Annotated in this window: 56 protein-coding genes (1 of these 56 cut by a window edge); 29 read left to right on the top strand and 27 right to left on the bottom strand. The window is 67.0% G+C overall.

The annotated features are described in order from the left end of the window. The 3 genes in view from ACFXHA_RS09020 to ACFXHA_RS09010 are tightly spaced (at most 49 nt apart) and all read left to right on the top strand, a layout consistent with a single transcriptional unit that may run on beyond the window. A protein-coding gene (locus tag ACFXHA_RS09020; RefSeq protein WP_379354545.1) for a DUF58 domain-containing protein crosses the window boundary here: on the top strand, nt 1–1160 show its 3' portion. 115 nt of this gene lie to the left of the window's left edge; the window shows 1160 of its 1275 coding nt (coding positions 116–1275); its start codon lies beyond the left edge, outside the window; it ends in the stop codon at nt 1158–1160. Further along, nucleotides 1157–1588: a hypothetical protein gene (locus ACFXHA_RS09015; protein WP_379354543.1), complete on the top strand. Its 432-nt coding sequence runs from the start codon at nt 1157–1159 to the stop codon at nt 1586–1588. Before ACFXHA_RS09020 ends, ACFXHA_RS09015 begins: the two co-directional genes overlap by 4 nt. 49 nt (nt 1589–1637) lie before the next feature. Next, a complete protein-coding gene (locus tag ACFXHA_RS09010) occupies nt 1638–2183 on the top strand; it encodes an RNA 2'-phosphotransferase (protein ID WP_379354541.1) in 546 nt (181 codons plus the stop codon). 12 nt (nt 2184–2195) lie between these two features. Here ACFXHA_RS09010 and ACFXHA_RS09005 read toward each other — a convergent pair whose 3' ends face one another. Next, on the bottom strand, nt 2196–2543 hold the full coding sequence (locus ACFXHA_RS09005; RefSeq protein ID WP_379354539.1) for a hypothetical protein: 348 nt from the start codon (nt 2541–2543) through the stop codon (nt 2196–2198). Nucleotides 2544–2737: 194 nt separating this feature from the next. Between ACFXHA_RS09005 and ACFXHA_RS09000 the strand changes: the two genes are divergently transcribed. After that, nucleotides 2738–3772 (top strand): AraC family transcriptional regulator ligand-binding domain-containing protein, encoded by a 1035-nt coding sequence (locus ACFXHA_RS09000; RefSeq protein WP_379354537.1) that lies wholly within the window; start codon nt 2738–2740, stop codon nt 3770–3772. A 48-nt stretch (nt 3773–3820) separates the two neighbouring features. On the opposite strand, the gene ACFXHA_RS08995 is transcribed toward ACFXHA_RS09000, so the two are convergent. After that, nucleotides 3821–4291 (bottom strand): hypothetical protein, encoded by a 471-nt coding sequence (locus tag ACFXHA_RS08995; protein WP_379354535.1) that lies wholly within the window; start codon nt 4289–4291, stop codon nt 3821–3823. A 102-nt stretch (nt 4292–4393) separates the two neighbouring features. After that, the gene (locus ACFXHA_RS08990) at nt 4394–4633 is read right to left on the bottom strand and encodes a glutaredoxin family protein (protein WP_379354533.1); all 240 of its coding nucleotides are present in this window, start codon (nt 4631–4633) and stop codon (nt 4394–4396) included. Between the two features lie 118 nt (nt 4634–4751). On the opposite strand from ACFXHA_RS08990, the gene ACFXHA_RS08985 reads away from it, so the two are divergent. Further along, nucleotides 4752–4988 carry a DUF433 domain-containing protein gene (locus ACFXHA_RS08985; protein ID WP_379354531.1) on the top strand — a complete coding sequence of 79 codons (237 nt, stop codon included), beginning with the start codon at nt 4752–4754 and terminating at the stop codon, nt 4986–4988. A gap of 611 nt (nt 4989–5599) precedes the next feature. Continuing rightward, nucleotides 5600–5932: a hypothetical protein gene (locus tag ACFXHA_RS08980; protein WP_379354529.1), complete on the top strand. Its 333-nt coding sequence runs from the start codon at nt 5600–5602 to the stop codon at nt 5930–5932. A gap of 71 nt (nt 5933–6003) precedes the next feature. Here ACFXHA_RS08980 and dmpG read toward each other — a convergent pair whose 3' ends face one another. Genes dmpG through ACFXHA_RS08965 form a run of 3 tightly spaced genes read right to left on the bottom strand, consistent with a single transcriptional unit; the run spans nt 6004 to nt 8817 of the window. Beyond that, nucleotides 6004–7068, bottom strand: coding sequence for a 4-hydroxy-2-oxovalerate aldolase (gene dmpG, locus ACFXHA_RS08975; protein WP_379354527.1), 1065 nt, complete (start codon nt 7066–7068; stop codon nt 6004–6006). Nucleotides 7069–7080: 12 nt separating this feature from the next. Further along, the gene (locus tag ACFXHA_RS08970) at nt 7081–7989 is read right to left on the bottom strand and encodes an acetaldehyde dehydrogenase (acetylating) (RefSeq protein ID WP_379354526.1); all 909 of its coding nucleotides are present in this window, start codon (nt 7987–7989) and stop codon (nt 7081–7083) included. A 42-nt stretch (nt 7990–8031) separates the two neighbouring features. Then, nucleotides 8032–8817 carry a 2-keto-4-pentenoate hydratase gene (locus ACFXHA_RS08965; protein ID WP_379354524.1) on the bottom strand — a complete coding sequence of 262 codons (786 nt, stop codon included), beginning with the start codon at nt 8815–8817 and terminating at the stop codon, nt 8032–8034. Nucleotides 8818–8969: 152 nt separating this feature from the next. Between ACFXHA_RS08965 and kstD the strand changes: the two genes are divergently transcribed. Together kstD and ACFXHA_RS08955 are read left to right on the top strand one after the other, a co-directional pair. Next, nucleotides 8970–10676: a 3-oxosteroid 1-dehydrogenase gene (gene kstD, locus ACFXHA_RS08960; RefSeq protein WP_379354522.1), complete on the top strand. Its 1707-nt coding sequence runs from the start codon at nt 8970–8972 to the stop codon at nt 10674–10676. A 302-nt stretch (nt 10677–10978) separates the two neighbouring features. Beyond that, on the top strand, nt 10979–11839 hold the full coding sequence (locus ACFXHA_RS08955) for a MaoC/PaaZ C-terminal domain-containing protein (protein WP_379354520.1): 861 nt from the start codon (nt 10979–10981) through the stop codon (nt 11837–11839). A 79-nt stretch (nt 11840–11918) separates the two neighbouring features. On the opposite strand, the gene ACFXHA_RS08950 is transcribed toward ACFXHA_RS08955, so the two are convergent. Further along, nucleotides 11919–12245 (bottom strand): hypothetical protein, encoded by a 327-nt coding sequence (locus tag ACFXHA_RS08950; RefSeq protein ID WP_379354518.1) that lies wholly within the window; start codon nt 12243–12245, stop codon nt 11919–11921. Between the two features lie 207 nt (nt 12246–12452). On the opposite strand from ACFXHA_RS08950, the gene ACFXHA_RS08945 reads away from it, so the two are divergent. After that, complete coding sequence (locus ACFXHA_RS08945) at nt 12453–13379, top strand: NADP-dependent oxidoreductase (RefSeq protein ID WP_379354516.1); 927 nt, start codon at nt 12453–12455, stop codon at nt 13377–13379. 69 nt (nt 13380–13448) lie between these two features. After that, on the top strand, nt 13449–14381 hold the full coding sequence (locus ACFXHA_RS08940) for a cupin domain-containing protein (RefSeq protein WP_379354514.1): 933 nt from the start codon (nt 13449–13451) through the stop codon (nt 14379–14381). A gap of 83 nt (nt 14382–14464) precedes the next feature. On the opposite strand, the gene hsaB is transcribed toward ACFXHA_RS08940, so the two are convergent. From hsaB to hsaA, 4 genes are read right to left on the bottom strand one after another with little or no spacing between them, the layout of a single operon-like run. Then, the gene (gene hsaB / locus ACFXHA_RS08935; protein ID WP_379354512.1) at nt 14465–15049 is read right to left on the bottom strand and encodes a 3-hydroxy-9,10-secoandrosta-1,3,5(10)-triene-9,17-dione monooxygenase reductase subunit; all 585 of its coding nucleotides are present in this window, start codon (nt 15047–15049) and stop codon (nt 14465–14467) included. A 17-nt stretch (nt 15050–15066) separates the two neighbouring features. After that, the gene (gene hsaC, locus ACFXHA_RS08930) at nt 15067–15969 is read right to left on the bottom strand and encodes an iron-dependent extradiol dioxygenase HsaC (RefSeq protein ID WP_379354510.1); all 903 of its coding nucleotides are present in this window, start codon (nt 15967–15969) and stop codon (nt 15067–15069) included. After that, on the bottom strand, nt 15966–16868 hold the full coding sequence (gene hsaD / locus ACFXHA_RS08925) for a 4,5:9,10-diseco-3-hydroxy-5,9,17-trioxoandrosta-1(10),2-diene-4-oate hydrolase (RefSeq protein ID WP_379354508.1): 903 nt from the start codon (nt 16866–16868) through the stop codon (nt 15966–15968). Before hsaD ends, hsaC begins: the two co-directional genes overlap by 4 nt. A gap of 3 nt (nt 16869–16871) precedes the next feature. Then, entirely contained in the window at nt 16872–18041 is a 1170-nt protein-coding gene (gene hsaA / locus ACFXHA_RS08920) for a 3-hydroxy-9,10-secoandrosta-1,3,5(10)-triene-9,17-dione monooxygenase oxygenase subunit (RefSeq protein WP_379354506.1), read from the bottom strand. A gap of 196 nt (nt 18042–18237) precedes the next feature. Here hsaA and ACFXHA_RS08915 point away from each other — a divergent pair, with 196 nt between their 5' ends. Both ACFXHA_RS08915 and ACFXHA_RS08910 read left to right on the top strand, forming a co-directional pair. Further along, the gene (locus ACFXHA_RS08915) at nt 18238–19467 is read left to right on the top strand and encodes a Rieske 2Fe-2S domain-containing protein (RefSeq protein WP_379354504.1); all 1230 of its coding nucleotides are present in this window, start codon (nt 18238–18240) and stop codon (nt 19465–19467) included. Next, nucleotides 19467–19796: a hypothetical protein gene (locus ACFXHA_RS08910; protein ID WP_379354502.1), complete on the top strand. Its 330-nt coding sequence runs from the start codon at nt 19467–19469 to the stop codon at nt 19794–19796. The genes ACFXHA_RS08915 and ACFXHA_RS08910 overlap by 1 nt, the downstream gene beginning before the upstream one ends. A 20-nt stretch (nt 19797–19816) precedes the next feature. Here ACFXHA_RS08910 and ACFXHA_RS08905 read toward each other — a convergent pair whose 3' ends face one another. Beyond that, nucleotides 19817–20242 carry a cupin domain-containing protein gene (locus ACFXHA_RS08905; RefSeq protein WP_379354500.1) on the bottom strand — a complete coding sequence of 142 codons (426 nt, stop codon included), beginning with the start codon at nt 20240–20242 and terminating at the stop codon, nt 19817–19819. 130 nt (nt 20243–20372) lie between these two features. Then, nucleotides 20373–21431 (bottom strand): saccharopine dehydrogenase NADP-binding domain-containing protein, encoded by a 1059-nt coding sequence (locus ACFXHA_RS08900; protein WP_379354498.1) that lies wholly within the window; start codon nt 21429–21431, stop codon nt 20373–20375. A 95-nt stretch (nt 21432–21526) separates the two neighbouring features. Between ACFXHA_RS08900 and ACFXHA_RS08895 the strand changes: the two genes are divergently transcribed. Together ACFXHA_RS08895 and ACFXHA_RS08890 are read left to right on the top strand one after the other, a co-directional pair. Then, on the top strand, nt 21527–22438 hold the full coding sequence (locus ACFXHA_RS08895; protein ID WP_379354496.1) for an AraC family transcriptional regulator: 912 nt from the start codon (nt 21527–21529) through the stop codon (nt 22436–22438). 37 nt (nt 22439–22475) lie between these two features. Continuing rightward, nucleotides 22476–23210 carry an NAD-dependent deacetylase gene (locus tag ACFXHA_RS08890; protein WP_379354494.1) on the top strand — a complete coding sequence of 245 codons (735 nt, stop codon included), beginning with the start codon at nt 22476–22478 and terminating at the stop codon, nt 23208–23210. Nucleotides 23211–23215: 5 nt separating this feature from the next. On the opposite strand, the gene ACFXHA_RS08885 is transcribed toward ACFXHA_RS08890, so the two are convergent. Then, nucleotides 23216–23968 carry a DUF427 domain-containing protein gene (locus ACFXHA_RS08885; protein ID WP_379354492.1) on the bottom strand — a complete coding sequence of 251 codons (753 nt, stop codon included), beginning with the start codon at nt 23966–23968 and terminating at the stop codon, nt 23216–23218. 164 nt (nt 23969–24132) lie between these two features. Between ACFXHA_RS08885 and ACFXHA_RS08880 the strand changes: the two genes are divergently transcribed. Continuing rightward, nucleotides 24133–25554 (top strand): amino acid permease, encoded by a 1422-nt coding sequence (locus ACFXHA_RS08880; RefSeq protein ID WP_379354490.1) that lies wholly within the window; start codon nt 24133–24135, stop codon nt 25552–25554. 1 nt (nt 25555) lies between these two features. On the opposite strand, the gene ACFXHA_RS08875 is transcribed toward ACFXHA_RS08880, so the two are convergent. From ACFXHA_RS08875 to ACFXHA_RS08850, 6 genes are all read right to left on the bottom strand, one after another. After that, nucleotides 25556–26050 carry a YbjQ family protein gene (locus ACFXHA_RS08875; protein WP_379354488.1) on the bottom strand — a complete coding sequence of 165 codons (495 nt, stop codon included), beginning with the start codon at nt 26048–26050 and terminating at the stop codon, nt 25556–25558. Nucleotides 26051–26278: 228 nt separating this feature from the next. Beyond that, nucleotides 26279–27322 (bottom strand): acyl-CoA dehydrogenase family protein, encoded by a 1044-nt coding sequence (locus ACFXHA_RS08870; protein ID WP_379354486.1) that lies wholly within the window; start codon nt 27320–27322, stop codon nt 26279–26281. A 28-nt stretch (nt 27323–27350) separates the two neighbouring features. Then, on the bottom strand, nt 27351–28394 hold the full coding sequence (locus tag ACFXHA_RS08865) for an acyl-CoA dehydrogenase family protein (RefSeq protein WP_379354484.1): 1044 nt from the start codon (nt 28392–28394) through the stop codon (nt 27351–27353). Between the two features lie 19 nt (nt 28395–28413). After that, nucleotides 28414–29544, bottom strand: a complete 1131-nt coding sequence (locus tag ACFXHA_RS08860; RefSeq protein WP_379354482.1) for an acyl-CoA dehydrogenase family protein — start codon at nt 29542–29544, stop codon at nt 28414–28416. Further along, nucleotides 29545–30447, bottom strand: coding sequence for an enoyl-CoA hydratase (locus ACFXHA_RS08855; protein ID WP_379354480.1), 903 nt, complete (start codon nt 30445–30447; stop codon nt 29545–29547). Then, nucleotides 30444–32003 (bottom strand): FadD3 family acyl-CoA ligase, encoded by a 1560-nt coding sequence (locus tag ACFXHA_RS08850; RefSeq protein ID WP_379354478.1) that lies wholly within the window; start codon nt 32001–32003, stop codon nt 30444–30446. The genes ACFXHA_RS08855 and ACFXHA_RS08850 overlap by 4 nt, the downstream gene beginning before the upstream one ends. Before the next feature lie 71 nt (nt 32004–32074). Between ACFXHA_RS08850 and ACFXHA_RS08845 the strand changes: the two genes are divergently transcribed. The 7 genes from ACFXHA_RS08845 (at nt 32075) to ACFXHA_RS08815 (ending at nt 40507) form a co-directional block, all read left to right on the top strand. Then, nucleotides 32075–33295 carry an acyl-CoA dehydrogenase family protein gene (locus ACFXHA_RS08845; protein ID WP_379355025.1) on the top strand — a complete coding sequence of 407 codons (1221 nt, stop codon included), beginning with the start codon at nt 32075–32077 and terminating at the stop codon, nt 33293–33295. Continuing rightward, a complete protein-coding gene (locus tag ACFXHA_RS08840; RefSeq protein ID WP_379354476.1) occupies nt 33292–34086 on the top strand; it encodes an SDR family oxidoreductase in 795 nt (264 codons plus the stop codon). Before ACFXHA_RS08845 ends, ACFXHA_RS08840 begins: the two co-directional genes overlap by 4 nt. A gap of 279 nt (nt 34087–34365) precedes the next feature. Further along, nucleotides 34366–35070, top strand: coding sequence for a hypothetical protein (locus tag ACFXHA_RS08835; protein WP_379354474.1), 705 nt, complete (start codon nt 34366–34368; stop codon nt 35068–35070). A gap of 184 nt (nt 35071–35254) precedes the next feature. Then, nucleotides 35255–35863 (top strand): TetR/AcrR family transcriptional regulator, encoded by a 609-nt coding sequence (locus ACFXHA_RS08830; protein WP_379354473.1) that lies wholly within the window; start codon nt 35255–35257, stop codon nt 35861–35863. Between the two features lie 67 nt (nt 35864–35930). Continuing rightward, nucleotides 35931–37082: an acetyl-CoA C-acetyltransferase gene (locus tag ACFXHA_RS08825; protein ID WP_379355023.1), complete on the top strand. Its 1152-nt coding sequence runs from the start codon at nt 35931–35933 to the stop codon at nt 37080–37082. A gap of 131 nt (nt 37083–37213) precedes the next feature. After that, a complete protein-coding gene (locus ACFXHA_RS08820; protein WP_379354471.1) occupies nt 37214–39046 on the top strand; it encodes a multicopper oxidase family protein in 1833 nt (610 codons plus the stop codon). 81 nt (nt 39047–39127) lie between these two features. Continuing rightward, the gene (locus ACFXHA_RS08815; RefSeq protein ID WP_379354469.1) at nt 39128–40507 is read left to right on the top strand and encodes a uracil-xanthine permease family protein; all 1380 of its coding nucleotides are present in this window, start codon (nt 39128–39130) and stop codon (nt 40505–40507) included. Here ACFXHA_RS08815 and ACFXHA_RS08810 read toward each other — a convergent pair. Beyond that, nucleotides 40496–41371: a metallophosphoesterase gene (locus ACFXHA_RS08810; RefSeq protein ID WP_379354467.1), complete on the bottom strand. Its 876-nt coding sequence runs from the start codon at nt 41369–41371 to the stop codon at nt 40496–40498. The two genes, ACFXHA_RS08815 and ACFXHA_RS08810, sit on opposite strands and share 12 nt — an antisense overlap. A gap of 83 nt (nt 41372–41454) precedes the next feature. Between ACFXHA_RS08810 and ACFXHA_RS08805 the strand changes: the two genes are divergently transcribed. Next, on the top strand, nt 41455–42288 hold the full coding sequence (locus ACFXHA_RS08805; RefSeq protein WP_379354465.1) for an SDR family oxidoreductase: 834 nt from the start codon (nt 41455–41457) through the stop codon (nt 42286–42288). 141 nt (nt 42289–42429) lie between these two features. On the opposite strand, the gene ACFXHA_RS08800 is transcribed toward ACFXHA_RS08805, so the two are convergent. The 4 genes from ACFXHA_RS08800 to ACFXHA_RS08785 are packed head-to-tail and all read right to left on the bottom strand — an operon-like array spanning nt 42430 to nt 45908. After that, the gene (locus ACFXHA_RS08800) at nt 42430–43509 is read right to left on the bottom strand and encodes an NAD(P)H-dependent flavin oxidoreductase (RefSeq protein ID WP_379354463.1); all 1080 of its coding nucleotides are present in this window, start codon (nt 43507–43509) and stop codon (nt 42430–42432) included. Further along, nucleotides 43506–44264, bottom strand: coding sequence for a CoA-transferase subunit beta (locus tag ACFXHA_RS08795; RefSeq protein WP_379354461.1), 759 nt, complete (start codon nt 44262–44264; stop codon nt 43506–43508). The genes ACFXHA_RS08800 and ACFXHA_RS08795 overlap by 4 nt, the downstream gene beginning before the upstream one ends. Further along, nucleotides 44264–45139 carry a CoA transferase subunit A gene (locus ACFXHA_RS08790; RefSeq protein ID WP_379354459.1) on the bottom strand — a complete coding sequence of 292 codons (876 nt, stop codon included), beginning with the start codon at nt 45137–45139 and terminating at the stop codon, nt 44264–44266. Before ACFXHA_RS08790 ends, ACFXHA_RS08795 begins: the two co-directional genes overlap by 1 nt. Nucleotides 45140–45143: 4 nt before the next feature. Further along, entirely contained in the window at nt 45144–45908 is a 765-nt protein-coding gene (locus ACFXHA_RS08785) for an enoyl-CoA hydratase family protein (RefSeq protein WP_379354457.1), read from the bottom strand. A 56-nt stretch (nt 45909–45964) separates the two neighbouring features. Between ACFXHA_RS08785 and ACFXHA_RS08780 the strand changes: the two genes are divergently transcribed. From ACFXHA_RS08780 to ACFXHA_RS08760, 5 genes are all read left to right on the top strand, one after another. Continuing rightward, a complete protein-coding gene (locus ACFXHA_RS08780; RefSeq protein WP_379355021.1) occupies nt 45965–46753 on the top strand; it encodes an SDR family oxidoreductase in 789 nt (262 codons plus the stop codon). 29 nt (nt 46754–46782) lie between these two features. Then, a complete protein-coding gene (locus ACFXHA_RS08775; RefSeq protein WP_379354455.1) occupies nt 46783–47694 on the top strand; it encodes an SDR family oxidoreductase in 912 nt (303 codons plus the stop codon). Nucleotides 47695–48139: 445 nt separating this feature from the next. Then, a complete protein-coding gene (locus ACFXHA_RS08770; protein WP_379354454.1) occupies nt 48140–49405 on the top strand; it encodes a hypothetical protein in 1266 nt (421 codons plus the stop codon). A 10-nt stretch (nt 49406–49415) separates the two neighbouring features. Then, complete coding sequence (locus ACFXHA_RS08765) at nt 49416–49928, top strand: ImmA/IrrE family metallo-endopeptidase (RefSeq protein ID WP_379354452.1); 513 nt, start codon at nt 49416–49418, stop codon at nt 49926–49928. Continuing rightward, the gene (locus ACFXHA_RS08760; RefSeq protein ID WP_379354450.1) at nt 49925–50956 is read left to right on the top strand and encodes a hypothetical protein; all 1032 of its coding nucleotides are present in this window, start codon (nt 49925–49927) and stop codon (nt 50954–50956) included. Before ACFXHA_RS08765 ends, ACFXHA_RS08760 begins: the two co-directional genes overlap by 4 nt. A gap of 599 nt (nt 50957–51555) precedes the next feature. Here the strand turns inward: ACFXHA_RS08760 and ACFXHA_RS08755 are convergent. Together ACFXHA_RS08755 and ACFXHA_RS08750 are read right to left on the bottom strand one after the other, a co-directional pair. Next, complete coding sequence (locus ACFXHA_RS08755) at nt 51556–51972, bottom strand: helix-turn-helix domain-containing protein (RefSeq protein WP_011207048.1); 417 nt, start codon at nt 51970–51972, stop codon at nt 51556–51558. A gap of 358 nt (nt 51973–52330) precedes the next feature. Then, the gene (locus ACFXHA_RS08750) at nt 52331–53497 is read right to left on the bottom strand and encodes a steroid 3-ketoacyl-CoA thiolase (RefSeq protein ID WP_379354448.1); all 1167 of its coding nucleotides are present in this window, start codon (nt 53495–53497) and stop codon (nt 52331–52333) included. Between the two features lie 206 nt (nt 53498–53703). Between ACFXHA_RS08750 and ACFXHA_RS08745 the strand changes: the two genes are divergently transcribed. Further along, nucleotides 53704–54903, top strand: coding sequence for a cytochrome P450 (locus ACFXHA_RS08745; protein ID WP_379355019.1), 1200 nt, complete (start codon nt 53704–53706; stop codon nt 54901–54903). Nucleotides 54904–55096 lie beyond the last annotated feature (193 nt).

Here is a 55096-nt window from a genome sequence, read left to right as displayed (position 1 = left end):
TGGGCAAGTGGCAGCTGGTGGTGTTCGCCGCCCCCATGATCGGCGTGCTCGCGACCGCCCCACTGCAGCAGTCCCGCACCAGGATTCAGGTCGACGGGGCCGGGGTGCTGCGCTGCTTCGAGACCGAGGAAGTGGTGCTGACCGCCGCGGCCTTCGTGGAGAGCGGCCACGCCCTGCTGCGCCTGCACCCGGAACCGATGCAGAGCATGGAAGTACACGTCGAAGAGACGGTGGACTCCGGGCCCGCGCCCGCCGGACTGCGGCTGGCGCTGTCCGCGCCGCGCTGGGGACGCTACCCGGTGCCGATGCGGGTCAGTGCGTTGAGCCCGGCCGGGCTGGCGGTCGCCTCGCTGCGCCTGTCCGCCGGCGAGCTGTACATCTACCCGATCACCGATCCGCAGCGAATGCGCTTGCCGCGCACCGAACTTCCCGAACGCATGGGCACCCATCTGACGCGGCGGGCCGGGCCCGGCGTCGAATACGCCGATATCCGCGCGTACACGCCCGGCGATCAGCTGCGCACCGTGAACTGGCCGGTGAGTGCGCGCCGCGGGCAGCTGTTCGTGACCCAGCGCTTCACCAACCGGGCTGCGGATGTGGTTGTGCTGGTGGACACTTCGCTGCAGGCGCCCGGACCGGCTTCGGACTCGCTGGAGCTGTCGGTGCGCGGCGCGGCGCAGGTGGCGCAGTCCGCGCTGCAGGCCGGGGACCGCACGGCCGTGGTGTGCCTGGGTCGGGCGCCGCGCTGGCTGCGCCCGGATATCGGCCGCCGCCAGTTCTATCGCATCGTCGACACCGTGCTCGAGGTCGGCGACGAACACCTGCTCACCGAGGGCACGCTGGCCCCGCATTCCGCGGTCCCGATCGGCGCGGTGATCGTGGCGTTCTCCACCCTGCTCGACACCCAATTCGCCTTGGCCCTCATCGATCTGCGCAAGCGCGGGCACGTCGTGGTGGTGGTCGACGTGCTGCGCGGGCCGCCCTTCGACGGCGACCTGAACTCGACCCTGGCCCGCATGTGGCAGTTGGAGCGCACCTCCATGTATCGCGATATGGGTACCGTCGGCGTCGATATCGTGCCGTGGCCCGAGGACACCCGCCTCGACCAGGTGATGCGACTGATCCCCGAACACCGCCGCACGGTCCGGGTGCGCCGATGACGAGATTCCTGGCGATCCTGTCCGGTCTGCTGCTGACGGCGGCGGTCGGCATCGTGCTGCCGTGGGCGGCGATACCCGTGGGCCTCGCGGTCGTGGCGGGCTGGCGGTGGCGGGTGTGCGCGGTGCTGGCGGTGCTCGCGGCCATGGGGGCGCTGGCCTATATCGGCACCGGCGCCCTGGTGGCGGGCGGCATCGGACTGGTGGCGACCACCTATCTGCTGAACACGGCCACGGTCTCCGCGCCGGTGGGCGTGGTGCCGACCACCGTGCCCTCGGTGGCGGGCGCGCTGGTGTTCACCGTCGCGGCGGGCGCGGCCACCGCGCTGCCCACCGGATTGAACTGGGTGCCGATTCTCGCGCCCTTCACCGTGATCCTGTTGTACGCGTTGCTGGTTCGCGGGCTGGCCGACAACCGGCCGGGCGACTGAGGCGGAAATTCGCTTCGAATCCGGCTGGGCGACTGGTTCACTCGCGCGCATGGAAGAAAAACTGTTGGTCAAGACCTCGAAGCGATTGTCGAGGCATCTGCGCCATGCGCCCGAGGCGATCGGCATCGTGCTGGACCCCGCCGGTTGGGTGGAGGTCACGGCGCTGCTGTCGGCCCTGGCCGCGCACGGCGGCAAGGTCTCCCGCGCCGAACTGGACGAGGTGGTGGCGCGGAACAACAAGCGCCGCTTCGAGTTCGATGCGACGGGAACCCGGATTCGGGCGAGTCAGGGACACAGTGTCGACGTTGACCTGGAATACGGGGCGAGCACGCCGCCCGATCTGCTCTACCACGGCACCGTTGCCGCGGTCCTGCCCGGGATTTACACCGAAGGGCTGAAGCCCATGCGCCGCCACGACGTCCACCTGTCGGCGGATCTCGACACCGCCGTGCAGGTGGGGTCGCGTCATGGAAAACCCGTGGTGCTGACCGTGGATGCCGCGGCTATGCACCGCGACGGGCACGTGTTCCGGGTCAGCACCAACGGGGTCTGGCTGGTGGCCGCGGTCCCGCCGGAGTACCTGACGGGACTGTGAAGGCCACCAGGGCTATTGCAGGGCGGGTGGCATGCGGGTCGGCTTGATCCGGCCGGCGTCGATGAGAGCCCGGAATGCGGCACCCTTGCGTGCGCATTCGGCGACCGCGCAGCGGCGGTGCTGCTGCATGGTGCGGTGGGCTTCCTGAAGTCCGAGCGGGTGATCCGGCGCGAGGTGCGACCATTGGGACGGGTCGCTGCGCGCCAGGGTTAATGTGTTGTGCTCATTGTTGATTCGTTCGCGGATTCGCTCCACGGAAAGTCTGTCCGGGTCCTGGTGGGGGTGGTGCAGACTCATGATGGCAATCGTCATGATCACGAGCGTTGCTAGAGTTGCCGTGAACACTTGCCAGGCGGCCATTGGCTCACCTTCTCCATGTCTATCGGTTGTAGTCAGCTAGTTATTCAGTTGGTTAGCTAGATATTCACCGTATGCCTGAAGACGTTACGCCTCCAGCGCGTCCGGGGTCAGAAACAATCGAATTTCGGCCGCTTTCAGCAACTTCCCCGCTCGTTCCGCCCCATGGCACGCTGAAAGTTTGCGACCATTTCGATGTGACGGACGGTCAGGCTCAACTGCGCTCCATCACCAGCGCGGCACTGCTCGTCGAGTTCGCGGTCGCGCGCGGGCTCGGCATGCCCGATCTCCTGCGCCACACCGGGATTCGGGATCGGGATCTGCTGGATTCCACCGCGGAGATCACCCTCGCGCAGGAGTTGTCCCTGATGCGCAATGTGGTGGCCGGTGTCGGAGACGAGCCCGGAATGGGGCTTATGGCCGGATTGCTGTGTCACCCACCGAGTCTCGGCGTACTCGGCTTCGCGTTGATGAGCTGTTCGACCGTGCGCGACGCCGTGGAGTTGGCGCTGCGCTACACCGACCTGTCCTTCACCGTCGCGCGCCACCACCTGGTCATCACCGGCGACGATGTCTCCATCGTGCGGGACGACAGCGGGGTGCCGCCGGAGATCCGGCGCTTCGCGGTGGAACGAGATGTGGCCGCCATCTGGACGATTCAGCAGGACGTCATGCCGATGCGTCCGCCCATCACCCGGGTGGCGGTGGCGTTCTCACCGCATCCGGTCTACGAGATGTTCGGGGCCATGCTCGGGGTCGAGGAGGTCGTCTTCAATGCCCCGCGCTCGGTCGTCACCGGACCGTCCAGTATCCAGAATCTGCAGCTGCCACAGGCGAATACGGCCACCGCGCGCTTCTATGAGCAGCAGTGCGCGGACCTTATGCAGCGCCGCAAGCGTCGCCGCGGCATCAGCGGGCAGGTACGTCAGCTGCTGATCGCCAGGGGCGGCATAGCGGACCAATCACGCATAGCGGCAGAATTGGATCTCAGCGTGCGCACCCTGCGCCGTCGCCTGTCCGACGAGGGCACCACCTTCCGTGAACTCTCCACGGAGACCGTCGGTCTCCTCGCCGAGGAACTGCTCGTGGCCGGAATGACGGTGGAACAGGCCGCAATCCGTCTGGGCTACGGCAGTGTCTCGGCGTTTACTTCGGCCTTCCGGTCATGGAAGGGTCAATCGCCCGGCCTGTTCGCCCGCGAGAACCGCGGCCGCGTGTCGGTCCGGGTGTGAGTGTCCCGGTCCGGGTGTGATTCGCTCCACCCGGACCGGGCGGTTCACTCAGCCCAACGGAATGCAGACCGACCCGAGATTGAGCCCGGTACCGACGGTCACCAGCGTCGACCCCGACACCGCGGGCGTGTAGTTACCGCCCACGTAGTTGGCCGAGATCCATTGCGCGCCCGTGGTGGTCGGCGTCCAGCTCAACTGCGCCGTGAACGACGGCAGGTTGCCGGGACTCGCCTGATTCAAGGTCGGCACCACCCGGCCGAGAAAGGTCGTCCCGTCCCAGAATTCGACCGGCGGGTAGTTCGCGGGCGCGCCCAGGCCGAGCGATGAATCACCGACAACCGTCGCCGTGATCTGCGCCGTGCACCCGGTGGCGGCCGTCCCCGACACCGACACCGTGGTCTTCCAATCCGACGGCGATGCCCCGGCCGAACCGGCCAAGGCCGTTCCCACGGCCGCGGCCGCCACCAATGCCGTTGCGGCGAAACCGATCTTGCGAACCTGTACCTCGAAACCCTTCATGACGCCCCCATCTCTGCGGTGGTCGGCACGGCCGACCGGTCAGTGTGCAATCAGTGTGACTATCGCGCCCCGCCGCCACGCGCGTTTACACCGATCGCGCCCTCACCGCCCGAGCGCCGCCGCGAGCTGCGCATTCGTCGGCTCGATGAGCACCGTCCCGTCCTGCAGCACGATCACCGGAATGTTCTTGCGCCCACCCGCGATCTCGACCGCCCGCTCCCGAGCCGCGTCATCCTGCTCCACATCGATCTCGGTGAACGCCACCCCGTTCTCCCGCAACCACACCTTCGCCCGCCGGCAATCCCCACACCAGTCGGCCCCGTACAGCACGATGTCGTCCATACCCCGACTCTGCCACCCGCTCATTTCCGGCACACCGACCGACCACCCCGTTAACCCACATACCCAGGTCACAGCAACCACAGAGTTCGATTACCTCCGACCCCTACGCTTCACCCCCATGGCCTACCTCCACCGCATCACCCTCGACCCCGCCATCTGCCACGGCGCCCCCACCATCGAAGGCACCCGCTACCCCACAGCCCTCCTCGTAGACCTCCTCCGCGCCGGCCTGACCCCCACCGAACTCCTCACCGACTGCCCCGCCCTGACGCGCGAAGACCTCATCGCCGCCCTCCTCTACCAAACAAGATCAGGGAGCTCCCACCGCGGAAATCTGTCCGATTCCCCGCGCTGAGAACTCCCTGATCTTGATGCTCGCAATGCGAGGGCCTGGCGGAAGCGGCGAGGATGGGGGAGGGGCGGGTGCGGAGGTGGGCGGCGGTGGCTCGGATGACGATCCAGTCGAGCGATTCGAGGGCCACTCGCGGTAACCCATGTCGACCCGCGCCACCGAGTACCGCGTTCATCGCGCACCCCGATCGGGATCTTCGGCGCTGAGTTCCGTTGTGGTGCAGTGCGAATCGGAGTCTGGTCCGGGGCCCAACGGCCTTGTATCAATCATCGTCAGCGATCTGATCCTGAACCGCCCGACCGTCAGCCACGGCTAAGCTATCGCGGAGCGTATTTCAATCGTGATACAGTTGGTCATGTGGGAGATCCACTGGACAGATGACTCCGAGCGGCACATAGCCCGACATCGAGTTGTTCCGCACGAAGTCACCGAGGCCACCGAACGCCCGTATGTAACCGTGCCCGCTCGCGATGAGGCCACATTGCTGCTAGGACGTGCCTACTCGGGTCGACTACTCGCAGTCTTTCTCAGCAAGGCTGCCGATGGCCAACCTTCGTCGTCACCGCCCGCGACATGACCGACACGGAACGGCGGACCTTCCTCAGGAGAGCGAAATGACCATGGACCCAAAGAAACTGCAAGAGCTACGTGAGCACTACGACACCCATGGCGCTGATCCGGAAATTGCCGCAGCCGAGGCGGCCGGAACGATCGAGTATGTAGCCGAGCCGGAACCCGCCGCGCTGGCCGGGTACAGCGTCCGGCTCCCGGTACCGGTCCTCGAAGCTGCGCGCAATGCCGCCCGTTCGCGCGGTATCAGCACCGGGGCCTGGTTGCGAGAGGCGATCGAAGCGGCCGTGACAAGCCTCGAGAACGGGACCGACACGGTTCCGATCTCGGTGTTGCTCGCGGCCGTCGAGGAGTACCGGCACCGCAAGGCCTCCTGAACGAACGAAGGCTCTGGCGAACGACACTGGGCCGCAACCGGAGTTGGTTGCGGCCCAGTGAGGGTTTGAGGTCAGGCGTTGGCGGCTGACTTTTCCTTTTCGCGCTGGAGTTCCAGGGCGATGTCGATGAGCTGGTCTTCCTGGCCGCCCACCAGCTTGCGCTGGCCGGCGCGGACGAGCATTTCGGCTGCCGAGACGCCGTAGCGTTCGGCCTGGCGCTCGGCGTGACGGAGGAACGAGGAGTAGACGCCCGCGTAACCCATCATGAGGGCCTGGCGGTCGAGGAGGCATTCGCTCGGCATGGCCGGGCGGACAACGTCTTCCGCCGCATCCGTGACGGCGAAGAAGTCGACGCCGGTCTTGATGCCGAGCTTGTCGCAGACGCCGATGAAGGCTTCGACGGGGAGGTTGCCGGCGCCTGCGCCGAAACGGCGTGCGCTGCCGTCGATTTGGGTGGCGCCGGCGCGGACCGCGTAGACGGAGTTGGCGACGGCGAGGCCGAGGTTCTCGTGGCCGTGGAAGCCGACCTGGGCGTCGTTGCCGAGTTCGGCGACGAGGGCGGAGACGCGGTCGGTGACCTGGTCGAGGACCAGGGCGCCGGCCGAGTCGACGACGTAGACGCACTGGCAGCCCGCGTCGGCCATGATGCGGGCCTGCTTGGCGAGCTTCTCCGGGGTGGTGGAGTGCGCCATCATCAGGAAGCCGACGGTCTCGAGGCCGAGGTCGCGGGCCATATTGAAGTGCTGGATGGAGACGTCGGCCTCGGTGCAGTGGGTGGCGATGCGGCAGATGGACGCACCGTTGTCCTGCGAGATCTTGATGTCTTCCTTGACGCCGACGCCCGGCAGCATGAGGAAGGCGATCTTGGCCTGCTTGGCGGTCTCCGCGGCGGCCTTGATCAGTTCCTGCTCAGGGGTTTTCGAGAAACCGTAGTTGAACGAGGAACCGCCGAGGCCGTCACCGTGGGTGACTTCCAGGACCGGCACACCGGACGCGTCGAGTGCGCCGACGATGTCGCGCACCTCCTGCACGGTGAACTGGTGACGCTTGTGGTGCGAGCCGTCACGCAGGCTGGTGTCGGTGACGCGGATGTCGAGGTCGGCCGAGAACGGCTTCAGGACATTGGGATTGGTCATTATCGGTTCTCCTTACACCCGAGCCGAGAGGATCTGGTCGGCCAGCACATTGCCCACCTGGGTGGCGGCCGCGGTCATGATGTCGAGGTTGCCGGAGTACGGCGGCAGGAAATCGCCCGCGCCCTCGACCTCGACGAAGATCGAAACCTTCGCCATGCCACCGGAAACCAGCGACGGCTCGTCGAACTGCGGCTCGTTGAGCAGCCGGTAGCCGGGCACGTACTGCTGGATCGCCTTCTCCATGCGGTGCACGGATTCGGTGATGGCGTCGCGGTCGGCGTCTTCCGGGATCGCGCAGAAGATGGTGTCGCGCATGATCATCGGCGGCTCGGCCGGGTTCAGGATGATGATCGCCTTGCCGCGCTTCGCCCCACCGATGGTCTCGACACCGGCGGAGGTGGTCTTGGTGAACTCGTCGATGTTGGCGCGCGTACCGGGACCGGCCGACACGGAGGACACCGACGCCACGATCTCGGCGTACTCGACGGGCACGACGCGAGAAACCGCGTGCACCATGGGAATCGTCGCCTGGCCACCGCAGGTGATCATGTTGACGTTCATCTCGTCACGCAGCGAGTCGAGGTTGACCGGCGGAATCACGGCCGGGCCGACAGCGGCGGGAGTGAGGTCGATGGCACGGATGCCCGCCTCGGCGTACTTGGGCGCGTAAGCCCGGTGCACGTACGCGGACGTCGCCTCGAACAGCAGGTCCGGCTTCTCCGGCAATGCCAGCAGCCAGTCCGCGCCCTCGGCGGAGGTCTCCAGGCCCAGCCCGCGAGCCCGCTTGAGCCCCTCGGAATCCGGGTCGATGCCGATCATCCAGCGCGGCTCGATCTTGTCCGAACGCAGCAGCTTGTAGAGCAGATCGGTGCTGATATTGCCGGACCCGACGATCGCGGCGGTGACTTTGCTTCCAGTCACGGCTTTCTCCTACTCGGTGAAGATGTGTATCGCTCGGGTCGCTTACGCGAAACCCAAATGGACGGAACCGAGTCCAGCGAACTCGGCGATGAACTCGTCGCCCGGGCGGGCGTCGATGGCGCGGGTGCAGGAGCCGGGCAGCACGATGTCGCCGGCCTTCAGGCGCACACCGAACTGGGCGACCTTGCGGGCCAGCCACGCCACCGCGATGGTCGGATCGCCGAGCACGGCGTCCGAGCGGCCCTCGGCGATGACCTCGCCATTGCGGGTCAGCACGGCATCAATGTTCTTGATGTCCAACTGATCCGGGGAAACCCGCTGCTTGCCGAGCACGTATCCGGCGGAGGACGCATTGTCGGCGATGGTGTCGCAGAGCGCGATCTTCCAGTCCTTGATGCGGGTGTCGATGAGCTCGATCGAGGGCGCGTAGGCGACGGTGGCCTTGCGCACGTCCTCCTCGGTGCAGTCCTCGCCCGGCAGGTCCGCGCCCAGGATGAAGCCGACCTCGACCTCGACGCGCGGGAACAAGTACTTGGCGGTGTCGACCGGAACGTCTTCGAAGACTTCCATTTCCGCGAGCAGATGCCCGTAGTCGGGTTCGTCCACGCCCATCATCTGCTGCATGGCCTTGGAGGACAGGCCCACCTTGTGGCCGACCACCTTCGCCCCGCCGTCGAAGCGCTGGCGCATGTTGATGAGCTGGATCTCGTAGGCGTCGACCACGTCGATCTCGGGGTAGCGCGCGGCCAGCGGATCGATGGGCAGCCGCGTCCGCTCCGCCGCAGCGAGTTCGTCCGCGAGTTCCTTGCGTAGCGCGTCGGTCAGCACGCTGTGTTCCTTCCATCGGGGGTACCGGCCGGTGGCCCAGTGGTTACGAGACTAGAAATTGAAACGAGTTTTTGTGAAGAACATCGCTTCAGCAGTCCCATCTGCCAGACCAACATAGACCAAACCAGGATTGATTCTATAACGTGTTCTACATGACTGATCGGGATTACGACGTGGTGGTGGTCGGCAGTGGTGCCGCCGGGATGTCCGCCGCCCTCACCGCTGCGCACCACGGTCTGCGCACGGTGCTCATCGAAAAAGCCGCTCATTACGGCGGTTCTACCGCGCGTTCGGGCGGTGGCGTCTGGATTCCCGGAAACAAGGTGCTCAAGGCCGCGGGCAAGGGCAACGACCTCGACGAGGCGCGGACCTACCTCTACAGCATCATCGGCGACGTGGTGCCCAAGGAGAAGATCGATACCTACATCGATCGCGGCGCGGAAGCCTTCGACTACGTGCTCGACCACTCCGCGCTGAAGATGTGCTGGGTACCCGGCTACTCCGACTACTACCCGGAGGCACCGGGCGGCAAGGCCGACGGCCGCAGCTGCGAACCCAAGCCGTTCAACCTCAAGGTGCTGGGCGCGGAACGGTTCAACCTGGAGCCCGCCTACAGCAAGGCTCCGCTGAACGTGGTCGTCATGCAGGCGGACTACAAGAAGCTCAACCTGATTCGCCGCCACCCGGTCGGCATCGCGCGCGTGCTGCGCGTCGGCACCCGCTGGGCGTGGGGCAAGGTCACCGGCAAGGCGCTGGTCGGCATGGGCCAGGCCATCATCGCGGGTCTGCGCAAGGGCCTGCTGGACGCGAATGTGCCGGTGCTGCTGAACACTCCACTCACCGGACTGGTGATCGAGAACGGTGTGGTCACCGGTGTCGACGCCGAGCAGAACGGCGAGACCGTCCGTTTCACGGCCAAGCACGGCGTGATCCTGGCCAGCGGCGGCTTCGAGCACAACGCCGACATGCGGCACAAGTACCAGCGTGAGCCCATCACCACCGAGTGGACCACCGGCGCGGCCGCCAATACCGGCGACGGCATCCGGGCGGGCATCGAAGCGGGCGGCGACATCTCGTTCATGGACGACGCCTGGTGGGGTCCGACCACGTTCCGCGGTGAGGGCAAGCCGTGGTTCTGCCTCGCCGAGCGAAATCTGCCCGGCTCCATCATGATCAACACGCAAGGTCAGCGATTCGGTAATGAGTCCGCTCCTTACGTCGAGGCAGTGCACACCATGTACGGCGGCGAATACGGGCAGGGTGAAGGTCCGGGCGAGAACGTGCCGTGCTGGCTGGTGTTCGATCAGCGCTACCGGTCCCGCTACATCTTCGCCGGATTGCAGCCTGGCCAGCCGATTCCGTCCCGCTGGATGGAAAATGACCTCATTGTCAAGGCCTCCTCGGTGGCCGGGCTGGCCGAGAAGATCGGCGTGCCGGCCGACAAGCTGACCGCCACGATCGAACGCTTCAACGGCTTCGTCGCGGACGGCAAGGACCTCGACTACAACCGTGGCGACAGCGCCTACGACCGCTACTACGGCGACCCGACCATCAAGCCGAACCCGTGCCTCAACAAGCTCGAGGTCGGACCGTTCTACGCGGTGAAGATGGTGCCGGGCGACCTCGGCACCAAGGGCGGTCTCGTCACCGACAACGACGCGCGAGTGCTGCGCGAGGACGGGACCGTGATCGAGGGTCTCTACGCCGCGGGCAACACCTCCTCGCCGGTCATGGGCCACACCTACGCAGGTCCCGGCGCGACCATCGGACCCGCGATCACCTTCGGCTACCTGGCCGCCCTCGACGCCGCCGCCAAGGCGAAACAGAGTGCACCGGCCAAGGCCGACCAGGCGTCCTGAACCGTCCCAACCCGGTTCAGGATCGGGTTGGGCGCGAGTCGGGTCACGTCGAGTCCGCGCCCAACCCACCCGCATGCCCTGTCGTACCGCTCTATCCCGGCAGGGCGCGGGAAAAACACAACTGAACGCCCGGACCGCCACCACGAACGCTCTTTCGGGTGGCGGGACCGGGACCAGACTTTCAGCGCCCACCGATGCGCTACCCGCAGCGCCACCGACGCGCTACCCGGTCAGCGGAGCGGGGGCTTGCGGGGAGCCGAGCCGCGCCGGACCATCGGACGCGAGGACGAGGAGAACTTTTCATGCCCATCGATTTGAGTGTCGCGCTCGGCGCGCAGATCCCCGCGCGCGAATTCAGCTGGTCCGCCGGCGATGTGCAGACCTACAACCTGGCGCTCGGCGCGGGCAACCGCTGGACCGACGCGGCCGAACTGCGCTACGTCGACGACCGCGAGCCCGCCGTACTGCCGTCCTTCGCGACCGTCGCGCCGTCCTTCCACGAGACCGAGCCGCCCAAGGTGAAGTTCGACGGCATCGACATCGACCTGGCCAAGGTCGTGCACGGCAGCCAGGAAACCATCGTGCACCGCCCGATCCCGGCCTCGGGCAAGGGTTCCATCTCCGGACGCATCACCGAGATCTGGGACAAGGGCTCCAACGCCGTCGTGTGGCGTGAGGACACCGCCGTCGGTTCCGACGGCGAACTCCTGTGGACCTCCCGCTCCTCCATCTTCGCCAAGGGTGAGGGCGGCTTCGGCGGCGAACGCGGACCGAGCGCCAAGACCGAACTCCCCGACCGCGCACCGGATTTCGAGGTCCTCACCCCCACCCTCCCCCAGCAGGCGTTGCTCTACCGCATGTGCGGCGACCGCAACCCCCTGCACTCGGACCCCGAATTCGCCCGCAACGCAGGCTTCCCCAACCCCATCCTGCACGGCCTGTGCACCTACGGCCTGGTCCTGAAGACCGCCACCGACACCGTGCTGGCCTCGGATGTGGCCCGCGTCAAGGGCTTCCGAGCCCGCTTCGCCGGAGTCATGTACCCGGGTGAAACCCTCCGCAGCCGAATCTGGCAGCAGGACGGCGAACTCACCATCGCCGTGACCGTCGTCGAACGCGACGACGCCCCCGTCCTCGCCGACGTCGCCCTCACGTACTCGTAACCCACGAGGCTCCAAGATCAGGGAGCTCTCAGCGCGGTGAATCGGACAGATTCCCTCGGTGGGAGCTCCCTGATCTTGTTCAGTCATCGTTTTGTGGATTGAATGGGCCGCTCAGGCGGCGGGCCAGTTCGGGGTCGGAGTGCACCTCTGCGGTTGACTGCCACTCTCGGGCAGCTCGCGAGAACAGCAGTGTGGCGGAGGGGGTCGTGCCTGCTGTCAGGTGGTCCAGTAGTTCCGAAACACATTCCGTGCGTGCGTCATTCGGCAGCCAGGCCAGCCAAGGCAGTTGAGTTGCCAAGGCGTCCTCGACGAGCGTCCGGTTGGCCTTCACTACTGACGCCAGGATTCCGAAGGCCACTGCGGATCCGCTGATCATGATCGCCGGGTACTCCGAGTGCGGTTCCATAGCGAGAGACTATCTTTCGAGTCCAGCGCATTTCTGGGCCGACTTAGAGGCGCGGGGCTGTCGGCGAGGCACCAGTGTCTTCGGGCGGATACTTCTGGATAAAAAGGCGAGACTTCAAGCCATTCAGAGTCTTGTTGGAGGTGCCTAACGTAGTCATCGTTCGGTTCGAGGGACGGGCCGAGGGACTGCTTCCGGGAGATGAAGGCTATGCGTGCGGTGATTCAGAAGAGCTTTGGTGGGCCTGAGGTGCTCGAGGTTGTGGAGACCGAGAAGCCGGAGTTGCTGTCGGGGGAGGTGCTGGTTCGGGTTAAGGCCAGTGCGGTGAATCCTGTTGATATTGCGGTGCGTTCGGGGGCGTTCCCGTTGCTGGGGCAGCCGCCGTTCGGGGTGGGGTGGGATATCTCGGGTGTGGTTGAGGAGACCGGGCCCGGGGCTCGGTACGAGGTGGGGGAAGAGGTTTACGGGATGCCGTTCTTCCCGCGGGCTGCAACGGGTTACGCGGAGTATGTGGCGGCGCCTTCGCGGCAGCTTGCGCGGAAGCCGAAGTCGCTCAATCACGTTGAGGCTGCGGCGCTCCCGCTCGCGGCGCTCACGGCCTGGCAGGGGCTGGTCGACAAGGCCGGCGTGAAAGAGGGGGATCGGGTGCTGATTCACCGGGCTGCCGGTGGGGTCGGGCATTTGGCGGTGCAGATCGCGAAGGCGAAGGGCGCGTATGTGATCGCGTTGGCCAGTGCGGGCAAGCACGAGTACGTGAAGAGCCTGGGGGCCGATGAAGTGATCGATTACCGGACAACCGATTTCACCGAGGCGGTCAAGGATGTCGACATTGTTTTCGACTCCGTCGCCGATGGGGCGCGGTCCCTTTCGGTGTTGAAGCCGGGTGGGGTGTTGGTGACGATTCTGGAGCACCCGAGTGCTGAGCTGGAGAAGACGGTGAAGGAGTCGGGACGGCGGTTCGCCGGGGTCTCGGTGGAGCCGGATTACTGGGCGCTGGAGCAGATCGCGGAGTTGGTGGATGCCGGGAAGATTCGGCCGACCATCGCCGAGACGCTGCCGCTGGAAGAGGCGGGGAAGGCACACGAGATCGTGGCTTCGGGGCAGACCGTGGGCAAGGTTGTGCTCACCGTCGCGTGAGGTGTCGGCGAATAATCGGGGCGGAATCCGGGTTGTATCGCGCGGATCGGCGGTTGAAGGAGAGCAGTGATGGATGTGCTGAGTGAGGCTTTGGCCTCGATGCGGACGGGTGCGCCGAATTCGGTGCGCACCGAGGGCCGGGCACCCTGGGGACTGCAGCTGCCGCCGACCGCGGGCGCCGGATTCCATGTGGTGCTGCACGGGACCTGCTGGTTCTATCCCAATGAGGATCCGGCCCGGGCGATCGCCATGGGCCCCGGTGATGTGGTGTTCGTCCGGGACGGGTCGGGCCATATCCTGGCCGACCACCCGGACACCACGCCACAGGTTCCGGAACCCGAGCAGTACGTTCATCTCCCGCCCGTCGGCGTGCTCCGGCTCGGCGGGGAGGGCCCGACCACCAGCCTGCTGTGCGGGAATTATCACCTCGACGGGCAGCGCCCGCATCCACTGCTCAAGCAGCTGCCCGAGGTGATCTACCTGCCCGCCCGGCACGGCCGCCATCCGGAACTCGCCGCCGCGATCCATTTGCTCGGCGCGGAGCTCGACAACCCCCGCATCGGCTCGCACGGCATCGTGCCCGCGCTCATCGACTCGCTGCTGCTCTACATCCTGCGCGCCTGGATCGAGGATCAGCCGCAGTCGGAGACCGTCGGATGGGCTGCGGCCCTGCGTGATCCGGCCGTCGCCCCGGCCTTGGCCGCCATGCACGACGATCCGGCCGCGCCGTGGACCGTGCAATCACTGGCCGACCATTCCGGCCTGTCGCGGGCCGCGTTCGCCCGCAAGTTCAATGCCATGGTCGGCGAACCGCCACTGGCCTACCTGACCCGCTGGCGACTCACCACCGCCGCGCAGCTGCTCCGTGAAGACGACCTGGCCATCGAAAAGGTCGCCACGCGAGCGGGATACAGCTCCGAGTTCGCCTTCGGCAAGGCGTTCAAACGCGAATACGGCCTGGCCCCAGGCCAATACCGCCGCCAGGCCAAAGCTGCCGCCTGACTTTGTACACATGTGGAAAGGCCCCTGTGGATGGATCCCACAGGGGCCTTTCGCTTATCGCCTGGGTTCTGGAGGAACCCGCCTCACAGCCACGTATCGAGCGTCGTGGTCGTGAGGAAGTGTTCGAGGTCCGCGCGCCAGGGCGCGGGCGTCGACTTCTCCGGTTCGATGGCCGTGTACTGGCCTCGATAGAAGAGCAGCGGCCTGCCGGAGTCGGTGGACTCCGACAGGGCCTGGACACGACCGATCACGATGTAGTGATCGCCGCCGTCGAGCACGTTGTCCACAGTGCACTGGATCGTGGCCAACGCGCCGTCGAGCACCGGGAGCCCCAGTTCCGAGGTGTGCCAGTCGATTCCGGCGAACTTATCGGGTTCGCGGGAGCCGAAGCGGGCGCACACCGGCTGTTGTTCCTCGGCGAGCATGTTCACGGCGAAGGAGCCGTTGCGTTCGATCGCCGCCCAGGAGCGGGACTCCTTGGTGGGGCAGAACAGCACCAGCGGCGGATCGAGGGACAGGGCGGCGAAGGACTGGCACGCGAAACCGATCGGCCCACGCGCGTCACCCTCGCCGTCGAAGGTGGTGATGACGGTGATGCCGGTGCAGAACTGCCCCAGCACATTCCGGAACTGCCGCCCGTCGATGACGGGTTGTGCGTCGGTGGTCATACCCCTGTCCGTTCTCGCTACTTGAATCCGACGGTGAAGTCGTGACCCCACAGGCTGACCGCGGTGGATTCCCGCGGCACGTAGGTGTGGTCGTCGACTTCCAGTCCCTCGCAGCCGAATTCGATGTCGAATCCGCCCGGCGTCTTCATGTAGAACGACAGCATCTTGTCGTTGATGTGCCGGCCGAGGGTGGCCGACATCTTGACCTTCTTGCGGTTCGCGCGATCCAGGCAGAGGCCGACGTCGTCAGAGTTCTCCACCTCGACCATCAGGTGCACGATGCCGGTCGGGTTGGGCAGCGGCAGGAACGCCAGCGCGTGGTGACGCGGGTTGCAGCCGTAGAAGCGCAGCCAGGCCGGGTCGCCGTCGGCGGGACGGCCCACCATCTGCGGGGGCAGCCGCATGGAGTCACGCAGCCGGAAGCCCAGCACATCCTGGTAGAACGCCTGCGCCGCAGCATCATCCGTGCAGGTGAGGACCACGTGGCCCAGGCCCTGCTCGGCGGTCACGAACTTGTGGCCGTACGGGCTCACGAAGCGACGGCCCAGGTACTGCGCGCCGTAGTACGCCTCGAGGGTGTTGCCGCCCGGATCCTGGAACCGGATCATGCCCTCGACGCGACGCTCGGCGAGCTCTTCCTTGCTGCCCTCGGTGAAGGCGACCCCGGCCTTGGCCAGGGTCTCACGCAGCGCCTGCATGCTGCGCGCGTCGGTGACCTCCCAGCCCGAGGCCTGCAGCCGGTCGTGCTCGCCCGGCACGATCACCAGGCGCGCGGCGTAGTCGTCCATGCGCAGGTAGAGCGCATCGGGGTTGAGGCCCGAGCCCTCCATCATGCCGAGCACCTTGAGCCCGTATTCGCGCCAGGCCGCCATATCGGTGGCCTCGATGCGCATGTACCCGAGCGCCTTGATCATGCTCACTTCTCCTTGACGCCGAGCAGGAAGTCGGTTGCCAGGCGGTTGAATTCGTCGAACTTCTCCAGCTGTGCCCAGTGTCCACAGCCGCCGAAGACATGCAACTGCACGCGCGGGACCATCTTCAAGGCCACGAGCGCGCCGTCGATCGGGTTTACCCGGTCCTCGCGGCCCCAGATCATCAGCACCGGCTGGCGCAGCTTGAACGCGTCGCGCCAGATCATGCCCTTGGCGAAATCCGGTCCGGCGAACGACTTGCCCATGGCGCGGGTCGCGGCCAGCGACTCCGGCAGGCTGGCCGAGGCGAAACGCTCCTCGACGAGTTCCGGCGTGATCAGCTTCTGGTCGAAGACCATGATCCGCAGGAACGCCTCCAGGTTCTCCTTCGTGGGTTCGAAGTTGAACTTGGACAGCAGCTTCACGCCCTCGGTGGGGTCCGGCGCGAACAGGTTGGTGGACAGGCCACCGGGGCCCATCAGCACCAGCTTGCCGGCGCGGTCCGGGTAGTCCAGCGCGAAGCGGGTGGCCGCGCCGCCGCCGAGCGAATTGCCCAGCAGGTGCACGCGATCGGTGATCTCGAGGTGATCGAGCAGATCCTTCAGCGCCGTCGCCGAGTGCACGAAGTACTGCGGGTGCTCGGTCGGCTTGTCGGACTGACCGAAGCCGGGCTGGTCCACGGCCAGGACGTGAAAGTCCTTGGCCAGCACCGGAATGTTCTTGGCGAAGTTGGACCAGGACGACGCGCCCGGGCCGCCGCCGTGCAGCAGCACGATGGTGGGGCCGTTGCCGACCCCCGCCTCGTGGTAATGCAGCTTCAGGTCCGGTCGCACCTGCGCGTAGCGCGAGGTGGACTCGTAGGTGATTTCCGCGGCGGGCCGCGCATTGTCTTCAGTCACAGCGGTCATGGATTACACCATCGTGTCGGTGATCGGGAGCCCGAACGCGTGCGTGCCGTACATGACGTAGGCGCGCTCGGCGTCATTGGCCGCGTGCACCCGACCGGCGTGCGCGTCACGCCAGAAGCGCTGCAGCGGAGTGCCGTTGGCCAGGGCGGTGGCACCCGACGCCTCGAACAGCTTGTCGATCGACGCGACGGCGCGGCCGGTGGCGCGCACCTGGTCACGACGGGCGCGGGCACGCACGTCGAACGGCACGTCCTCGCCGCGCAGCAGGTAGGCGTACTCGTCGGCGACATTGCCCGAGAGCTGACGCCACGCGGCGTCGATGTCACTGGCGGCCTCGGCGATGCGCACCTTGCCGAACGGGTCGTCCTTGGCGTTCTCGCCCGCGTAGGCGGCGCGCACGCGCTTGCCCTGGTGCTCGACGTGGGCTTCGTAAGCGCCGTAAGCCATTCCGACGATGGGGGTCGAGATGGTGGTGGGATGGATGGTGCCCCACGGCATCTTGTAGACCGGGTCGGTGTTCTGCTCCAGGCCGGGCGCCTTCAGCTCGCTCATGGCGCGGAAGCTGAGGAAGCGGTGCCGGGGCACGTAGACGTTCTCGACCACGATGGTGTTGGAGCCGGTGCCCTTGAGGCCGACCACATTCCACACGTCGTTGATGGTGTACTCGCTGCGCGGGATCAGGAACGAGCCGAAGTCGACCGGCTTGCCGTTCTTGATCACCGGTCCGCCGACGACCACCCAGTCCGCGTGGCCCGAGCCCGAAGACCAAGCCCAGGAACCGTTCACGGTGTAGCCTTCGCCGTCCTCGGTCACCAGGCCGGCGCCCATGGGCGCGTACGACGAGGAGATCCGGACGTCTGTGTTCTCGCCCCAGACCTCTTCCTGCGCGCGCTGATCGAACAGCGCCAGGTGCCAGTTGTGGACGCCGATGATGCCCGCGACCCAGCCGGTGGAACCACACGCGCTGGCGATCTTGCGGACGGTGTCGTAGAAGACGACGGGATCGGCCGCGTAGCCGCCCCACTGCTTGGGCTGAAGCAGCTTGAAGAATCCGGCGGCCTCGAGTTCCTTGATGGACTCCTCGGGGATCTGGCGCAGATCCTCGGCCTGCTGGGCGCGTTCACGCAGGGTGGGCAGCAGCGCCTCGACCCGCTCAACTACTTCTTGCGTCATCTCGCCAGTTGCTCCTGCCTGGTGCGGTGTTCAGCGGTCTTCGTGTGCCCCTGAGAGTAGAACACGTTCTTATTCCTGTCGAGAACGTGGTGCTGAAGCGGCTTTGGACGACCCTATCCAGGTAGTTGGTCCTATCGCTGGATAACTGCCAGCCAATTTTGTAACGTGTTCTAGTACATCCATAGGAGGATCAACGATGGCGACATCCCCCCAGGGGCCCCGCGGGAAGGTCCGCGAGATCGACGTGGGCTCGATGCCCACCCGGTTCGCGAGGGGCTGGCACTGCCTGGGCCTTGCCAAGGACTTCCGCGACGGCAAGCCGCACGCGGTCAATGTATTCGGCACCAAGCTGGTCGTGTTCAAGAACAGCCAGGACGAGCTGAAGGTGCTGGACGGCTACTGCCGCCACCTGGGTGGCGACCTCTCCATGGGTGAGGTGAAGGGCGACTCCCTCGCGTGCCCGTTCCACGACTGGCGTTGGGGCGGCGACGGCAAGTGCACCGGCATTCCCTACGCGAAGCGCGTGCCCCCGCTGGCCCGCACCCGCGCCTGGACCACGCTCGAGCGCAACGGCCAGCTGTTCGTCTGGCACGACCACGAGGGCAACCCGCCGCCGGAAGAGGTGACGATCCCTTATATCGAGGGACCCTTCACCAATGCGGACGGCACCGCCTCGGAGGAGCTCAACGACGGCTGGACCGAGTGGACCTGGCACTCGCTGCTGATCGAGGGCGCCAACTGCCGCGAGATCATCGACAACGTCGTGGATATGGCGCACTTCTTCTATATCCACTACGCCTTCCCGACGTACTTCAAGAACGTCCTCGAGGGCCACGTCGCCACCCAGTACCTCAAGACCACGGGCCGCCCCGATATCGGGCAGGCCGCCGAGGCCGGCATCGATGTGACGCTGGAATCCGAGGCGTCGTACTTCGGGCCGTCGTACATGATCAACCCGCTGCTCAATATCTACAGCGGCTTCCAGGTCAAGACGGTCCTCATCAACTGCCACTACCCGGTCACGCAGAACTCCTTCATGCTGCAGTGGGGTGTCGCGCTGGAGAAGCCGAAGGGGCTGCCCGAAGCGCAGGCCCAGGCCTTCGCCGCCAAGATGACCGAGGGCGTGTCCGAGGGCTTCCTGCAGGACGTCGAGATCTGGAAGCACAAGTCCAAGATCGACAACCCGCTGCTGACCGAGGAAGACGGCCCGGTCTACCAGCTGCGTCGCTGGTACGACCAGTTCTACGTGGATGTCGCCGACATCGACCCGAAGTCGGTGCAGCGCTTCGAATTCGAGATCGACACCACCAAGGCCGTCGAATCCTGGACCGCCGAGGTCGAGGAGAACCTGCGCAAGAAGCGCGAAGCCAAGGAAGCCGAAGCGGCCGTGGCCGATGCGGCGTCCTCGGAGGAGGCAGGAGTCTGATGACCAGCTGGGCGAAGGCACCGGATTTCGCGGACCGTCCGGAACAGCGTGACCAGGTGCGCGCCCAGACGGTCCTGGACAAAGAGCACTACATGGAAGCGGGCATGACACCCATCGCGTGTCAGACCTGCGGCAACGAAGTGCTCGTGCGCAAACACTCCAGCAACCAGAAAACCGTGCAGTGGCAGTCGGATCCGGCCGCCCGCTGCCCGGTGTTCCAGAAACTGGCCGAGAACGGGCCCATCATGGGCAAACCCGACTCCTGCCCGAACCTCGAGAAGACCATCGAGCACGCAGTGGCCGAGGGAATTCTCGAAGTCGACCAGTAGGCACGACTGCCGAAAGTGGCTCAGTCGAGCCGGAAATCGGCGAAATCGAAACCGGGGGAGACCACACAGCTCACCAAGCTGTAGTGGTCTCCCGCCGGTTTGGCGGCTTGGCTGACCCCACCGGGGACCACCGCCGAGGGGCGCTGCCCCTGCTCGACATCGGGACCGAGGACGATCTCCTCACCCCCGATGTTCAGCAGCAGCGGCCCACCCCGATGCCAGAACCAGATCTCATCCGACGCCACCGTATGCGGCGCGGACTTCTCCCCCGCCAGCAGCAGGTAATAGATGGCCGTCCCGCTGCTCCGCGGTCCCGCATACCCCTCCGGCTCGAATTCCACTCCGCTACGCCAGGTTTCCCGAAACCACCCACCCTCGGGATGCGGCTCCAGATCCAACTCCACGGCCAACTTCGGACGATCGTCACGCGGCTCAGAGGCGTTCATGACCCCACTGTATTGCCCGCCGCAGGCAGACACCGCCCGGCGCGGTCATCCCACGCACCCCGGCCGCCCCTTGCTCGTCGGCCGTTGCGGCCGAGTCCCGCACGGCGAGCTGGGCTTGGGTTGGGCAGCGCTATTGCGGTGTGATCTGCCAGGTGATGCCGTGGGGTGCAAGGGAGTTGAGGAAGTCCTCGGCGTCGAAGGCTTCGGCCGGTGCCAGTGCGCCGGGCTTCGCGGTGCCATCGGCCAGGCGCACGGCTGCCTCGACCGCCATCAGCGCGGAATCGCGGTAGGAGTCGACGCCGCTGACCAAGCCACGCACCACGCCACCGTCGACACCGAAGACGTCCGCGACCAGGTAGTAGCGCAGATCAGCGTCCGGTGCGTCGGGCATGTCATCGAGCGCGGCGGGGGTGAAGCCGCTCAGGTGCCCGAGGATCTCGACATCGAGGGCGCCCGCCACATAGGACACGTCGGAATGCCGGGGGATGGTGAGGACCGGCGGCTGCGCGAACTTGGCCACCTGGGTCGGCGTGGTCGAGTCGGGGAAGGTGATCTCGGTGTAGCGCGCGACCGGGCCGGTGCGGAATTCCCCGCCCTCGTAGTGCCAACCGCCCGACAGGAACCAATCCAGGCTGGCCAGAATGGTTTTCGCGCTGCCCTTGGAGCCATTGCCGCCGCTGCGGCTGAGATGGCTGAGGATTACCTCCGCCGGACCGGTGACGCGGCGGGTCGCCAGATGGGCCAGCAGATCACCCGACAGGTTGCTGTCGGTGATGCCGGAAACCACGGTCACACCGGCATTTTCGGCTCGGGTCCCGTATTCGTCGAGCACCCGCCGCAGGAACAACTGCTCGCCGGAGATGTCGGTGTAATGTGCCCCGGCGTCGATGGCGGCGGCCAGGATCGGCTCGCCGATCTCCACATAGGCGGGCAGCGAGCTGATCACCACATCCGCGCCGCGGAAGGCGGCGATCAGGGCGGCGCGGTCGTTCAGATCCGCGACCCGGATCACGGCATCGGGCAGGCCCGCCGCGTCGGCTGCGGCGCGCAGCCGATCGGCGTTGCGGCCCACCAGGATCGGGGTCAGGCCGCGGCGGTGGAGGTCGGTGAGGAGGTAGCCGCCGGTGTGGCCGTTCGCGCCGTAGACCGCGATGACCGGCTGCTTCCGCTGTGCTTCGCTGTTCGTCATGATTCAAAGCTATGGGCTGGTAATGAGCATTTGAATGGCTGAATTGCTCACTCTGATGTCTGAAACGCTCATCGTCTGATCGGTATGGTGAACAGGTGGACATCCTCAGCGAGACCATCGCCGCCATTCGAACCGGCAGCCCCGCCTCCGGGCTGTTCATCCGGCACGCGCCCTGGGGGCGGCGCTATCCGAAGGTGCCCGGCGCGGGATTCCATGTGGTGCTGCAGGGTTCGTGCTGGGTGCGGCCGCCGGACGGGAAACCGATCGCGCTCGGAGCCGGAGATGTGCTGTTCATGCCACGCGGCGAGGTGCACGACATCATGGATGCGCTCGACACCCCGGTCACCGAGCTGGCGATTCCCGGTGAGCCCCGGGAGCTCCCCGGGCCGGGGGTGCGCGCGGTATTGGTGTGCGGGGCTTACGGACTCGGCGGCCGGCGCAGCCATCCGCTGCTGGACGAGCTGCCCGAATTCATTCACCTGCCCGCACGACCCGGACGGCATCCGGCGCTGCGCTCCGCGGTCGATCTGCTCGCGTGCGAGATCGCCGAACCGCGTCCGGGCACCGACGCCGCCATCCCGGCTCTCCTCGACACTCTGCTGCTGTTCATGCTGCGCGCCTGGTTCGACGAGCAGCGGTCCCCGACCGGCTGGGCGGGCGTCTTCGGCGATCCGGTGGTGACGGATGCCCTGCGCGCGATTCACGCTGAGCCGCAACGAGCCTGGACCGTCGCCGAACTGAGCGCCGTCGCGGGCGTCAGCCGGGCCACGCTGGCGCGCCGCTTCCTCGGCACGGTCGGTGAACCGCCGCTGTCCTATCTGACCCGGTGGCGCATGCTCACCGCCGCCCGGCTGCTGCGCGAGACCGACGCCGCGCTCGCATCGATCGCCCGAAAGGTCGGCTACCAGAGCGAATTCGCCTTCGCGAAGGCATTCAAACGCGAATACGGTCTCGCCCCCGGCCATTACCGGCGCGCCGACGAGCAGCCCGAGGTCCTCGCCGTGTGAACGGCCCCGCCGCCGGATTCGGCATAGGGTGGGCAGAGTGACGGACTGGCGTGCACGCAAGGGACCGATCGGGGTTTTGACGGGAGCGGGGATCTCGACGGACTCCGGCATACCGGATTTCCGTGGGCCGCGCGGGACTTGGACCAAGGATCCGATCGCGGAACTGCTGTCGACCTACCAGAACTATGTCGCCGATCCGGAGCTGCGGGTGCGGGCCTGGCTGGCGCGCCGCGACAATCCGGCCTGGCAGGCGACCCCCAATCCGGCGCACGCGGCACTGGTGCGGCTGGCCGGGGAGCGGCAGGTCGGGATCATCACCCAGAACATCGATCGACTGCATCAGCGTGCCGGGTCCGGTGACGTGGTGGAGATCCACGGCAATATGTTCGAAGTCGTCTGCATCGACTGCGAATTCACCGATTCCATGGCCGCGACCCTGGAACGGGTGGCCGCGGGCGAGCCGGATCCGGTCTGCCCGGCGTGCGGCGGCATCCTGAAGGCGGCCGTCATCATGTTCGGTCAGCAACTCGACACGACCGCCATCCGCGCCGCCGTGCAGATCGCCGAGACCGCGGAAATCTTTCTGGCCGTGGGTAGTTCGCTGCAGGTCGAGCCCGCCGCATCGATGTGCGCGGTGGCGGTGGACGCGGGGGCCGACCTGGTCGTGGTGAACAACGAGCCGACCCCCTACGACGAGTTCGCCGCCGAGATCGTGCGCGACCCGATCGGGGAGGCGCTACCCCGGCTGGTGTCGGAGATCCTGGGGGACTGAGGGTTTCAGCTGAACGGGGTCTTGGGGCGCGGCTGCATTTCGCCGTCCACCCAGATGTCGACCTTCTCGTTGTAGAACGACGCGAACCCGGCGATCTTCTGACTCTCCGGCAACGGGGTCCGGTAGATCCACACCAGATCCGGGTGGCTGGTCTCACCCAGCTGAACATTCCAATACTCGGCGTGACCCTTGTACGGGCACGAGGTCCGGGTCTGCGACGGCTGCAGCAGATCCATGCGGATATCGGTGAGCGGCAGGTAGTAGCGCGCGGGCAGCCCGGTCTCGAACAGGATGTGCGGGGTGTGCGAGTCGGCCAGGACCTGGCCGTCCAACTCCACCCGGATGTGGCGGGAGCTGGCCAGGATATCGACCCGGGTGTAGGGGTCGCGCGGGTGGACGTAGATCGGCTCGTCCTCCTCGAACCATTCGTCCATCGCCGCGAAGTCCAGTTTCACCAGGTCGCGCAGTTCCTCGATCGGGGAGTCGAGGTGGCGGACGGCCGCGCCCGCGGCGGTGATGCCGTCGGCCACCACATCGAATTCGGTGCCGTTGCCGCGGCTGGGGGAGTGCCGGGTCTGGCCGTTGGGTTCCAGCTTCACCGCCAGGTCGGCGACCGGCAGGTAGTAGGTGGGGTAGTGGGGTGATTCCCACACCAGCGTCGGGTGGATGCTGTCGGCGGCCAGGTGACCGCCCAGGTAGGCGCGCACCCGCTTGGCGCTCGGTTCGACGCGTACCCGGCCACGCTGTGTCTCGGTCATACCTCCCGACGGTACCCCCGGGATGGAAACGCCTGTCCACGATGGTGATTCGCGCATCTGCGGCATACCCGGGCGCAGCGGCCGGACGGGCGATTTTCACCTGCTGACCAGCCTCGATATGGTGTTCTGGCAACACTGGAGCAACTCAAGAAGGTGGCGGTCAGATGTCGGAACCCGGCAGTGCCCAACTGACGGACACGGGCAATGGCGAGCAGCAGGAACTGCGGACCGGCCTCCGGCGACGGCACATGACCATGATCGCGATCGGCGGCGCCATCGGCGCGGGCCTGTTCGTCGGCAGTGGCTCGGTCATCAAGACCGCCGGACCCGCCGCCATCCTGTCCTACGCGGGAGCCGGACTCGTCGTGCTGTGCGTGCTGCGCGCGCTCGGTGAAATGGTGGTGGCTCGGCCGGTCGCCGGATCCATGGGCGAGTACGCGCGCATGGCCATGGGACCGTTCGCCGGGTTCACCGTCGGCTGGCTGTACTGGTACCTCTACGTCATCCTGGTCGGGGCCGAGGCGGTGGCCGGCGCGGCCATCCTCGGCAGCTGGATCGACCTGCCCCAGTGGGTGCTCTCGGCCGCCTTGCTCGTCCTCATGACCGCGGTGAACCTGGTCTCGGTGCGATCGTTCGGCGAGTTCGAATTCTGGTTCGCCTCCATCAAAGTGGTGGCCATCGTGCTGTTCCTGGCCGTCGGACTGTCCTGGGTGTTCGGCCTGTGGCCGGGGTCCGAGGCGGGCTTCGCCAATCTCACCCAGCACGGCGGTTTCGCGCCCAACGGCGTCGGCGGCATCTTCTCCGCCATCGTGGTGGTGATGTTCGCCTTCGGCGGCACCGAGATCGTGACCGTGGCCGCCGCCGAATCCAAGGAGCCCGGCCCGGCCGTGGCCCGCGCCACCAACAATGTGCTGTGGCGGGTCGGCCTGTTCTACGTGGCCTCGATCTTCCTGGTGGTGACCATCCTGCCCTGGAACGACGCCAAGGTCTTGCAGAGCCCGTTCGTCAGCGCCCTCGACCACATCGGCATCCCAGCCGCGGGCACCATCATGCAGGTCGTCATTCTGACCGCGGTCCTCTCGGTCCTGAACTCGGCCATCTACGTCTCCTCCCGCATGCTCTACGTCCTCACCCGCGACGGCGACGCCCCCGCCTCCCTGGTGAAACTCAACAAGCGCGGCGTCCCCGCCCGAGCCGTCCTGCTCGGCACCATCGCCGCCTGGGGCGCCGTCATCGCCTCCTACATCTCCCCCGACCAGGTCTTCACCTTCCTGGTCAACTCCATCGGCGTAGTCCTGGCCTTCGTCTACGTGGCAATCATGTTCTCCCAGCTCCGACTTCGAGCCCGCCTCCGCCGAGAAGACCCCTCCGCCCTCACCTACCGCATGTGGGGCTACCCCTACATCAGCTGGGCCGTGGTGATCGCCATCTTCGCCGTCTTCGTAGCCATGGCCCGCAACCCCGACCAACGCCCCCAACTGATCGCCTCCACCATCAGCCTCCTGGCCGTGATGGCGATCTACCCACTCCGAGCCAAACTGGGCCGCAAGGAACCGGTCCGAGAGGTCCAGGTCCTACACCACTGACCTACTTGTCGAGGGGTTTGATGATGACCGCGGTGCCGTAGGCGGCGACTTCGCTCATGGTGTTGGCGATTTCGTTGCAGTCGAAGCGCATGGCGATGACGGCGTTCGCGCCGTAGGCGATCGCGTGTTGGCACATCCGCATGATCGCTTCGTGGCGGGACTGGTAGAGCAGCTGCGTGTACTCGTGGATCTCGCCGCCGCCCAGCGCTCGGAAACCGGCGGCGAAGTTCGCGCCGAGGCCGCGGCTGCGGACGGTCAGGCCCGCGACTTCGCTGATTACCTGGGTGATTTCGTAGCCGGGGACGTCGTTCATGGTGGAGACCAGGATCGGGAACTGGGGGCCCGGGGCCTGCTGCTGTTGGGGCTGGCCCTGCTGCGGATAAGGGGCTTGGCCCTGCGGGGGATACGGCTGCTGGGGCTGCTGCGGGTATCCGGGCTGCGACTGGCCTTGCTGCGGGTGGGGGTACTGCCCTTGTGGCGGCATGGGTTGGTTCATGAGCGGGATGGTACGGGGCGGAACGGAACGCGGACCGCACCCGACGGGTGTGGTCCGCGAACTTTGGAGGACGGCGGGATCGAAGTCGGGAAGTTGTGCGGCGAGGGAGTTTCCGAGGTTTTCCCGGGCGGCGGCCGGCCGGTCCCGGCCCACAGACGGCGAACGGCCCGCACGTGATGGGCGTGCGGGCCGTTCTGTCCCTGAGCGGGTCTGTTGCCGAATCCCTGGTCAGGCCGGGCGGGCCAGGGGTCGGGCGGGGGTGCCGAAGAGCTGGGTGTCGGCGTGGGCGCGCTTGAAGAACAGGTGCGCGTCGTGCTCCCAGGTGATCGCGATACCGCCGTGCATCTGGACGGTTTCGGAGACCACCGAGTTGAAGGTGTCGATGGCGTGCAGGCGGGCGGCCTGGATATCGATCGGGTCGATCACGCCCTCGGCCAGGCCCGCGATGGCGAGGTAGGCGATGGAGCGGGTGGATTCGACCAGGACGTACATGTCGGCCATGCGGTGCTTGAGGGCCTGGAAGCTGCCGATCGGGCGACCGAACTGCACGCGGGACTTGGAGTATTCGACGGTCATGTCGAGGCACTGCTCGGCCGCGCCCAGTTGCTCGGCAACCACTGCGGCCCAAGCGATTTCGCGCAGGCGGGTGACGTTGAGGGTGCCGAGCGGGCGGGCCGTGACACCGTCGAAGTCGATCCGTGCGAGTTTGCGGGTCGGATCCTGGGTGACGACGGCGGTACGGGTGACGCCCGCAGCGTCGGCGTCCACCTCGAACAGGCCCGCCTCGGTCAGCACCAGCAGCGTGTCCGCGAACACCCCGTCGAGGACGTAATGCGCCGAGCCGGAAAGGGTTTCACCTGTGGGCTTGACCCCGAACGAGTCCCAGCCGCGCGGCCCGGCCCAGCACAGCGCCAGCGTCCGTGCACCCTCGGCGACTTCGGGCAGCAGCCGCTCGTTGGCCTCGGTGTTCCCGGCCAGCAGCAGCGCCTGCACACCCAGCACGGCGGAGCCGAGCATGGGCGGCGCGGAGAGCGTGCGCCCGAGTTCCTCGACCACCAGCAGGGATTCGACCAGGCCGACCCCGACCCCGCCGAACTCCTCCGGAATCGCCAGCGCCGCAACGCCGACCTGCTCGCACAGCAGCGACCACAGCTGCTCGTCGTACCCGCGCTCGCTCTCCAGCCCGCGCCGCACGGCCGCGCTGTCCCCGTGCTTGGTCAGCACCGCGCGCACGGTGGTGACGAGTTCCTGCTGTTCGGCAGTGAGGCTCATGCGTTGGCTCCCAACGTGTCGATAGTGCTCATGCGACGCTCCCGGCGCGCAGGGCGGTGGCGATGCGGGCGCGGTGCTGGGCGGGGGTGCCCCAGGCCGAGCGCAGCGCGGTGACCTTGGTCAGCCACAGCGAGAGATCGCATTCGGCGGTGTAGCCGATCGCGCCGTGCACCTGCAGGGCGATGCGGGCGGCCTGGTAGGCGGCCTCGCCGCAGGCAAGCTTGGCGGCGGAGATGTCGCGGCCGCGAGTCTCGCTGTCCGCGTTCGACTCCAGGGTGAGTGCGGCCCGGTAGAGCAGGGGCAGCGCCATTTCCAGGCCGATGTGGGCGTTGGCGAGGTGGTGCTTGATGGCCTGGTTGCGGCCGATCGGGGTGCCGAACTGCTGGCGCTGCTTGACGTACTCGACGCTGGTGTCCACCAGCGCCCGGCCCGCGCCGAGCAGCTGCGCGGCGGCCGCCAGAGCGGCGGTGTCGAAGGCCAGATCGATGGCGGCGGAAACGCCTTCGCCCTCGGCCAGGGTCTCGCCCGCGGTCACGGTGAACAGGCGGCGGGCCGCGTCCACCGAGGTCACCAGGTCGCCGGCGGTGCCGAGCGCAACCCGGTCACCCTCGGCGATCAGCACCAGGTCGGCGATGTCGGCGTCCAGTGCGGTGGCCGCACCCGCGGCCCGGCCCGCATTGGCCCCGGCCGACGCGGTCACCGCGAGGGTGCCCAGCTTCGCGCCCTCGGCCAGCTCCGGCAGCCGCTCGGCGGCGAGCGCCGCATCCGGAAGCGCCTGCAGCAGTGCGGGAATTGCGGCGGCGGTCTCCACCAGCGGCCCGGGCACGGCGGCCCGGCCGATCTCGGTGAAGGCCACGATCATCTCGACCGGGCCCGCGCCGAAGCCGCCGTTCGCCTCGGTGACGGTCAGCCCCAGCGCACCCGCCTCGGCCAGCTGGCCGAGCAGCGCGCGTCCGGCGGCGGAATCGCCCGTGCCCCAGGCCCGGACGACACCGGGCGTCTTGGCGGCCTCGCTCATCTTGCGCAGGCTGGCGGCGAAATCGTTCTGTTCTGCGGTCAATGCGAATCGCATGTCGTCGTCCTCCCTGTGGCTATCGCGGCAGGCCGAGCAGGCGTTCGGCGATGATATTGCGCTGAATCTCGTTGGTACCGGCGTAGATCGGGCCCGCCAGCGAGAACAGGTAACCGTCGGTCCAGGCCGACTCCTGCTCCGCCGCCGCACCGTGCAGATCCAGGGCGGTCTCGTGCATGGCGATGTCCAGATCCGACCAGAACACCTTGTTCACCGAGGATTCCGCGCCCAGCTGACCGCCGTCGGCCAGGCGGGTCACGGTGGCCCAGGTGTTGAGGCGGTACGCCTCCGCGCCCACCCACGCGTCGACCACGCGGTCGGCGGCGGCGGTATCGGACTCGTCGGCCGCGTCCCGCCACAGCTCGATCAGCTTGGCGGCGGTGGCGGTGAACCGGCCGGGCGCGCGCAGCGACAGGCCGCGCTCGTTGCTCGAGGTCGCCATGGCGACCTTCCAGCCGTTGTTGGCCTCGCCGATCACGTCGGCGTCCGGCACGAACACATTGTCCAGGAAGATCTCCGCGAACCCGGGCTCACCGTCCAGCTGCGGAATCGGCCGCACCGTAATGCCTTCCGCGGTGAGCGGGAACATCAGGTAGGTCAGGCCGCGGTGCCGTTCGGCCTCCGGGTCGCTGCGGAACAGGCCGAAACCCCAGTCCGCGAACGAGGCCCGCGAACTCCACGTCTTCTGCCCGTTGAGCAGCCAGCCGCCCTCGGTGCGCTTGGCGGTGGAGCGGATGCCCGCCAGGTCGGACCCGGCCTCCGGCTCGGACCACGCCTGCGCCCAGATGTCGTCGGCGCGCGCCATTCTCGGCAGGATGCGCGCGAGCTGCTCGGGGGAGCCGTGCTCGAACAGGGTGGGCGCGAGCAGGAAGATGCCGTTCTGCGAGACGCGTCCCGGCGCGCCCGCGGCGTAGTACTCCTCCTCAAAGATGACCCATTCGGTCAAAGAGGCGTCGCGGCCGCCGTACTCGGCGGGCCAGGCGACACAGGAGAGCCGGGCCTCGGCCAGCTTGCCCTCCCACGCCCGGTGCGCCTCGAACCCCTCCTTGGTGTCCATGGACGGCAGGGGAGTGGCGGGCACATTGGCCGCCAGGAACGCGCGCACCTCGGCGCGGAATTCCTCGGTCTTGGCGTCGAATTCGAGATCCACTTACTCGGCCCCGTCTTTGTTGGTAGCGGCGGCCGCGTCGGTGGCGGCGGCCTTCATGGACTTGGCGTTCATCCCGCCGAGGGAGTCCGCTCCGACCTCGGCATTGTGCGCGTGCGCGAAATGGTGCAGCCCGAACACGGAATCCATGCCCGCGCGCATCCCCATCAGGTCCTCGCACTGGTTGACGGCCTTCTTGGTCAACGCCAGCCCGAACTGCGGCATCTCCGCGATCTTCTCGGCCAGCGCGAAGGTCTGCGCCTCCAGCTCCTCGCGCGGTACAACGCGATTGAGCATGCCCCACTCGTAAGCCTGTGCGGCGGTGAAGCGTTCACCGGTGAACAGGATCTCCTTGGCGCGGCGCGGCCCCAGCATCCACGGATGCGCGAAGTACTCGACGCCCGGAATACCCATGCGGACAACAGGATCGGAGAAGAACGCGTCCTCGGAGGCCACGATCATGTCGCAGGACCAGGCCAGCATGAGGGCACCGGCGATGCACGCGCCCTGCACCATGGCGATGGTCGGCTTGGGGATCTCCCGCCAGCGCCGGCACATGCCCAGGTACACCTCGGACTCGCGGGCGAAACGCTGATCGCCGCCGAGCCGGTCGGTGTGGTCCCACCACAGCGCGGCCTTGTTCTCGTACTTGATGTGGTGATCCCGGCCCGGCGTGCCGATATCGTGCCCGGCGCTGAAATGCTTTCCGGCACCGCCCAGCACGATCACCTTGACCTCCGGATCCTCGACGGCCTTCACGAAGGCGGCGTCGAGCGCGTAGGTCATGACCGAGTTCTGCGCATTGCGGTAATCCGGCCGGTTCAGCGTGACAATCGCGAGCGGCCCGCGCTTCTCGTAGAGGACGACCTCGCCCTCATCGGGAATGGCTCCCGGTTGCTGGCTCACGCCTTCTCCTCACGTAGTTGCCGCTTGAGAACCTTCCCGGCGGCGTTGTAGGGCAGTTCATCCCGGAACTCGATGTACTTGGGGACCTTGAAGTTGGCCAGCTGCGTCTTGGCGTAGTCGCGCACCGACTCTTCGGTCAGCTCGGCCCCGGCCCGGCGCACCACGTACACCTTGCCGACCTCGCCCATGCGCTCGTCCGGCACGCCGATGACCGCGGTCTCCGCGACGCCCTCGAGCCGGGCCATGGTCTGCTCCACCTCGGCGGGATACACATTGAAGCCGCCGGAGATGTACATGTCCTTGAGCCGGTCGGTGACCTTCATGTAGCCGCGCTCGTCGATGACGGCGACATCGCCGGTGTGCAGCCAGCCGTCGCGGTCGATGGTGGCGGCGGTGGCCTGCGGATCGTCGAGGTAGCCGCGCATCACCTGGTCGCTGCGCAGCAGCAGTTCGCCATTGTCGGCCAGCTTCATCTCGAAGCCGTCGATGACGCGCCCGCAGGTGTTGGCAATGGTCTCGGCGGAATCCTCGGGCCGGCACATGGTGCCGAAGCCGCCGGATTCGGTCTGCCCGTAAGCGGTCAGCACCACCTCGAAATCGAGTTCGCTGCGCAGTCTTTCGATCAGCACGACCGGCACGGTGGCCGCGCCGGTGACCGCGACGCGCAGGCTGGACAGATCCGCCGCCGCGCGCTCCGGGTGGTCGAGGATGGTCTGGTGAATGGTCGGCGGACCGGTCAGCACGGTGATGCGCTCGTCGTGGATGAGGCGCATGGTCTCGCGCACGTCGAACACGGCCTGCGGAACGATCGTCGCGCCGGTCACCAGGGAGGTGAGGATGCCCGCCTTGTAGCCGAAGCTGTGGAAGAACGGCGGCACCACCAGGTAGCGGTCGGTGTGGTTCAGCGTCGCGCAGTCGGCCCAGGCGCGGGCGCTGGCCAGCACCTGGTGATGCGCGATCAGCACGCCCTTGCTGCGCCCGGTGGTGCCGGAGGTGAACAGGATGTCCGAAAGATCGTCCGGCGAGACCGATTCCGCGCGGGCGATGGCGTCCTCGAGGCTCACGGCCTCGGCCACCTTGCCCAGTTCCGACCAGGCGATGACCTTGCCCGACGCGTCCTCGACCGGCGTTTCCCCTTCGACCGGAATCACGATGGCCGTCTCGATGCCCAGATCGGGTGCGGCGGCCCGCAATTCGGCCAGCCGGTCGCGGCCCAGGAAGGTTCCCGCGACGAACAGCGCCTTGGCCTCCACCCGCGCCAGCACGTCCACCGACTCGGCGGCCACGTATCGGGTATTGAGCGGCACGATGACGGCGCCCACGTAATGGGTGGCCAGCACCGCGGTCACCCAGTGATGGGTATTGGGCGCCCAGATGCCGATCCGATCGCCGCGCTGGATGCCGCGCGCCAGCAGCGCACGCGCGGTCTCACGCACCGAGTCCAGCAGCTGCGACCAGCTCAGGCGCACGGCACCGTCGCCCACGGCGGGTGCGTCACCGTAAAGGTGCGCGGCCTCGTGCAGGGCGAGCGGTGTGGTCTGCGGAGGAGATGTCACGGGGCGTCCTCGCTGTCCGGGAATGGGTCTAACAAAGCAAGTGCTTGGTAGGTTACTCTACCGACGTGAGCATGATCCAGACCCCCGAACCGGCCAGCGGGATTGAGCCACCCGAGGATGCCGAATTCCGCACCGAGGTGCGCGAATGGCTGGCCGAGAACCTGAACGGCCAGTTCCGCGAGCTGCGCGGTCTGGGCGGTCCCGGCCGCGAGCACGAAGCCTTCGAAGAGCGGCTGGAGTGGGATCGCGCCCTCGCCGCCGCCGGACTGACCTGCCTGGGCTGGCCCAAGGAATGGGGCGGCCGCGACGCCACCCTGCGCCAGCAGGTCATCTTCCACGAGGAGTACGCCAAAGCCGATGCGCCGAGCCGGGTCTCGCACCTCGGTGAGGAACTGCTCGGCCCCACGGTCATCGCCTTCGGCACCGAGGAGCAGAAGAAGCGCTTCCTGCCGGGCATCCGCAATGTCACCGAGCTGTGGTGCCAGGGCTATTCGGAGCCGGGCGCGGGCTCGGACCTGGCCGCCGTCTCCACCTCCGCCCAGCTCGACGGCGACGAGTGGATCATCAACGGCCAGAAGGTCTGGACCTCGCTGGCGCACCTGTCGGACTGGTGCTTCGTGGTCGCCCGCACCGAGAAGGGCTCGACCCGCCACCACGGCCTGTCGTATCTGCTCGTGCCGATGAAGCAGCCGGGTGTCGAGGTGCGGCCGATCATCCAGCTCACCGGGACCGCGGAATTCAACGAGGTGTTCTTCGAGAATGCCCGCACCGCCGCCGATCTGGTGGTCGGGCAGCCCGGTGACGGCTGGAAGGTCGCCATGGGCACGCTCACGTTCGAGCGTGGCATCTCGACCGTCGGGCAGCAGATCCGCTACGCGCGGGAGCTCGCCGACCTCGAGGCGGTCGCCCGCGAGAACGGAGCGATCGAGAACCCGGTCCTCGCCGACCGTTTCGACAAGGCGTGGGTCGGCCTGCGGGTGCTGCGCGCGCACGTGCTGCGCACCCTGGAATCCGGCCACGACGGAGCCTCCGTCGACGCCCGCACCGCCGCCGGGCAGGCGTCGGTGACCAAGCTGCTGTGGGCCAATTGGCATCGCGGACTGGGTGAATTGGCCATGGACGTGCTCGGCGCGCCCGGCCTCATCGCCGACGGCCCGGGCGACGATCTCAATGCCTGGCAGCGCATGTTCCTCTTCACCCGTGCGGACACCATCTACGGCGGTTCGAACGAAGTGCAGCGCAATATCATCTCCGAGCGCGTGCTCGGACTTCCCCGAGAGGCTCGACCGTGAGTGATCTGTCCACCGCCCCCGAAATCACCCCCGGCCACAACCTGCTCGCGGGCAAGATCGCGGTCGTGACCGCGGCCGCCGGCACCGGTATCGGTTCGGCCACCGCGCGCCGCCTGCTCTCCGAGGGCGCGGACGTGGTGGTGTCCGACTGGCACGAGCGTCGCCTGAAGGAGACCGAGGAGGCGCTGAAGGCCGAATTCCCGGACCGCCGAGTCGCTTCCGTGCCGTGCGACGTCAGCTCCACCGAGCAGGTCAACGCGCTCATCGTCGGTGCGGTCGCGGCGTTCGGCCGCATCGATGTGATGGTCAACAATGCCGGTCTCGGCGGCGAGGTGCCCGTGGTCGACATGACCGACGAGCAGTGGGACAAGGTCATCGACATCACCCTCAACGGGACCTTCCGCGCGACTCGTGCGGCGCTGGCGTACTTCCGCGAGGCGGGCCACGGCGGCGTCATCGTCAACAATGCCTCGGTGCTCGGCTGGCGTGCCCAACACGGCCAGGCCCACTACGCCGCCGCCAAGGCAGGCGTCATGGCGCTGACCCGTTGCAGCGCAGTCGAGGCCGCGGAGTTCGGCGTGCGCATCAACGCGGTCGCCCCGTCCATCGCCCGGCACGCCTTCCTGGACAAGGTCACCTCGGCAGATCTGCTCGATCGTCTGGCCGCCGGTGAGGCGTTCGGCCGGGCCGCCGAGCCGTGGGAGGTGGCCGCCACCATCGCCATGCTCGCGAGCGACTACACCACCTACCTGACAGGTGAAGTGGTTTCCATTTCCAGTCAGCGCGCGTAATTCGGATTTCGCGCCCGCGCAACCGAATTAGTGCGTTCGATCGGCACGGAATGCTGTGTCGGTCGACACGGAATGCTGTGTCGTAAGGTCGCAGCTTTTCTCACTGCCGCGTCCCCGAGGGGGCGCGGCAGTCTCTTTTTTATTCGGGGCGCAAAATGGCTGGCGCTTACATGGTGTCGTTGTGCAATCCTGGTTTAGGCCGGTACCGCTAGTCGAAGGGCACGACCCATGGGTCCGGATCACAGAAAACAGGCAGTTCCAGCACAAGCCCCCGAGGAAATGGAACTCGAGCTGGTGCGCGAGGTGGTTCTGGCGCGCCGCAGGCTCGACAATGTCGTTCTGGCCGCACTGACTTTGGGTGCGGAATTGCTCGATCACGACTCCGAGCGGGCGACCGCCATGCGCGCGGCGCAGATCCTCGAACAACACGCCGTGGACGAATCCGATGTGTCGCGGGATCCGCGCGGCGCGTTGCGGCGGGACATGGTTCGCGATCGCGATCGGGCGCGCCGCCTCGGCCTGTCGCGCGCGACCGGATTCGAGGATTCCGAGGCGGATCGTCGCCGCCGCAAACGGACCGCCCTGCTTTGCGAGGTGCGTGCCGATCTTTTGGAGGTGGTACGCAATTGCCGCCGCCTGCGCTACGACCAGCTGGCCTTCGCCGACGGCATCGCACAGGGATTATGTGCTGCCACAGACAAACTGGTGGTGGGGGCCGATATGGAGACATATAAGGCGTGGCAGCGGGGGATGGTCCTCAAGCTCATCGAGGAACCCGCCCACGACGGCGTGCCGGGCCGCGTCATGGCCACGGTCGACGCCGGACCCGGCCAGGAACCGATGACCGTCGAATGGGACAGCCCCGAACGTCGCCTGGCCCTGGTGGCCCGCATGGCCCGAGCCGGAATCTCACCGGTGATCATCTGCGACCGACTACTCGCCGACCTGTCCGTCTCGTCACCCCTGCGCTACTCGATCCGGTGACCCGCATCTTTGCGCCAATACCCACAAGGTCGCGGCCCGCCTCGGTCTGGACTGACGGAGCGGGGGAGCGAAGCGGAGGAGCGGAGGAGGGAAGACCGAGGTAACAGGGCCGCGACCCGCGACGCCGAAGGCGGCGCAAATAGGCACTGTGGACCAAGCAAATGCTTGGTTGTATATTGACGGGGTGACCCAACCTGACCCCTCCAAATCAGCACGTCGCAACGAGCTGCTCGGCCTGGCCGCGAACCTATTCGCGGAACGGGGGCTGCGCGCCACCACGGTTCGTGACATTGCCGACGCGGCGGGGATTCTATCCGGGAGTCTCTACCACCACTTCGATTCCAAAGAAGCCATGGTGGACGAGATCCTGCGCGGGTTCCTCGACGACCTCTTCGGCCGCTACCGCGAGACCGTGGCCGCGGGCCTGCCCGCGCGCGACACGCTGGAAGCCCTCGTCGTCGCGTCCTACGAGTCCTTCGACCAGTCCCACGCGGCCGTGGCCATCTACCAGGCCGAGGCCAAACGCCTCAGCGGCACACCGCGATTCGACTACATCGCCGAATACAACAAGGAGTTCCGCGAGCTCTGGTACCAGGTGCTGACCAATGGCGTCGCCGACGGCAGCTTCCGGCCCGAGATGGATATCGAACTGGCCTACCGGTTCCTGCGCGACACCGTGTGGGTGTCGGTGCGCTGGTATCAGCCCGGCGGTCGAATCACCGTGGACAACCTTGCCAAGCAGTACCTGACCATCGTCCTCGACGGTCTCATCAATCCCGAGCACAGCGTCTAGTTCTCAGCTCTCGTACGAAGCAGTAGGAGTTCCCATGTCAGCACCGTCCCGCCGCCAGTACTCGCCGATGCGTGAGGCGTATGTGATCGACGCCGTGCGTACCCCGGTCGGTAAGCGGGGCGGTTCGCTGGCCGCCGTGCACCCGGCCGATCTCGGTGCCGCGGCGATCAAGGGCCTCATCGAACGCAACAACCTCACCCCGGCCGCCGTGGACGATGTGGTGTTCGGCTGCTGCGACACCATCGGCCCGCAGGCCGGAAACATCGCGCGCACCGCGTGGCTGGCCGCGGGCTACCCGGAGTCGGTTCCGGGCGTCACCGTGGACCGGCAGTGTGGCTCCTCGCAGCAGGCCATCCACTTCGGCGCACAGGCCATCATGTCGGGTACTTCCGAGGTGATCGTGGCCGGCGGCGTGCAGAACATGTCGGCGATCCCGATCTCGGCGGCCATGCTGGCCGGGCAGGCGTACGGCTTCGATTCGCCGTTCGTCGGCGCGCACGGCTGGGACCACCGCTACGGCACCGGTGAAGTGTCGCAGTTCAATTCGGCCACCATGATCGCCGAGAAGTGGGACATCTCCCGGCGTGACATGGAGGAGTGGGCGCTGCGCAGCAACGACCGCGCCCGCAAGGCCATCGTGGACGGCAAGTTCGACCGCGAGATCGTGCCGGTCGGCGACTTCTGGATCGACGAGACCCCGCGCGAGACCACCCTGGAGAAGATGGCCGGGCTGCAGCCGCTCGCCGAGGGCAGCCGCATCACCGCCGCACTGGCCAGCCAGATCTCCGACGGTTCCAGCGCCACCCTGCTCGCCTCCGACTGGGCGGTCGCCGAATACGGCCTCACCCCGCGCGCCCGCATCCACCACGTGAGCGCGCGCGGCGCGGACCCGATCTACATGCTCACCGCGCCGATCCCGGCCACCAAGTGGGCGCTGGAGAAGACCGGGCTGACCATCGACGACATCGACGTCATCGAGATCAACGAGGCGTTCGCGTCGGTCGTGCTGGCCTGGATCAAGGAGACCGGGGCCAACCCCGACAAGGTCAATGTCAACGGCGGCGCCATCGCGCTGGGCCACCCGCTGGGCGCGACCGGGGCGAAGCTGTTCGCCTCCCTGCTCAACGAGCTGGAGCGGGTCAACGGCCGCTACGGCCTGCTGACCATCTGCGAGGGTGGCGGCACCGCCAACGTCACCATCATCGAGCGCCTGGGCTAGTCCACCGCTGTCTTTCCGCAAGCCGCGCATCGGGTTCCGGTGCGCGGCTTTCGCATTCGCGCCCCCGTAATGTCCGCTATCGTCGGACGATAGACCAGTTGACAGCGGAATAGTTCCGGGGTGGGAACTGGATGAACGAGAACCTGCCGCGTCGTGGGTTCCTGCTGGGAGCCCTCGGAATAGCGGGAATGGGCTATATCGCAGCGGCGGCCGCCGACCCGGTACCACTGCCGCCGCCACCCGTGCCCGTGCCGCCGCTGCCCGCGCCCACCTTCACGCCGCTCAACTACCATTCGCCGGCCCTGGAGCCCTTCGTCGACGAGCTGCCCATTCCCGAAACCCGGCCGGTGGCAGGCGAATTGGCGGCCACCTCGGGAATGCACAGCTATCACCGGGATCTGCCGGAGACCCGCAGCTGGGGCTACGGGCAGCCGGTACTCGGGCCGAATCTGGAGGCGTGGCGGGATCGCGTGGCGCGCATCGTGTTTCGCAATGATCTGGGCGCCCACCCGCTGGCCGCGGACGTCGACCTCACCATGCACGGTGTCACCGAGCTCGACCGCACCGATCCACGTTTCACCGTGCACCTGCACGGCGGCACCAATGCGCCCGACTCGGACGGGCATCCGCTCATCGGCTGGCGCAACGGGGGCCGCGCCGCCTTCGAGTACGTGAACCGGCAGGAGGCGGCGACCCTCTGGTATCACGATCACGCCATGGGCATCACGCGGCTCAACATTCAGGCCGGGCTGGCCGGAATGTATTACGTGCGAGACGAATTCGACACCGGACGCGACGACAACCCGCTCGGGCTGCCCAGCGGCGAGTTCGAGATCCCGCTGATCGTGCAGGATCGCACCTTCAATGCCGACGGTAGCGTGCAGCCGATGGTCGCGACCTATATTCCCCAGGGCTACAACCAATCCGGGCAACTGGGGGATGTGTGCTGCGTGAACGGGACGGTGTGGCCGTTCCTGCGGGTGCGGCGCACCGTCTACCGGTTCCGGCTGCTCAACGGATCCAATTCCCGCCCTTACATTTTCGAGTTCTCCAACGGGATGCTGTTCTTCGCCATCGGGGGCGATCTGGGCCTGCTCAACGGCCCGGTGCCGACGCCGTCGATCCGGGTCAGTCCCGGTGAAAGAGTGGATCTGCTGGTCGATTTCAGCGGCATCGGGGACGGCGAGACCATCGATCTGATCAACACCGCCAAGAACGATCTCGGCAACACCGTGTTCATGGCTCCGGAGCTGCGGCCCATCATGCGCTTCATCGGCGCGGGCGACGGCCCGGCTCGCGCCATTCCGTTCACCCTGCGCGGCGGCCCGGGTCAGCCGGACGCGCTCGAACCCGTCTATCGCCCGAATGCCAAGCGCACCATGACATTACTCGGGCTCAACGACGATTCCCGGGCCGCGGCGGTCTTCCCGACCATGATGTCGCTGAACAATCTGGCGTTCCTAAGCTCCGACATCGATATGGCGCGCGCCGGGACCGTCGAACAGTGGGACATCGTCAACACCACCCCCTTCGATCATCCGATTCACTTGCACCTGGCGCGATTACGGGTACTCGGCCGCCAGCCCATCCTCACCTCGGCCTACTTCTTCGCCAACTATCCGCCCCCGTTCGGCACCCGCTGGGCACCGTCGGCCGACGGGTTCGCGATCGGTCCCGAACAGGGTCCGCCGCCCTGGGAGGCCGGGTGGAAGGACACCGTGGAGTGCCCGACCGACACGGTCACCCGGGTGCTGGTGAAATGGCCGTCGGTCGAGGAACTCGGCTTCGATCCGGACACGGTCATCATGATTCCGCCTGGCGCGGAGGCCATGTCGGCGACCGGGACGGGGATGTCGGCCGGGATGGGGGAGGCGATGGCCGAGATTCGCGGCTACGTCTGGCATTGCCACAACCTCGATCACGCCGATCACGACATGATGCAGCGGATCCGCATCCAGCCCTGACCGCTACCGGGAGCTGGAGGTTTGCTCGCACTAGTATGTGCGCGAGCTGGTTTCGGACCTTCGGCAGAAAGCGGGCGGTTGATGGTGTTGGGTGTCCGCTGGACGGTGCACGGGGACGGGCGCACGCCCGCGCCCGGGGCGGTGGTGCGACCGGATGAACGGCTGTCCTGGCCGCGCACCTTCGGACTCGGTGCGCAGCACGTCGTGGCCATGTTCGGGGCGAGCTTCGTCGCGCCGGTGCTGATGGGTCTGGACCCCAATCTGGCCATCATGATGTCGGGCGTGGCCACGGCGATCTTCCTGCTGTCCACCCGTGGTCAGGTGCCCAGCTATCTCGGCTGTTCGCTGTCGTTCGTGGGTGTGGCCGCGGTGATCCGGGCCCAGGGCGGAAGTAGCGCAACGGTTACCGGGGCCTGCCTGGTGGTCGGTGCGGCGCTGTTTCTGATCGGTCTGGCCGTGCAGCGGTTCGGGGCGCGCATCATTCACGCGGCCATGCCGCCGGTGGTGACCGGCGCGGTGGTCATGCTGATCGGGTTCAATCTGGCCCCCGTCACCGCCTCGACCTACTGGCCGCAGGACCAGTGGACGGCGCTGCTGGTCATGCTGTTCACCGGGCTCGCCGTGGTCGGTTTGCGCGGATTCTTCTCGCGCATCGCCATTTTCCTGGGTCTGGTGTTCGGGTACGGGCTGTCGTGGGTGCTGGACCGGGTGTTCGGCAAGATCCACTCTGCCGACGGCAGCGGCAAGGTCGTCGACCATTGGCGACTGGATCTGTCGGGGGTGGCCAAGGCGGATTGGCTGGGCCTGCCCAGCTTCCACGCGCCGTCGTTCCAATGGTCGGCCGTCCTGGTCGCGCTGCCGGTGGTGATCGCGCTGGTCGCGGAGAACGCCGGGCACGTGAAGGCGGTCGGCGAGATGACCGGCGGCAATCTGGACGACAAGCTCGGCACGGCCATCGCCGCGGACGGCGCGGCCTCCATGCTGTCCACCGCGGTCGGCGGGCCGCCCAACACCACCTACTCCGAGAACATCGGCGTCATGGCCGCCACCCGCGTGTACTCGACCGCCGCCTATTGGGCCGCGGCGTTTTTCGCGCTGCTGTTCGGACTGTGCCCGAAGTTCGGGGCGATCGTGGCGGCCATTCCCGGCGGGGTGCTGGGCGGCATCACCGTCATCCTCTACGGCATGATCGGCCTGCTGGGCGCGCAGATCTGGACCAATGCCAAGGTCGATCTGCGCAACCCGTTGAACCTGGTGCCCGCCGCCGCGGGACTGATCATCGGCATCGGCAATGTGAGCATGAAGTTCACCGACACCTTCACCCTCAGCGGCATCGCGCTGGGCACCGTCGTCGTCATCACCGGCTATCACGCGCTGCGCTTGTTCGCCCCCGCGCATTTCAAGGTCGAAGAGCCGCTGCTGGACGAAGGCACTTCCTCCTACGACGAATCACGCGGGTAGCGAGCTCGGCTCGGTCTCGTCGGACTCCGCCGGCTGCTGCGCGTACGGCAGTTGCAGCACGTACCAGGAGTGTTCGTTCGAATACTCCAGGTACTGGGAGGCTTCCGGGTCGCAGGCCAGGCCCTCGACCCGGGTCCAATCGCCGTCACCGGCGGCGATGGTGTCGGTGTAGCGGACATGCAGGTGGCCGTGGAACAGCAGGCTGGGCCGCAGGGCTTCCACCACGCGCTGGATGCGGTCCTGGTTGGGATAGCACTCCGGCTTGTCCTTGCGATTCCACTTCGGTTCCGACGCACGCGGTTTGTCGTGGGTGAGCAGAATGTCGACCGGTGAGCTGTCGGCGTCCAGCAGGGCGGTCAGCTCGTCGTCGGTCATCTCCTCTTCCGGGAACCACAGCATGCCCGCGGTTTCCGGGATCTTCGTCGAGCCGTAGCGCCGCCGCTGCGCGACCAGTTCGGCCTTCTTCGCCTCCCGTGCCAGCCGCCAGCCCTTGTCGGTGGATCGCGCGCCGCCGAAGGCCGCGAACGTGGTGCCCTCCCAGGTCCAGCGATGCCCCCGCGGCGCGTACCGCAGATGCTTGCGGCACACCAGAAATCCCTCGTCATCGAGGTTGCCGTCGTACAGCTCGTGCAGCAGGGAACTCTTGTCGTGGTTCCCGTCCAGGAAGTACACGATCACCCCGGCCCGCTTGGCGGCCTTGCCGATCACATCGAAATACCGCCGACCCGAGGCCATGTGTTCCCACGCCCCGAAGTCCCCCACCACGAATACCCGGGAGCACTGTTCACGGACCGCGGTGCGCACCACGGTGAGTGCGTGCGCGGTGTTCCCGTGCAGGTCTCCGGCAAAAAGGACATTCCCCATCGCCACATGGTGGCACCCCCGGGCGGTATCGGCATCTCATTACCGCCCGCCACGCCCGGCTTGCCCGAATTAGGCTGACCACCATGAACTCTGTGTTGGTTACCGGCGCGGCGCGCGGCATCGGACAGGCCATCTGCGTGCGGATGGCCCAGCAGGGCTGGCAGGTCTACGCCGGTGTCCGCAAGCTCTCCGACGGCGAGGAACTGTCCGCCGGAAACCCCCGCATCACCCCGGTCCTGCTCGACGTCACCAATCCCGACCACATCGCCGCCCTCGACGAGGTACTCCCCGCCGACCTGACGGCCGTGGTCAACAACGCGGGCATCGTCGCCGACGGCCCCGTCGAACTCCTCGACCTCGACACCCTCCGAAACCAGTTCGAGGTCAACGTCTTCGGCGCCCTGGCCGTAACCCAAGCCGTCCTCCCACGCCTCCGCACCACCAAGGGCCGAGTCGTCTTCATCTCCTCCCTCTCCGGCCGCATCTCCACCCCCGGCACCGGCGCCTACAACTCCTCCAAGTTCGCCCTCGAGGGCCTGGTAGACGCCCTCCGAGTCGAACTGCGCCCCTGGGGAATCCACACCTCGTTGATCGAGCCGGGCCCCATCGCCACCGACCTCTGGTTCGGCGCAACCGACATGGTCGACACCACCACCGCCCACCTCACCGACGCCCAACGCGACCTCTACAGCACCCACCTCGCAGGCCTCCGCAAAATGTCCCAACAGGTCCCGAAGATCGCCGCCCCGGTCGAATCGGTGGTCAAGGAAGTCGAAAAGTCCCTCACCGCAAAGCGCCCCCACGCCCGCTACATCCCCGGTCTGGCCGGAAAGATTCAGGTGATCGCGACCTCTCTCACCCCGACCCCGGTCCTGGACACCGTCTTCGCCCTGGTCACGGGCATCCGCAAGAAGTAGCGCCCGAAAACGCGAAGCCGCCCCCGGGCGAGAGGTTCCGGGGGCGGCTCGGTGCGCCGGCGTACGGCGCGCGTGGATCCGATGGTGTGCGGATCCGGGGGTGCGCGGTCGGGCTGTGGTGGCCGCGCACGTTTCAGGGCGTCAGGCGGGAGTGGTGACGCGGTAGGTGTTGAGGCTGTCGATGCGGTTGATGGCCTCGGTCATGATGTGGTCGATGAGGTCGGCCACGGTGGGGAGGTCTTCGATGATGCCTGCCACCTGGCCGGAGGCGAGGACGCCTGCCTCGGTATTGCCTTCCACCAGACCGGCTTTCAGGTACATGGCGGTGTTCGCGCCCATGATGACCTGGGACCAGGTGAGGTCCTTCGCCCGGCGGGTGTTGAGACCCTCCTTGGCGAGGGTCGTCCACTTCATGCCCGTCATGGACTTGAACTTGGCGGCATTGACCAGGGCGGCGTACAGGCCGCGGATATTGCCCGAGTGCTCGAGCTTCTCGACGAGTTCGGTCTTGAGGACGCGGTGCGGCATGCCGTCGACCTTGAGCGAGACCACGGTGTCCTGCAGTCCGCGCTTGAGGTACTCCTGCTTGACCGAGTCCGGGACGCTCGAATCCTGGGTGAGCAGGAAGCGGGTGCCCATGGCGACACCGGCCGCGCCGTAAGACAGCGCGGCGGCCAGGCCACGGCCGTCGAAGAAGCCACCACCGGCGATAACCGGGATGTCGACGGCGTCCAAGACGGACGGGAGCAGCAGAGTCGTTGCGACGGAACCGGTGTGGCCACCGCCCTCACCGCCCTGCACGATCACCGCGTCCGCGCCCCAGGAGGCGACCTTCACCGCGTGCTTGGCCGCGCCGATGGACGGCATGACCACCACACCGTTGTCCTTCAGCTTGGCGATGAGCTCCTTCTTGGGAGCCAGCGCGAAGGAAGCCACCTTCACGCCGTCGCGGATCATCATGTCGATGCGGTCGGGCGCGTCCGACAGGTCGGCGCGGATGTTGACGCCGAAGGGCTTGTCGGTCTTGGCCTTCGTCTTGGCGATGGCGACCTCGAGCTCGTCGAGGTCCATGGTCGCCGAGGCCAGGATGCCGAGGCCGCCCGCGTTGGCGGTGGCCGCGACCAGGCCGGGTCCGGCGACCCAGCCCATGCCGGTCTGCACGATCGGGTGCTCGATGCCGACCAGTTCGGTCAGCGGCGTCTTCAGCTTCTGGGCGGTCATGCCGTGACTTCCTTCTCGCGGAAACCCTTGGGGTCCAGCACGGTCCGGATGATGGTGAGCTCTTCCTCGGTCGGCAGCCGGGTTTCGCCCGCCTCCGCCAGCCCGGCGATCTCGAACGAGGTGTTCTCCGCGACCTCGTCTGCGCTCACGCCCGGGTGCAGCGACAGCGCGCGCAGGGTGTGCTCGGGACCGTTGAAGTCGAACACGCCCAGGTTCGACACCACCCGGTGCAGGTGGTGGAACCGGTAGGCCGGATTCTCGGAATCGATCTTGTCGTAACCGATTCCGGAGACGATGTCGACCTGATCCACGAACACCCGCTTGTTGTGCTTGGGCACGAAGTAGCTGGTGGCGTGGTTGATGGTGTTGCCCGGCGCGCCGCGCACACCGAACATCTGCCGGGTCGGCTGCTGCAGCGGGCCGAACGCCGAGAGGTTCTGGTTGCCGAAGCGGTCGATCTGGTTGGCGCCCATGACCACATGGCGGCGACCGGAATTCACCACATCGAAGACCTTGGAGAACGGAATCCAGCCCTCGATGGGAGCCTTGCCGCCGATCGGCGGAACCTCGGCGAAGAACAGCGCCTCACCGTCGGACAGCAGCAGGTCCGGCTCGAAGGTGAGTCGCGCCAGCCGCGCGCCGATGGTGGTGACGGTGGACATGGGCGAGGCCATGATCTCGCCCGCGCCCCGGAAGATCTCGGCGGCCGCGACGACACAGATCTCGGCCCGAGTGATGGTGGTGGTGTCACTCATTACTTCTGCTCCTCGGCGAAAGCCTTGACGGCGGCCTGGTATTCGGCCTCGGACACATCCAGGAAGCGAGCCTTGAACTCGGCCCACGACTCCGGCGTCTTGGCGGCCTCGACGTAGTGGCGCTGGAACTTCTCGTCGCGGCCGTAGCTGCCGGAGAAGGTGTGGTGCGCGCCGCCGGGGGCTTCGACCACCCCGTCGACCATCATGCGATTGAGGACGAGGGACTGCGTCGGAACGGCTTTCACCAGTTCATCGGTCTCGACGAGGCGGTCCACCGACAGGTAGCGCTTCTCGGCGGCGAGAGCGTAGAGGTCGTCCATGTAGGGATCGACGCCGGTGTAGGCGGCATTGCCGTGCTTGTCGCCGAGGTCCAGGTGGACGAAAGCGGCGTCCAGGTTCAAAGCGGGCATGGCAACGAGGGTTTCGGCCTTGCCGTCCGTCAAGTACGGGGACTGGACGGTCTTGAGCTCGCCCTCCCAGAAATCGATGACGGCAGAACCCAATCCGGCACGAATCGGCAGGAACGGCAGGCGAGCCGCCGCGGCCTGCAGACCGCACTTGACCATGCCCTCGTCCATCTCGCGCACGGTGATCTCGCCGCCGGTGCGCGCCTTGGCGAACCACGGGTCATAGAAGGGAGCGGAGTCCAGGGACACGAAGCCGTAGTACGCCTTGCGCACCTTGCCCGCCGAGCACAGCAGACCCAGGTCCGCGCCACCGTAGGTGACGACGGTCAGATCCTTGACGTCCGAGCGCAGGATGGCGCGCACGAACGCCATCGGCTTGCGCCGGGAGCCCCAGCCGCCGATGCCGATGGTCATTCCGCTGCGGAGCTCACCGACGACCTCGTCGAGGCTCATTCGCTTGTCGCGCATGGCTTTACTTCCCCTTCTTCTGCGCGGCCAGGTCATCGTCGAAGCGCGCCCGGATCTCGTCGGCCACGCCCGCGAGGTTGAGCTCCATGGTGAAGCCCTGCTCGAAGCGGTAGGACCGGTGCACGTCCTGCACGTCGATGCCGTTGAGCGCCTTCTTGGCGGCGCGGATGACGCGGCCGTCCTTGTTGGCGATGTTCTTGGCGACTTCCATTGCGGCGGCGTCGAGTTCGGCCCGCGGCACGACCTTGAAGACCGAGCCGTAGTGGTGCAGCTGCTGCGCGGTGAGGGTGCCCGCGGTGTAGAACATGGTCCGCATCAGGTGCTGGGGAACCAGTCGGGCCAGGTGGGTGGCCGCACCGAGCGCGCCGCGGTCGACCTCGGGGAGGCCGAAGGTCGCGTCGTCGGAGGCCACGATCACATCGGAGTTGCCGACCAGGCCGATGCCGCCGCCCAGGCAGAAGCCGTTCACGGCGGTGACGACCGGGACCTCGCAGTCGTAGACCGCGGCGAAGGCGGCGAAGCAGCCGTGGTTGGCGCGAATCAGGGCGGTGTGGCCGGTGTCGGCGTTCATCTCCTTGATATCGACGCCGGCGTTGAAACCGCGGCCCTCGGCGCGCAGCACGACCACCCGGGTCTCCGGGTTCTTCCCGGCCTGGGTGATGGCGTCGGCCAGGGCGAACCAGCCGTCGGAAGGCAGTGCGTTGACCGGGGGGTAGTCGACAGTGACGACTTCCACGCCCTCGGTTTCGGTGTGACGGTTGATCCCCATCGCGAGTCCCATCGTTGGCAAAACAAGCAAGTGCTTGGTAGGTTAGCACGGTGGGAATCGAAGTAAACCTGTCCGGCTCGGTCGTCTTGGTCACCGGCGGCGTCCGCGGCGTCGGAGCCGGCATCAGCCGGGTCTTCCTGGACGCCGGTGCGACCGTGGTCGCCTGTGCCCGCCGGCCCGGCGACAGCCCCGTCCAGAGCAATGGACGCGAGATCGACTTCCTGCCGTGCGATGTGCGCGATGTGGATTCGGTGCGCGGGCTGATCGACGCCATTGTCGAGAAGTACGGGCGGCTCGACACCGTGGTGAACAATGCCGGTGGCGCGCCCTTCGCCCTGGCCGCCGACGCCAGCGCCAACTTCCACTCGAAGATCGTGCAGTTGAATCTGCTCGCGCCGCTGCTGGTTTCGCAGGTCGCCAACGAGGTCATGCAGAAGCAGGAGAACGGTGGATCGATCGTGATGATCTCCAGCGTCTCCGGGCATCGGCCGTCCCCGGGTACCGCCGCCTACGGTGCGGCGAAAGCCGGTGTGGACAGCCTGGTCTCGTCGCTCGCCGTCGAGTGGGCTCCGAAGGTGCGGATGAACTCCGTCATCTGCGGCCTGGTCAATACGGAGTCCTCGCACCTGCACTACGGCGACGAGGACGGCATCGCCGCGGTGAGCCGCACGGTTCCCATGGGGCGCATGGCGACTCCGGAGGACATCGGCCGCACCGCCGCATTCCTGGCCTCGCCGCTGGCCGCCTATGTCACCGGCAGTCAACTGCTGGTGCACGGCGGCGGCGAGAAGCCCGCCTTCCTCGAAGCATCCACCGCAGACGTCCCCGCCGTCTCGGGCCACTAATCCGATCTGACCACGAAGAGGTAATCGATATGACGGACAACAAGATCTGCGACGGCCGCGTCGTCATCGTGACCGGAGCGGGTCGCGGCATCGGCCGCGCGCACGCCCTCGCCTTCGCCGCCGCCGGTGCCAAGGTCGTGGTCAACGACATCGGTGCCGAGCTCGACGGTGCGCCCAGCCCGGATTCCCCGGCCGCCCAGGTCGTCGAGGAGATCAAGGCCCTCGGCAGCGACGCCGTGGTGAACGGCGACGACATCTCCGACTGGGAGGGCGCGCGCCGCCTGATCCAGACCGCCGTCGACACTTTCGGCCGCCTGGACGTGCTCGTCAACAATGCCGGCATTGTGCGCGACCGCATGCTGGTCAATCTCGGCGAGGACGAGTGGGACGCCGTCATCAAGGTGCACCTCAAGGGCCACTTCGCCCCCATGCGGCACGCCGCCGAGTACTGGCGCAACGAGGCCAAGGCGGGTCGCACCCCCGAGGCCCGCATCATCAACACCAGCTCGGGCGCGGGCCTGCTCGGCTCGGTCGGCCAGGGCAACTACTCCGCCGCCAAGTCCGGCATCGCGGGCCTGACCCTCACTGCCTCGGCCGAATTCGCGCGCTACGGCATCACCGTCAACGCCATCGCCCCGGCCGCGCGCACCCGCATGACCGAGACCGTCTTCGCCGACATGATGGCTGCCCCCGAGGACGGCTTCGACGCCATGGCCCCGGAAAACGTGTCCCCGCTGGTGGTCTGGCTGGGCAGCACCGACTCCGCCGGTGTCACCGGCCGCATGTTCGAGGTCGAGGGCGGCAAGGTCACCGTCGCCGACGGCTGGCGGCACGGCGTCTCCACCGACCGCGGCGCCCGCTGGGAGCCGGCCGAGCTGGGCCCGGTCGTGCGCGACCTGCTGTCCAAGGCCACGACTCCGGAGCCGGTTTACGGCGCGTAGGCCGTATCACCCGAGCCATCGCATCGCCGGTACCCCGCTGTGGGGTACCGGCGATTGTGTTTTCAGCAAAAGGCGAAAGATTGCTGACCGTTTGGTCCGATTTTTCGGTGTGATGCAACGGTGTTGGAGCTCACAGTCAGGAAGAGGTGGCTGTGAGGTTGGGCGTATTGCCTGGTTGAGCCAATGTGGCTGGGGTGCTTGGGGATATTGAGTACGTAGGGGGTGACGCAGGCGTACGGTTTGTGGGCACCCCTAACGCGTTCGGGACTTGTGCGAAACATCGTGGTGGCCGTTACGATGTCCGCGTTCCGCAAAGGTCCGGCAATCGGGGCGGCAGTGAGCTCGACCCCCGTCTCGATCTGCCTGGTGCGGATCGAGATTCCGTGCCTGTAGGCGCGGAGGCAAAGCCAAGTGCGCGCGGTATCGATGAGGGGATGGCTGTCGCATGATCGTCGATCGTGCAATGCGCCTGGTGGCAGTGATCGCGGCTGTCGCCGGTTCGGCGCTGCTCGGGCCCGCGGCTGCCGATGCGCAGCCGGGCGGCATCCCGCTCGACCCCGTGCCCGCCGGACAGGATCCCGGCCAGCCGGTTTCTACTCCGCAACCGATCGACGCACCCCAGGCCGCCGCCCCCGTGGCGGGGCCTCAGGATCTGTTGTCCATTCTGCTCGCGCTCGGATCGGGCTCCGCCGCTGTCGGTTCCGCGGGTGTCGGCTCGGCCGCCGTCGGTTCGGCCGGAGTCGGCCCGGCCGTCGGCGGCACCGGCTCCGCCGCCCTGGGTACCGGCTCCGCGGTAACCGGTTCCGCCGGTGCGGGTTTGGGCTCCGCCGCCGTCGGCACCGGCTCGGCCCTGGGTGCGACCGGTTCGGCCGCGCTCGGAACCGGTTCCGCCGCTGTCGGTTCCGCCGGTCTGGGTACCGGCTCGGTGCTGGGGCTGGGTTCGGCGGGCGTGGGCTCCGCCGGTATCGGCACCGGCTCTGCCCTGCTCGGGCTGCTGCTCGGAACCGGTTCGGCCGCAACGGGTTCGGCCGCGGTGGGCTCCGCTGCTGTCGGTTCCGCCGGATTGGCCGGACTGTGCACCGGCTCCGCCGCCGTCGGTTCGGCCGGAATCGGTTCCGCCGGTCTGGGTTCCGCGCTGGGCGGTTCCACCGGAGCGGGTTCGGCCGGTACCGGCTCGGTGGTCGGCTCCGCGGGCACCGGGTCCGGCGTCGGTTCGGCGGGCGCGGGTTCCGCCGCCGGGTCGGCCGATCTCGGTTCCGCCGCAATCGGTTCCGCGGCCCTGGGCTCGGCGGGGCTGGGTTCCGCCGCCGTCTGCGCCTCCCCGCTGTTGCTGTTGCTGATTCCGCTGCCCGCGCCGCCCGCCGTCGTTCCGCCGGTCCCGCTGGAGATTCCGCAGCCGCCCGCCGTTCCACCCCTGCCCGCGCTGGTCGCCCCGGCCGCGCTGCCGGCACCCGAGGCCTCGCCCGCGCCACCTCCGCCGCCACCCCCGGCTCCCGCGCCCGCTCCCGTACTGGCGCAACCGAATCCGGATGTGAAGCCGACCTCGAACAACACCCCGCTGCCACCGATCAAAATGCTGTCGGTGATCGGCGGGCTGATCGCCATGGCGCTGGCCGGGACCGGTTCCGGCGCGGTCAGTTTCCAGAGCGCGTCCGCCGCCCAGGGGCGCGTCGATGCCGCACGCGCGGCATTCTTCGGACCGAGGGCATGAGGGGACCGCGATGACCGAGAGCAAGGCTCATAGCATCGGTTCCTACCGCCGGGTGGCCGCCGCGGTGGACGCGGTGTGCGCGGTGGCGGCCGATTTCGACGCCACCGACCTGGACGAGGTGGTGCTCGCCATCTCAGCGGAGCGGCGGCGGCCGATCGAGATCGCCAGTGCCCAACTGGGTCCCGGTGTCTGCGGCCAGCGCCGCAGCTATCCGGATCGGGACGTGATCGTGCTCGCGCAGGCGCTGCCCAGCCGCGAGCACACCCTCGCGCACGAGCTCGGCCACATCGTCTTCGACCATCCGGGCGAGGCCGCGACCGAGGTGGTGCTGGAGGCCAGCGACGATCTCATCGCCTACATGCTCAGCCAGCGCGCGCACCAGAAGGCCGTCGATCTGGGTGACGACGAGCAATGCGAGTGGGAGGCGGAGACCTTCGCGAGCATGCTCATGACCCGGTTGCGCGTGTTCAACAGTCGAGGCGCGGGCGTCTCGGTCCTTCGATTCGATGAGGCACTGGGATGACCTTCTGGTTGGTGGCCATGTTGGTCTGGATGGCCTCGGGTGCACGCGTCGGACGCGTGCTGGTGAAGCCTGCGACAACAGCTCGTGTCGCGATCGTGCTCGCGGTGGCCGCGGTGGCCTTGGCCGTCACCATCGGTGTGCCCGAAATCGGTTTGGCCGTTGATCATCTGGCCCCCGGCGGCGTGCACGGTCAGTGGCTCGGGGATCGGGTGGTGACCGCGGCGTGGATCATGTTCGCCACCGCCACTTCCGTGGTCGCGGCCGCGGCCTGGCCGGTGGTGTCGCGCCGGAATCTGCGGCAGATCGGCATGATGATCTACGCGGGCGGCGCGATCGCCATGATTCTGACGCTGGCCTGGTCCATCACCTTCGGCTGGGTGATCGTGCTGCTGGCATGCGTTTTCATCGTGATCACCGGTGTGCGCAACCTGGATTGGACCACCCTGGGTCGCGGCATCGCGCTCTACACCACCGGTACCGCGGGGGTCGGGGCGTTGGCGGCCTTGTCGATTCGCCGCGAGGTGCGCGACGAGCCGATGCCGAAACCGGGTGACGAGGGCTGGTTCTGGCCGATGTGGCAGCTCGCCGCCATGCTCATCGCCATCGGCGCGGTGTGGATCGTGATCGAGCTGTGGTGGCGAGCGCGCGTGCTGCTCAAGCAGATTCGCACCCTGCATCGCGTACTGATCGCCCGGTTCCCGGAGGTGGCGGCCCACGATCAGACCGGATCGGGCACCCAGCTCAAGGCTTCCGACCAGGTCGCGCAGATTATGGATGCCCTCTACCTGCAGTCCGGCGGCGGGATGGAGCTGGCCGCGGCCGGTGCACCGCCGACTTCGGTGGCCGAGCGCGCGCAGCGGGTGGCGGATTGGGCACGGAATCCGTTCGGCGAGGTGGTGATCGACGGTCGCTGGATCTCACCGCCGGCCGGTGTGAGTCCGCGCGGTTGGGTCCAGGCCATCGCCCGCGCCTTCGATGCGGCCGCGGCGGGTGCGCCCTCGGCGATTCCGGGTTCAACTCGCCGGTAGCAATTTACTAATCCATTACTGTTTCCGAGAGTTGCGCATTACTCTGTGCGGCACCTCCGAAGACGCTGTGCAACGCGTCCGAAGTTGATCACGTGAAGATCACTGCGGCTCTGCGGAGATCACCGACGCAATTGCGATCTTGTCGCAAATGCGCAAGTCCCGCACCGCGCTGATTGCCAAGGGCGTGGCATTCCGGTGGGTCTTCACGATGAGACTTCGTATCCGAGGTTTTCGTCTCATCGAACCCAGCCGTTGTGGCGGTACGGGACTTGCTTGTCTGGTGCATTGGGGCGAAACACTCACAGTGCACAAAACGACATAGTGCACAAAACAACTCACTCGACCGACCGAGAACACCCGGGCGGCGTTATGCCAAGTTTGTGCATAATGCACCAGCGCAGGGGTCTACGCCACATGGCCTCAGCATGCTGAGACCGGTGCAACATCCTTCACTCGAACCGTATGGTCCGGCGGGACACCGGCGCTGCCCTGCAAGCAGCGCCCGTGCCCGCCCTATGTCGAGTCCGGGGTAAGCCCTGTAACAAACCAACACAGTGCGGCCTCCGAGTTAGCCGCACTGTGTTGCTCTGTGGCAGGGCCTATTCCGTACCGTCCGGAGGAATTTCGGGCAGTCCTTCACTTGCCCGCAACTTCTCCGCCATAGAGGTGAGGAGGTTCTGAGATTCTTCGGAGAGGTCGAACGCCCTGCTCGACAGACGACGGAGTCCATAGCCCTGCAGCTGGGACAGCAGCTCGAGATCATGATCGATCTTCGCCGCGTAGATGTCGTTGAAGAAGTAGTCCGGTTTGACCTTGAAGAACTTTGCCAGTGCTGCCACCGTCTCATCCGACGGGTTCGTGCGCTGTCCCGACCGCAACTGCGACAGATACGGTTTCGAGATCGGATGGCCGGATGCCGTCAAGGCAGCCGCCACCTCTGCGTTCGTGTGCGGCTTACGCCCCGGGGGATGCACGGTTTCGAACAGCTTGTTCAGCCGCGCCGCGAAATCAGCCATTGTGAGCCGCCCAATTCCCTTCGCTGTACTAACAGTCGTTATCTCGGATACGTATCATTGATATTAGCGGCTCAGTAACTGAAAACCTACGCCTGATTCGCGATTTCCTTGAAGCTTCTAGGCGGTGATCCGGTTCACCCACTGTGGCTTGGGCGTTTGCGGGCCAACCCCACGGTACTTGCCAAGGGCTTAAGAGCCCCGGTTCTGGCCCGTCGCGAGGGTCTTCCCGGACGGGCCTCGGGTAGCCCTAAGATAGCTGACGTCTCATCTTCTTGTCTGTACCGGAGTTTGTGTGGCGTACGCCACGTTTCACGACAGCTCGGATGAACGTTCAACCTGGCCGAAAATCATTGAGGGACTAGATCCGTTCGATGATCGTCCCCGTCGCGAGAGCGCCGCCGCAGCACATCAGGACCATGGCGATGTTCTTGTCCGAACGCTCCAGCTCGTGCAAAGCCGTTGTGATCAAGCGGGATCCGGTGCTGCCGACCGGGTGGCCGAGCGCGATGGCACCGCCGTTAACGTTCACGCGATCGAAATCGGGCTTGTGCACCGAGGCCCACGACAGCACCACGGACGCGAAAGCCTCATTGATCTCGAACAAGTCGATATCCGAGATGCTCATGCCGGAACGCTCCAGCAGTCGCTCGCACGCCTGCACCGGACCGTCGAGCTGGAATTCGGGTTCACCACCGACGAGGCATTGCGCGATGATGCGGGCGCGCGGGCGCAATCCCTCACGCTGCGCGGCCTTTTCGTCCATCAGCAGCACCGCGGCCGCGCCGTCGGAGATCTGCGAGGCGGTGCCGGCGGTGTGAATTCCGCCCTCCAGCACCGGCTTCAGCTTCGCCAGGCTCTCACGGGTGGTCGCGCGCAAGCCTTGATCGCGACTGATATCGGCGAACTCGCCGGTGAGGTTGCCTTCCTTGTCGACCTGCGGAGCACCCTTGATCGTCAGGATCTCGCGATCGAAGCGGCCTTCCTCCCACGCCTGCGCGGCCAGCCGCTGTGAGCGCTCGCCCAATGCGTCGACATCATCGCGGGTGATGCCGCGCCGCTTGGCGATTCGCTCCGCGCCCTCGAATTGGTTGGGCATATCGATGTTCCACGAGGCCGGCTTGCGCGGGCCCGCGTGCGTTCCGACGTTGGCGCCCAACGGAACATGGCTCATGGACTCGATGCCGCAGGACAGGCCGACCTCGATCGCGCCGACGGAGATGAGCCCGGCCACCATGCCCGCAGCCTGCTGGGCCGAACCGCACTGGTTGTCGATGGTGACCGCGCCGGTCTGCCAGGGCAGGCCGGCGTGCAGCCAGGCGGTGCGGGTGACGTTGTTGCTCTGCTCGCCGACCTGCATGACGCAGCCGCCGACGACCTGCTCGACCAGAGCCGGGTCCAGCTCCGCGCGCTCGAGCACGCCCTTCTGTGCCGCGCCCAGCAGTTCGGCGGCGTGCAGGCCGGCCAGCCAGCCATTGCGCTTACCGATGGGCGTACGTGCGGCCTCGACGATGACGGGAGTACCCATGTCTGTCCTTCCGGATTAGAACTGCAACGAGTTCACAACCAGTAACGTAAGTCTGTTCCGGGTTCTTACCCAGTCCCTTCTCTTGTTTTACCTCCTGTGCTTGAATATCGGTAGAACGTGTTTCAGTTGGTCAAAGGAGACTGCTGGTGGTGGACGCTGCAGCCCGGCCCGAAGTGCCGGATGGATTCGATGTCACCGACCCGGAGATGTGGGCGCAACGGGTTCCGGTCGAGGAACTCGCCGAACTGCGCCGCGCGGCCCCGATCTGGTGGAACCCCAAGTCGCCCGAACGAGGCGGCTTCACCGACGATGGCTTCTGGGTGCTGTCCAAGCACGCGGACGTCAAGACCGTCTCACGCCGTGACGACGTGTTCTCCACGTACGAGAACACTGCCATCCCGCGGTTCCAGGACGACATCACCCGCGAACAGATCGATCTGCAGCGTTTCGTCCTGCTGAACAAGGACGCGCCGGAGCACACCAAGCTCCGCAAGATCATCTCCAAGGGCTTCACCCCGCGCGTCATCAACGGCCTGCGCGCCGAACTGACCGCCCGCGCCGAGGCCATCGTGAAGGCCGCCGCCGAATCCGGCACCGGCGACTTCGTCGAACAGGTCGCGGCCGAACTGCCCCTGCAGGCCATCGCCGAACTGATCGGCGTGCCGCAGGAAGACCGCATGAAGCTGTTCAAGTGGTCCAATGACATGACCAGCTACGACGATCCGGACAGCGACGCCGACCCGGTGATCGCCTCCACCGAGATCCTCGGCTACTCGTACCAGATGGCCGAGGCCCGCCGGGCCTGCCCGGCCGACGACATCGTCACCCAGCTCATCGAAGCCGATATGGACGGCGAGGCGCTGCTGCCCGAGGAATTCGGGTTCTTCGTCATGATGCTGGCCGTGGCGGGCAACGAGACCACGCGTAATGCCACCACCCACGGCATGATCGCCTTCATGGAGAACCCGGACCAGTGGGAGCTCTACAAGAAGGAACGCCCCAAGACCACCGCGGACGAGATCATCCGCTGGGCCACCCCGGTCAGCTCCTTCCAGCGCACCGCGCTCGAGGACGTGGAAGTCGGTGGCGTGCAGATCAAGAAGGGGCAGCGGGTGGTGCTGTCCTACCGCTCGGCCAACTTCGACGAGGAGGTGTTCGAGGATCCGTTCACCTTCAATATCCTGCGTGACCCGAACCCGCACGTCTCCTTCGGCGGCACCGGCGCGCACTTCTGCATCGGCGCGAACCTGGCCCGGCTCGAGATCGACATCATCTTCAATGCCATCGCCGACCACATGCCCGACATCACCAAGCTGGGCGATCCCCGTCGCCTGCAGTCGGGCTGGCTCAACGGCATCAAGGAGTTCCAGGTGGACTACACCGGCGGCTGCCCGGTAAAGCACTGAGCCCCAGCTGGTTTGAGCGACAGATGATTTGATCCGCCCTGCACCCCTCTCACTCTCAGGGCGGAGACAAAAAGAAGCGGGGGGTGCGGTAATAAAAAAAAAACCCCCCGTGGGGGTTTTTACCCGAGTTATTATACAAAGATGACCAACCCGCCCGGGTGCTAACCAACTACCCCCCCGGACAGAAATTTAA

Origin of the sequence: Nocardia sp. NPDC059240 (assembly GCF_042753865.1) — a bacterium.
Lineage (GTDB): Bacteria > Actinomycetota > Actinomycetes > Mycobacteriales > Mycobacteriaceae > Nocardia.
Note: the sequence above shows the minus strand (reverse complement) of the source record. Positions and strands in the feature narration are given on the sequence as shown.

Bases quoted from the DNA above. Each gene is read 5' to 3' on its own strand.
- ACFXHA_RS09015 (WP_379354543.1), top strand. From the start codon at position 1,157: ATGACGAGATTCCTGGCGATCCTGTCCGGTCTGCTGCTGACGGCGGCG.
- ACFXHA_RS09010 (WP_379354541.1), top strand. From the start codon at position 1,638: ATGGAAGAAAAACTGTTGGTCAAGACCTCGAAGCGATTGTCGAGGCAT.
- ACFXHA_RS09005 (WP_379354539.1), bottom strand. From the start codon at position 2,543: ATGGCCGCCTGGCAAGTGTTCACGGCAACTCTAGCAACGCTCGTGATC.
- ACFXHA_RS08995 (WP_379354535.1), bottom strand. From the start codon at position 4,291: ATGAAGGGTTTCGAGGTACAGGTTCGCAAGATCGGTTTCGCCGCAACG.
- ACFXHA_RS08990 (WP_379354533.1), bottom strand. From the start codon at position 4,633: ATGGACGACATCGTGCTGTACGGGGCCGACTGGTGTGGGGATTGCCGG.
- ACFXHA_RS08985 (WP_379354531.1), top strand. From the start codon at position 4,752: ATGGCCTACCTCCACCGCATCACCCTCGACCCCGCCATCTGCCACGGC.
- ACFXHA_RS08980 (WP_379354529.1), top strand. From the start codon at position 5,600: ATGACCATGGACCCAAAGAAACTGCAAGAGCTACGTGAGCACTACGAC.
- dmpG (WP_379354527.1), bottom strand. From the start codon at position 7,068: ATGACCAATCCCAATGTCCTGAAGCCGTTCTCGGCCGACCTCGACATC.
- kstD (WP_379354522.1), top strand. From the start codon at position 8,970: ATGACTGATCGGGATTACGACGTGGTGGTGGTCGGCAGTGGTGCCGCC.
- ACFXHA_RS08955 (WP_379354520.1), top strand. From the start codon at position 10,979: ATGCCCATCGATTTGAGTGTCGCGCTCGGCGCGCAGATCCCCGCGCGC.
- ACFXHA_RS08950 (WP_379354518.1), bottom strand. From the start codon at position 12,245: ATGGAACCGCACTCGGAGTACCCGGCGATCATGATCAGCGGATCCGCA.
- ACFXHA_RS08945 (WP_379354516.1), top strand. From the start codon at position 12,453: ATGCGTGCGGTGATTCAGAAGAGCTTTGGTGGGCCTGAGGTGCTCGAG.
- ACFXHA_RS08940 (WP_379354514.1), top strand. From the start codon at position 13,449: ATGGATGTGCTGAGTGAGGCTTTGGCCTCGATGCGGACGGGTGCGCCG.
- hsaB (WP_379354512.1), bottom strand. From the start codon at position 15,049: ATGACCACCGACGCACAACCCGTCATCGACGGGCGGCAGTTCCGGAAT.
- hsaD (WP_379354508.1), bottom strand. From the start codon at position 16,868: ATGACCGCTGTGACTGAAGACAATGCGCGGCCCGCCGCGGAAATCACC.
- hsaA (WP_379354506.1), bottom strand. From the start codon at position 18,041: ATGACGCAAGAAGTAGTTGAGCGGGTCGAGGCGCTGCTGCCCACCCTG.
- ACFXHA_RS08915 (WP_379354504.1), top strand. From the start codon at position 18,238: ATGGCGACATCCCCCCAGGGGCCCCGCGGGAAGGTCCGCGAGATCGAC.
- ACFXHA_RS08910 (WP_379354502.1), top strand. From the start codon at position 19,467: ATGACCAGCTGGGCGAAGGCACCGGATTTCGCGGACCGTCCGGAACAG.
- ACFXHA_RS08905 (WP_379354500.1), bottom strand. From the start codon at position 20,242: ATGAACGCCTCTGAGCCGCGTGACGATCGTCCGAAGTTGGCCGTGGAG.
- ACFXHA_RS08900 (WP_379354498.1), bottom strand. From the start codon at position 21,431: ATGACGAACAGCGAAGCACAGCGGAAGCAGCCGGTCATCGCGGTCTAC.
- ACFXHA_RS08885 (WP_379354492.1), bottom strand. From the start codon at position 23,968: ATGACCGAGACACAGCGTGGCCGGGTACGCGTCGAACCGAGCGCCAAG.
- ACFXHA_RS08880 (WP_379354490.1), top strand. From the start codon at position 24,133: ATGTCGGAACCCGGCAGTGCCCAACTGACGGACACGGGCAATGGCGAG.
- ACFXHA_RS08875 (WP_379354488.1), bottom strand. From the start codon at position 26,050: ATGAACCAACCCATGCCGCCACAAGGGCAGTACCCCCACCCGCAGCAA.
- ACFXHA_RS08870 (WP_379354486.1), bottom strand. From the start codon at position 27,322: ATGAGCCTCACTGCCGAACAGCAGGAACTCGTCACCACCGTGCGCGCG.
- ACFXHA_RS08865 (WP_379354484.1), bottom strand. From the start codon at position 28,394: ATGCGATTCGCATTGACCGCAGAACAGAACGATTTCGCCGCCAGCCTG.
- ACFXHA_RS08845 (WP_379355025.1), top strand. From the start codon at position 32,075: ATGATCCAGACCCCCGAACCGGCCAGCGGGATTGAGCCACCCGAGGAT.
- ACFXHA_RS08835 (WP_379354474.1), top strand. From the start codon at position 34,366: ATGGAACTCGAGCTGGTGCGCGAGGTGGTTCTGGCGCGCCGCAGGCTC.
- ACFXHA_RS08825 (WP_379355023.1), top strand. From the start codon at position 35,931: ATGCGTGAGGCGTATGTGATCGACGCCGTGCGTACCCCGGTCGGTAAG.
- ACFXHA_RS08820 (WP_379354471.1), top strand. From the start codon at position 37,214: ATGAACGAGAACCTGCCGCGTCGTGGGTTCCTGCTGGGAGCCCTCGGA.
- ACFXHA_RS08815 (WP_379354469.1), top strand. From the start codon at position 39,128: ATGGTGTTGGGTGTCCGCTGGACGGTGCACGGGGACGGGCGCACGCCC.
- ACFXHA_RS08810 (WP_379354467.1), bottom strand. From the start codon at position 41,371: ATGGGGAATGTCCTTTTTGCCGGAGACCTGCACGGGAACACCGCGCAC.
- ACFXHA_RS08805 (WP_379354465.1), top strand. From the start codon at position 41,455: ATGAACTCTGTGTTGGTTACCGGCGCGGCGCGCGGCATCGGACAGGCC.
- ACFXHA_RS08800 (WP_379354463.1), bottom strand. From the start codon at position 43,509: ATGACCGCCCAGAAGCTGAAGACGCCGCTGACCGAACTGGTCGGCATC.
- ACFXHA_RS08795 (WP_379354461.1), bottom strand. From the start codon at position 44,264: ATGAGTGACACCACCACCATCACTCGGGCCGAGATCTGTGTCGTCGCG.
- ACFXHA_RS08790 (WP_379354459.1), bottom strand. From the start codon at position 45,139: ATGCGCGACAAGCGAATGAGCCTCGACGAGGTCGTCGGTGAGCTCCGC.
- ACFXHA_RS08785 (WP_379354457.1), bottom strand. From the start codon at position 45,908: ATGGGGATCAACCGTCACACCGAAACCGAGGGCGTGGAAGTCGTCACT.
- ACFXHA_RS08775 (WP_379354455.1), top strand. From the start codon at position 46,783: ATGACGGACAACAAGATCTGCGACGGCCGCGTCGTCATCGTGACCGGA.
- ACFXHA_RS08770 (WP_379354454.1), top strand. From the start codon at position 48,140: ATGATCGTCGATCGTGCAATGCGCCTGGTGGCAGTGATCGCGGCTGTC.
- ACFXHA_RS08765 (WP_379354452.1), top strand. From the start codon at position 49,416: ATGACCGAGAGCAAGGCTCATAGCATCGGTTCCTACCGCCGGGTGGCC.
- ACFXHA_RS08760 (WP_379354450.1), top strand. From the start codon at position 49,925: ATGACCTTCTGGTTGGTGGCCATGTTGGTCTGGATGGCCTCGGGTGCA.
- ACFXHA_RS08755 (WP_011207048.1), bottom strand. From the start codon at position 51,972: ATGGCTGATTTCGCGGCGCGGCTGAACAAGCTGTTCGAAACCGTGCAT.
- ACFXHA_RS08750 (WP_379354448.1), bottom strand. From the start codon at position 53,497: ATGGGTACTCCCGTCATCGTCGAGGCCGCACGTACGCCCATCGGTAAG.
- ACFXHA_RS08745 (WP_379355019.1), top strand. From the start codon at position 53,704: ATGTGGGCGCAACGGGTTCCGGTCGAGGAACTCGCCGAACTGCGCCGC.